The 57148-nt window shown below is 65.1% G+C and carries 50 protein-coding genes and 1 other RNA gene; 37 read left to right on the forward strand and 14 right to left on the reverse strand.

The genetic code is table 11. The features are described from left to right. From dnaA to gyrB, 4 genes are all read left to right on the forward strand, one after another. A complete protein-coding gene (gene dnaA / locus ACRWQA_RS00005) occupies positions 1-1473 on the forward strand; it encodes a chromosomal replication initiator protein DnaA (protein ID WP_263581865.1) in 1473 nt (490 codons plus the stop codon). A gap of 64 nt (positions 1474-1537) precedes the next feature. Continuing rightward, positions 1538-2641 carry a DNA polymerase III subunit beta gene (dnaN, locus tag ACRWQA_RS00010; protein ID WP_263581866.1) on the forward strand — a complete coding sequence of 368 codons (1104 nt, stop codon included), beginning with the start codon at positions 1538-1540 and terminating at the stop codon, positions 2639-2641. Between the two features lie 81 nt (positions 2642-2722). Further along, positions 2723-3847 carry a DNA replication/repair protein RecF gene (recF, locus tag ACRWQA_RS00015; protein ID WP_434231225.1) on the forward strand — a complete coding sequence of 375 codons (1125 nt, stop codon included), beginning with the start codon at positions 2723-2725 and terminating at the stop codon, positions 3845-3847. 3 nt (positions 3848-3850) lie between these two features. Then, a complete protein-coding gene (gyrB, locus tag ACRWQA_RS00020; protein ID WP_263581868.1) occupies positions 3851-6271 on the forward strand; it encodes a DNA topoisomerase (ATP-hydrolyzing) subunit B in 2421 nt (806 codons plus the stop codon). A gap of 127 nt (positions 6272-6398) precedes the next feature. Here the strand turns inward: gyrB and gmhB are convergent, their stop codons facing one another. The 3 genes from gmhB to glyQ form a co-directional block, all read right to left on the reverse strand. After that, the gene (gene gmhB, locus ACRWQA_RS00025) at positions 6399-6956 is read right to left on the reverse strand and encodes a D-glycero-beta-D-manno-heptose 1,7-bisphosphate 7-phosphatase (RefSeq protein ID WP_434231227.1); all 558 of its coding nucleotides are present in this window, start codon (positions 6954-6956) and stop codon (positions 6399-6401) included. Positions 6957-7109: 153 nt separating this feature from the next. Further along, positions 7110-9176: a glycine--tRNA ligase subunit beta gene (gene glyS / locus ACRWQA_RS00030; protein ID WP_434231229.1), complete on the reverse strand. Its 2067-nt coding sequence runs from the start codon at positions 9174-9176 to the stop codon at positions 7110-7112. After that, on the reverse strand, positions 9176-10192 hold the full coding sequence (gene glyQ, locus ACRWQA_RS00035) for a glycine--tRNA ligase subunit alpha (protein ID WP_434231232.1): 1017 nt from the start codon (positions 10190-10192) through the stop codon (positions 9176-9178). The genes glyS and glyQ overlap by 1 nt, the downstream gene beginning before the upstream one ends. A 99-nt stretch (positions 10193-10291) precedes the next feature. On the opposite strand from glyQ, the gene rfaD reads away from it, so the two are divergent. Together rfaD and waaF are read left to right on the forward strand one after the other, a co-directional pair. Then, positions 10292-11257: an ADP-glyceromanno-heptose 6-epimerase gene (gene rfaD, locus ACRWQA_RS00040; protein WP_434231235.1), complete on the forward strand. Its 966-nt coding sequence runs from the start codon at positions 10292-10294 to the stop codon at positions 11255-11257. After that, positions 11254-12300 (forward strand): lipopolysaccharide heptosyltransferase II, encoded by a 1047-nt coding sequence (gene waaF, locus ACRWQA_RS00045; RefSeq protein WP_434231237.1) that lies wholly within the window; start codon positions 11254-11256, stop codon positions 12298-12300. Before rfaD ends, waaF begins: the two co-directional genes overlap by 4 nt. Before the next feature lie 18 nt (positions 12301-12318). On the opposite strand, the gene ACRWQA_RS00050 is transcribed toward waaF, so the two are convergent. Next, a complete protein-coding gene (locus ACRWQA_RS00050; protein ID WP_434231238.1) occupies positions 12319-13995 on the reverse strand; it encodes a sulfatase-like hydrolase/transferase in 1677 nt (558 codons plus the stop codon). Between the two features lie 154 nt (positions 13996-14149). On the opposite strand from ACRWQA_RS00050, the gene ACRWQA_RS00055 reads away from it, so the two are divergent. Next, a complete protein-coding gene (locus tag ACRWQA_RS00055; protein WP_434231241.1) occupies positions 14150-14929 on the forward strand; it encodes a glycosyltransferase family 2 protein in 780 nt (259 codons plus the stop codon). Here the strand turns inward: ACRWQA_RS00055 and ACRWQA_RS00060 are convergent. Beyond that, the gene (locus tag ACRWQA_RS00060) at positions 14883-16052 is read right to left on the reverse strand and encodes a glycosyltransferase family 9 protein (protein ID WP_446326232.1); all 1170 of its coding nucleotides are present in this window, start codon (positions 16050-16052) and stop codon (positions 14883-14885) included. The genes ACRWQA_RS00055 and ACRWQA_RS00060 overlap by 47 nt on opposite strands. On the opposite strand from ACRWQA_RS00060, the gene ACRWQA_RS00065 reads away from it, so the two are divergent. Beyond that, positions 16036-17181, forward strand: coding sequence for a glycosyltransferase family 4 protein (locus ACRWQA_RS00065; RefSeq protein WP_434231246.1), 1146 nt, complete (start codon positions 16036-16038; stop codon positions 17179-17181). The two genes, ACRWQA_RS00060 and ACRWQA_RS00065, sit on opposite strands and share 17 nt — an antisense overlap. Positions 17182-17232: 51 nt before the next feature. Here the strand turns inward: ACRWQA_RS00065 and ACRWQA_RS00070 are convergent, their stop codons facing one another. Continuing rightward, positions 17233-17937 (reverse strand): 3-deoxy-D-manno-octulosonic acid kinase, encoded by a 705-nt coding sequence (locus ACRWQA_RS00070; protein WP_263581878.1) that lies wholly within the window; start codon positions 17935-17937, stop codon positions 17233-17235. Between ACRWQA_RS00070 and ACRWQA_RS00075 the strand changes: the two genes are divergently transcribed. Genes ACRWQA_RS00075 through waaA form a run of 3 tightly spaced genes read left to right on the forward strand, consistent with a single transcriptional unit; the run spans position 17936 to position 21757 of the window. Further along, the gene (locus ACRWQA_RS00075; RefSeq protein WP_434231250.1) at positions 17936-19033 is read left to right on the forward strand and encodes a glycosyltransferase family 9 protein; all 1098 of its coding nucleotides are present in this window, start codon (positions 17936-17938) and stop codon (positions 19031-19033) included. The two genes, ACRWQA_RS00070 and ACRWQA_RS00075, sit on opposite strands and share 2 nt — an antisense overlap. Beyond that, positions 19023-20453 carry a bifunctional D-glycero-beta-D-manno-heptose-7-phosphate kinase/D-glycero-beta-D-manno-heptose 1-phosphate adenylyltransferase HldE gene (hldE, locus tag ACRWQA_RS00080; protein ID WP_434231253.1) on the forward strand — a complete coding sequence of 477 codons (1431 nt, stop codon included), beginning with the start codon at positions 19023-19025 and terminating at the stop codon, positions 20451-20453. Before ACRWQA_RS00075 ends, hldE begins: the two co-directional genes overlap by 11 nt. Continuing rightward, complete coding sequence (waaA, locus tag ACRWQA_RS00085) at positions 20453-21757, forward strand: lipid IV(A) 3-deoxy-D-manno-octulosonic acid transferase (RefSeq protein ID WP_434231256.1); 1305 nt, start codon at positions 20453-20455, stop codon at positions 21755-21757. Before hldE ends, waaA begins: the two co-directional genes overlap by 1 nt. Before the next feature lie 26 nt (positions 21758-21783). Here the strand turns inward: waaA and rpiA are convergent, their stop codons facing one another. After that, positions 21784-22458, reverse strand: a complete 675-nt coding sequence (gene rpiA / locus ACRWQA_RS00090) for a ribose-5-phosphate isomerase RpiA (RefSeq protein WP_263581882.1) — start codon at positions 22456-22458, stop codon at positions 21784-21786. Between the two features lie 172 nt (positions 22459-22630). Between rpiA and ilvA the strand changes: the two genes are divergently transcribed. Next, positions 22631-24145, forward strand: coding sequence for a threonine ammonia-lyase, biosynthetic (gene ilvA / locus ACRWQA_RS00095; RefSeq protein WP_263581883.1), 1515 nt, complete (start codon positions 22631-22633; stop codon positions 24143-24145). A gap of 397 nt (positions 24146-24542) precedes the next feature. Here ilvA and ACRWQA_RS00100 read toward each other — a convergent pair whose 3' ends face one another. The 3 genes from ACRWQA_RS00100 to ACRWQA_RS00110 form a co-directional block, all read right to left on the reverse strand. Beyond that, positions 24543-25172 (reverse strand): 5-formyltetrahydrofolate cyclo-ligase, encoded by a 630-nt coding sequence (locus ACRWQA_RS00100; protein ID WP_434231258.1) that lies wholly within the window; start codon positions 25170-25172, stop codon positions 24543-24545. A gap of 8 nt (positions 25173-25180) precedes the next feature. Next, positions 25181-25365: non-coding RNA, 6S RNA (gene ssrS, locus ACRWQA_RS00105), on the reverse strand. 36 nt (positions 25366-25401) lie between these two features. Next, positions 25402-25722, reverse strand: coding sequence for a cell division protein ZapA (locus tag ACRWQA_RS00110; RefSeq protein ID WP_434231260.1), 321 nt, complete (start codon positions 25720-25722; stop codon positions 25402-25404). Between the two features lie 157 nt (positions 25723-25879). On the opposite strand from ACRWQA_RS00110, the gene ACRWQA_RS00115 reads away from it, so the two are divergent. The 4 genes from ACRWQA_RS00115 (at position 25880) to ACRWQA_RS00130 (ending at position 30402) form a co-directional block, all read left to right on the forward strand. Then, the gene (locus ACRWQA_RS00115) at positions 25880-26455 is read left to right on the forward strand and encodes a UPF0149 family protein (protein WP_434231262.1); all 576 of its coding nucleotides are present in this window, start codon (positions 25880-25882) and stop codon (positions 26453-26455) included. A 38-nt stretch (positions 26456-26493) separates the two neighbouring features. Beyond that, the gene (gene pepP / locus ACRWQA_RS00120; protein ID WP_263581887.1) at positions 26494-27831 is read left to right on the forward strand and encodes a Xaa-Pro aminopeptidase; all 1338 of its coding nucleotides are present in this window, start codon (positions 26494-26496) and stop codon (positions 27829-27831) included. Between the two features lie 77 nt (positions 27832-27908). Beyond that, positions 27909-29120, forward strand: a complete 1212-nt coding sequence (gene ubiH, locus ACRWQA_RS00125) for a 2-octaprenyl-6-methoxyphenyl hydroxylase (RefSeq protein ID WP_434231266.1) — start codon at positions 27909-27911, stop codon at positions 29118-29120. Between the two features lie 31 nt (positions 29121-29151). Further along, positions 29152-30402 carry a UbiH/UbiF/VisC/COQ6 family ubiquinone biosynthesis hydroxylase gene (locus tag ACRWQA_RS00130; RefSeq protein ID WP_434231269.1) on the forward strand — a complete coding sequence of 417 codons (1251 nt, stop codon included), beginning with the start codon at positions 29152-29154 and terminating at the stop codon, positions 30400-30402. Positions 30403-30439: 37 nt separating this feature from the next. Here the strand turns inward: ACRWQA_RS00130 and ACRWQA_RS00135 are convergent, their stop codons facing one another. From ACRWQA_RS00135 to gpmI, 3 genes are all read right to left on the reverse strand, one after another. After that, positions 30440-31741 (reverse strand): S41 family peptidase, encoded by a 1302-nt coding sequence (locus ACRWQA_RS00135; protein ID WP_434231272.1) that lies wholly within the window; start codon positions 31739-31741, stop codon positions 30440-30442. A 74-nt stretch (positions 31742-31815) separates the two neighbouring features. After that, entirely contained in the window at positions 31816-32967 is a 1152-nt protein-coding gene (locus ACRWQA_RS00140; protein WP_434231275.1) for a murein hydrolase activator EnvC family protein, read from the reverse strand. Between the two features lie 22 nt (positions 32968-32989). Continuing rightward, complete coding sequence (gpmI, locus tag ACRWQA_RS00145; RefSeq protein WP_434231278.1) at positions 32990-34558, reverse strand: 2,3-bisphosphoglycerate-independent phosphoglycerate mutase; 1569 nt, start codon at positions 34556-34558, stop codon at positions 32990-32992. Positions 34559-34880: 322 nt separating this feature from the next. Between gpmI and ACRWQA_RS00150 the strand changes: the two genes are divergently transcribed. The 20 genes from ACRWQA_RS00150 (at position 34881) to ACRWQA_RS00245 (ending at position 55428) form a co-directional block, all read left to right on the forward strand. Then, entirely contained in the window at positions 34881-35303 is a 423-nt protein-coding gene (locus ACRWQA_RS00150) for a rhodanese-like domain-containing protein (protein WP_263581893.1), read from the forward strand. 39 nt (positions 35304-35342) lie between these two features. Continuing rightward, entirely contained in the window at positions 35343-35870 is a 528-nt protein-coding gene (gene secB, locus ACRWQA_RS00155; RefSeq protein ID WP_263581894.1) for a protein-export chaperone SecB, read from the forward strand. Positions 35871-35880: 10 nt separating this feature from the next. Next, the gene (locus ACRWQA_RS00160) at positions 35881-36612 is read left to right on the forward strand and encodes a 16S rRNA (uracil(1498)-N(3))-methyltransferase (protein WP_434231281.1); all 732 of its coding nucleotides are present in this window, start codon (positions 35881-35883) and stop codon (positions 36610-36612) included. 201 nt (positions 36613-36813) lie between these two features. Then, a complete protein-coding gene (kdgD, locus tag ACRWQA_RS00165; protein ID WP_446326233.1) occupies positions 36814-37731 on the forward strand; it encodes a 5-dehydro-4-deoxyglucarate dehydratase in 918 nt (305 codons plus the stop codon). Between the two features lie 28 nt (positions 37732-37759). Continuing rightward, positions 37760-38815: an ABC transporter substrate-binding protein gene (locus ACRWQA_RS00170; RefSeq protein WP_434232618.1), complete on the forward strand. Its 1056-nt coding sequence runs from the start codon at positions 37760-37762 to the stop codon at positions 38813-38815. 101 nt (positions 38816-38916) lie between these two features. Continuing rightward, on the forward strand, positions 38917-39360 hold the full coding sequence (locus ACRWQA_RS00175) for a tripartite tricarboxylate transporter TctB family protein (protein ID WP_434232615.1): 444 nt from the start codon (positions 38917-38919) through the stop codon (positions 39358-39360). Between the two features lie 17 nt (positions 39361-39377). Beyond that, the gene (locus ACRWQA_RS00180; protein WP_434232613.1) at positions 39378-40892 is read left to right on the forward strand and encodes a tripartite tricarboxylate transporter permease; all 1515 of its coding nucleotides are present in this window, start codon (positions 39378-39380) and stop codon (positions 40890-40892) included. 33 nt (positions 40893-40925) lie between these two features. After that, the gene (garD, locus tag ACRWQA_RS00185; protein WP_434232610.1) at positions 40926-42488 is read left to right on the forward strand and encodes a galactarate dehydratase; all 1563 of its coding nucleotides are present in this window, start codon (positions 40926-40928) and stop codon (positions 42486-42488) included. A 46-nt stretch (positions 42489-42534) separates the two neighbouring features. Then, positions 42535-43860: an enolase C-terminal domain-like protein gene (locus ACRWQA_RS00190; RefSeq protein ID WP_434232608.1), complete on the forward strand. Its 1326-nt coding sequence runs from the start codon at positions 42535-42537 to the stop codon at positions 43858-43860. A 61-nt stretch (positions 43861-43921) separates the two neighbouring features. After that, positions 43922-45262, forward strand: coding sequence for an enolase C-terminal domain-like protein (locus ACRWQA_RS00195; protein WP_434232605.1), 1341 nt, complete (start codon positions 43922-43924; stop codon positions 45260-45262). Positions 45263-45447: 185 nt separating this feature from the next. Beyond that, on the forward strand, positions 45448-46365 hold the full coding sequence (kdgD, locus tag ACRWQA_RS00200; RefSeq protein ID WP_446326234.1) for a 5-dehydro-4-deoxyglucarate dehydratase: 918 nt from the start codon (positions 45448-45450) through the stop codon (positions 46363-46365). 76 nt (positions 46366-46441) lie between these two features. Next, on the forward strand, positions 46442-47410 hold the full coding sequence (locus tag ACRWQA_RS00205) for a TRAP transporter substrate-binding protein (protein WP_263583895.1): 969 nt from the start codon (positions 46442-46444) through the stop codon (positions 47408-47410). A 59-nt stretch (positions 47411-47469) separates the two neighbouring features. Further along, on the forward strand, positions 47470-48009 hold the full coding sequence (locus ACRWQA_RS00210; RefSeq protein WP_263581904.1) for a TRAP transporter small permease: 540 nt from the start codon (positions 47470-47472) through the stop codon (positions 48007-48009). A gap of 2 nt (positions 48010-48011) precedes the next feature. Next, positions 48012-49292: a TRAP transporter large permease gene (locus ACRWQA_RS00215; protein ID WP_263581905.1), complete on the forward strand. Its 1281-nt coding sequence runs from the start codon at positions 48012-48014 to the stop codon at positions 49290-49292. Positions 49293-49328: 36 nt separating this feature from the next. Further along, positions 49329-50465, forward strand: a complete 1137-nt coding sequence (locus ACRWQA_RS00220; RefSeq protein WP_434232637.1) for a mandelate racemase/muconate lactonizing enzyme family protein — start codon at positions 49329-49331, stop codon at positions 50463-50465. Positions 50466-50469: 4 nt separating this feature from the next. Further along, a complete protein-coding gene (locus ACRWQA_RS00225; RefSeq protein WP_434232634.1) occupies positions 50470-51333 on the forward strand; it encodes an amidohydrolase family protein in 864 nt (287 codons plus the stop codon). Positions 51334-51362: 29 nt separating this feature from the next. Beyond that, positions 51363-52160, forward strand: a complete 798-nt coding sequence (locus ACRWQA_RS00230; RefSeq protein WP_263581908.1) for an NAD-dependent epimerase/dehydratase family protein — start codon at positions 51363-51365, stop codon at positions 52158-52160. A 38-nt stretch (positions 52161-52198) separates the two neighbouring features. Further along, positions 52199-52966: a FadR/GntR family transcriptional regulator gene (locus ACRWQA_RS00235; RefSeq protein ID WP_434232631.1), complete on the forward strand. Its 768-nt coding sequence runs from the start codon at positions 52199-52201 to the stop codon at positions 52964-52966. A gap of 47 nt (positions 52967-53013) precedes the next feature. Continuing rightward, on the forward strand, positions 53014-54591 hold the full coding sequence (locus ACRWQA_RS00240) for an aldehyde dehydrogenase (NADP(+)) (RefSeq protein ID WP_446326235.1): 1578 nt from the start codon (positions 53014-53016) through the stop codon (positions 54589-54591). Positions 54592-54690: 99 nt separating this feature from the next. After that, on the forward strand, positions 54691-55428 hold the full coding sequence (locus tag ACRWQA_RS00245; RefSeq protein WP_434229666.1) for a CvfB family protein: 738 nt from the start codon (positions 54691-54693) through the stop codon (positions 55426-55428). 18 nt (positions 55429-55446) lie between these two features. Here the strand turns inward: ACRWQA_RS00245 and ACRWQA_RS00250 are convergent, their stop codons facing one another. Beyond that, positions 55447-55992, reverse strand: a complete 546-nt coding sequence (locus ACRWQA_RS00250) for a VOC family protein (protein WP_263581912.1) — start codon at positions 55990-55992, stop codon at positions 55447-55449. 172 nt (positions 55993-56164) lie between these two features. On the opposite strand from ACRWQA_RS00250, the gene gshB reads away from it, so the two are divergent. Beyond that, positions 56165-57142 carry a glutathione synthase gene (gene gshB, locus ACRWQA_RS00255; RefSeq protein WP_434229664.1) on the forward strand — a complete coding sequence of 326 codons (978 nt, stop codon included), beginning with the start codon at positions 56165-56167 and terminating at the stop codon, positions 57140-57142. The last annotated feature ends 6 nt before the right edge of the window (positions 57143-57148 follow it).

A 57148-nucleotide genomic window follows, 5' to 3' on the forward strand; every position in this document is an offset into this window, starting at 1 on the left:
GTGTCTCTTGCTCTCTGGCAACAGTGTCTGGATTACCTGCAGGACGAGCTGAACGCACAACAGTTCAATACCTGGATTCGCCCGCTTCAAGCCGAAGAGGGGGAAGCCAACGAGCTGCGTCTGCTGGCGCCCAATCGCTTCGTTCGCGACTGGGTTGGCGACAAGTATGCCAAGCGTATCAACGAGCTGCTCAGGGATCTGGCGCCAGCCAAGCCACCACGGGTGGTGCTGACGGTCGGTAGTCGAAGTGCGGCAGCGGTCAAGCCGCAGCCGCGCGACCTGGGTGCGCCGGTTTCGGCCAGCCCTCACTCTCCCTTGGCGCCAGCCGTGCAGGTGCCGCCGCGGGGCGACATCGGCGACGAACGCGAAATCGACCAAATGCGCGAAGAGGGAACCTCGGCGCGCCGTTCCGGTGGCGATCGCGAGGTGCAGGTTGAAGGCAGCTTGAAACACAATAGCGGCCTCAACCCCAGCTTCACCTTCGAGACCTTCGTCGAGGGCAAGTCGAACCAGTTGGCGAGAGCCGCCTCGCGGCAGGTTTCCGAGAACCCGGGGGGCGCCTACAACCCTCTGTTTCTGTATGGCGGCGTCGGTCTGGGCAAGACCCACCTGATGCATGCGGTAGGCAACGCGCTGGCGACACGGCGCGAGAATGCGCGCGTCGTCTACCTGCACTCCGAGCGCTTCGTGGCCGACATGGTCAAGGCACTGCAGCTCAATGCCATCAACGACTTCAAGCGTTTCTACCGTAGTGTCGATGCGCTGCTGATCGACGACATCCAGTTCTTTGCCGGCAAGGAGCGTTCCCAGGAGGAGTTCTTCCACACCTTCAACGCCCTGCTCGAGGGTGGTCAGCAGATGATCCTGACGTCGGACCGCTACCCCAAGGAGATCAGCGGCGTCGAGGAACGCCTCAAGTCGCGTTTCGGGTGGGGACTGACCGTCGCCATCGAGCCCCCTGAACTCGAGACACGGGTCGCCATTCTGATGAAGAAGGCGGATCAGGCCAAGGTGGACCTGCCCCACGATGCCGCCTTCTTCATTGCCCAGAAGATTCGCTCGAACGTGCGCGAGCTGGAGGGGGCGCTCAAAAAGGTCATTGCCGATTCCCATTTCATGGGCAAGCCGATCACCCAGGACTTCATTCGCGAATCGCTGAAGGACCTGCTGGCGCTGCAGGACAAGCAGGTCGGCGTGGACAACATTCAGCGTACCGTTGCCGAATACTACAAGATCAAGCTGGCCGACCTGCTCTCCAAGCGGCGCTCACGCTCGGTGGCCCGACCGCGTCAGGTGGCGATGGCGTTGGCCAAGGAGTTGACCAATCACAGCCTGCCGGAAATCGGCGATGCCTTCGGCGGACGTGACCATACCACGGTGCTGCATGCCTGCCGTAAGGTACAGGCACTGCAGGAGGAGAGCGCGGACATCCGCGAGGACTACAAGAACCTGCTGCGACTGCTGACCAGTTAGCGGCGGGTTTCGCTACGCTCAGCATTGCCCGACACCCATCTACAGGACGAGACGTGGAGCCGACATGAGATTTTCCATTACCCGCGAAGCGCTGCTACGGCCGCTGGCACTGGTGGCTGGCGTGGTGGAGCGTCGCCAGACCCTGCCAGTACTGTCCAACGTGCTGATCCAGGTCGATCAGGACGAGGTAGCCCTTACCGGCACCGATCTCGAGGTCGAACTGATCGGACGCACGGCGGCATCGCAGGTCGATGTGCCAGGTGCCGTTACCGTGCCGGCCCGCAAGCTGATGGACATTTGCAAGTCGCTGCCCGACCAGGCCGAGTTGCAGTTCAGCCTGGAGGAGGGTCGTGCCGTACTGCGTAGCGGCCGTTCCCGCTTTACCCTATCGACTCTGCCGGTAGCCGAATTCCCGAACATTGAAGACAGCGCTGGCGATGTGGAGCTCAGCCTGCCACGCGGAACGCTCAAGCATCTCATCGATGCCACCTCCTTCGCGATGGCTCAGCAGGACGTTCGCTACTATCTGAACGGCATGCTGCTCGAGCTGCGTTCGAATCTGGTGCGCACCGTGGCGACCGACGGCCACCGCCTGGCCGTGTGTTCACGCCCGGCAGAGATCCAGGTAGAGCCGGCGCGCAAGCTGATCGTGCCGCGCAAGGGCGTGCTCGAGCTGGTGCGGCTGCTCGATGACAGCGACGAGCCGGTGACACTGACACTCAGTGCCAGCCACGTGCGTGCCCATACTGGCGATTTCACCTTCACCTCGAAGCTGGTCGACGGCAAGTTTCCCGACTACGAGCGCGTGGTGCCGCGTGGCGGCGACAAGGTCTTCATAGCCGACCGTGCCGAACTGCGCCAGGTGCTGTCACGTACCTCCATCCTCTCCAACGAGAAGTATCGCGGTGTTCGCCTGCATCTTCAGGAGGGCAACCTGCAGGTGATGGCCAACAACCCCGAGCAGGAGGAAGCGGAGGAGAACGTGGCCGTGGAGTACGGCGGCGACTCCCTCGAAATCGGCTTCAATGTTGGCTATCTTATTGATGTTCTTGGAGTTATCGGTGAGGATAGAGTGCAGATGACGCTTGCTGACTCGAACAGCAGTGCCTTGATGGAAGAGCCCGGCGGGGGCGATGCCCTGTATGTCGTCATGCCGATGCGCCTTTGAGGCAGCCATTCTGCTCGCATCTCTCCGCATCCGGCCGCGCAACAACGCGGCCGGGTGTCATTTAGCCGTGCGTTACCTCTCATGCTGATCGAACGCCTCGCCTTCACCGGCCTGAGAAACCTGGAGGCGCTAGACTTGGCGCCGAGCCCTGGTATCAACCTGATCGTGGGTTGTAACGGCAGTGGCAAGACCAGCCTGCTCGAGGGGCTGCACATTCTAGGTATGGGCCGCTCTTTCCGCACGCGGCAGTTGAAGCACGCCATCGCCCATGAAAGCGACGAGATGACCCTGTATGCCCGCCTATGTGGCGAGCCCCCCTTACCCATCGGGGTCCGGCGGGCACGCGATGCGGCCGAGCTGGAAATGCGTATGGGAGGGGAGCGGGTGTCGCGCCTGTCGAGGTTGATCGAGGCGCTTCCCTTGCAGTTGATCAATCCCGATGCTTTCCGCTTGCTAGAGGGGGCTCCGGCCGGCCGTCGGGAGTTTCTCGATTGGGGTGTGTTTCACGTGAAACATGACTTCTACGATGCCTGGCGCCGCGCCAAGCGTGCGTTGAAGCATCGGAATGCGCTTCTCAGGCATGGTAGAATGGATGCCAATAGCCTGGCTGCCTGGGAACAGGAGCTGACCCTGTGGGGCGAGCGGGTCGACGTCCTGCGACGCGAGTGGATGGCCAGCTTCGTCCCCGTGTTCGAGGAGACGTTGGGCAGGCTGATCGACCTGCCCGAACTGAGCCTGCGTTACTCACGCGGCTGGGACAAGCAGCGATCCTTGCAGGAAGTGCTCGAACAGGGGCGAACGGCAGATCAGCTGATGGGATTTACCCAGAATGGGCCACAGCGCGCCGACCTGCGCATTCGGCTGGGGCGTCGCCCCGCCGTCGAGGTGCTGTCGCGTGGCCAACAGAAACTGGTGGTCAGTGCGCTCAAGCTGGCACAGGGAAGATTACTGGAACAGTCGACCGGGCGCAGCTGCCTCTATCTCGTCGACGACCTACCCGCGGAGCTGGATGCCGAGCATCGCCGCGTGTTTTGCCGGCTGCTCGAGTCCATGCGCTGCCAAGCTTTTATTACGAGTGTCGAACACGACGCCCTGGTGGGGCCATGGGAGTCCCACACGCCAATTGCGGTGTTTCACGTGAAACAAGCGTCATCCGGAACAGGGCAGCTAGTGCCAAAGGCACAGATAGACTTCACGACGGAGTAGTCAATGAGCGAACAAGCTTACGACTCAACGAGCATCAAGGTCCTCAAGGGGCTGGATGCCGTGCGCAAGCGTCCCGGCATGTACATCGGCGATACCGATGACGGGACAGGTCTGCATCATATGGTGTTCGAGCTGGTGGACAACTCCATCGATGAAGCTCTGGCCGGATATTGCAGCGAAGTACGCGTGGTCATTCATCCCGATGAGTCGATCACCGTAAGCGACAACGGCCGCGGCGTACCCACCGACATACACGAGGAGGAGGGCGTCTCAGCGGCCGAGGTGATCATGACGGTCCTTCACGCCGGCGGCAAATTCGACGACAACTCCTATAAGGTGTCGGGTGGGTTGCACGGCGTTGGGGTATCGGTCGTCAATGCACTGTCCGAAGAACTCAAGCTGACGATCTGGCGGGCGGGGCAGGTCCATGAACAGATCTACCGCCACGGTGTGCCCCAGGCGCCGCTTGGGGTGGTGGGAAAGACCGAAAAGACCGGCACCCGGGTTCACTTCAAACCCTCCCCAGACACCTTCGCCAATATCGAATTTCACTACGATATCCTGGCCAAGCGTCTGCGCGAACTCTCCTTCCTCAACTCCGGTGTGGCGATTCGCCTACTGGACGAGCGTAGCGGAAAGGAAGAGCTATTTCACTACGAGGGTGGCCTCAAGGCCTTTGTCGATCATCTCAATACCAACAAGACCGTGCTCAACCCGGTGTTCCATTTCGAAGCTGAGCGCGAAGATGGCGTGGTGGTCGAGGTGGCCATGCAGTGGAGCGACTCGTTCACCGAGAACATTTACTGCTATACCAACAACATACCGCAGCGTGATGGCGGTACGCACCTGGCCGGTTTTCGTGCTGCCTTGACCCGCACCATGAACGGGTACATCGAAGCCGAGGGGCTGTTGAAGAAGAGCAAGGTGGCGACAACGGGTGATGACGCTCGCGAAGGGTTGACGGCCATCATCTCGGTCAAGGTGCCGGACCCCAAGTTTTCCTCACAGACCAAGGACAAGCTGGTCTCTTCAGAAGTGAAGACGGCTGTCGAGCAGGAGATGGGACGACTGTTCGCGGAGTACCTGATCGAGAAGCCCAATGAGGCGAAGGCGATCGTCAACAAGATGCTCGATGCCGCTCGTGCTCGCGAAGCGGCGCGCAAGGCACGTGACATGACGCGACGCAAGGGCGCCCTGGACATCGCTGGCCTGCCGGGCAAGCTAGCCGACTGCCAGGAGAAGGATCCCAGCCTTTCCGAACTGTTCCTGGTGGAGGGTGACTCGGCCGGTGGTAGCGCCAAGCAGGGCAGGGATCGCCGCACCCAGGCGATTCTGCCGCTCAAGGGCAAGATCCTCAACGTCGAGAAGGCTCGCTTCGACAAGATGCTCTCCTCCGCCGAGGTGGGCACGCTGATCACTGCACTCGGCTGTGGCATTGGTCGTGAAGAGTTCAACCCCGACAAGCTGCGTTATCACTCGATCATCATCATGACCGATGCGGACGTCGACGGCTCGCATATCCGGACGCTGCTGCTGACCTTCTTCTTCCGGCAGATGTCGCAGCTGATCGAGCGTGGCCACGTCTTCATTGCCCAGCCGCCGCTCTACAAGATCAAGCGCGGCAAGCAGGAGACGTACCTCAAGGATGAGCAGGCGCTGACCGACTACCTGACCGCTACCGCGATGGATGGCGCCAGGCTCTACGTCAATCCCGATGCACCACCGGTCACCGGAACGCAGCTCGAATCACTGGTAGGGCAATACCGCGACGTGATGAAGCGCATCGACCGTCTTTCGCGGGTCTATCCCAACGAAGTGCTGCGCAAGGTCGTTCATGCCGCGCATCTCGAAGGCGAAGCGAGCCTCAAGGATCGCGTGACCATGCAGAACTGGATCGCCTATCTGCAGGAAGAGATGGATGCGCTGGTGGCCTACGAGGGCGGACCTCGCTATACCTTCCGGCTCGAGGAGGACGCCGAGCGCGAACTCTTCCTGCCGGCGGTGACACTGACGGCGCATGGCGTCAGCACCGACTACGTATGGGGCATCGACTTCTTCACCAGCGCTGACTATCGCGCCATGGCAGCCTTGGGCGAGACGCTGGAGGGGCTGCTCGAAGAGGGCGCCTATATCGCTCGCGGCGAGCGCAAGAAGACGGTGGCCAACTTCTACCAGGCGCTCGAATGGCTGATGGCCGAGGCCCAGCGCGGGTTGGCAGTGTCCCGCTACAAGGGGCTTGGCGAGATGAATCCGGATCAGTTGTGGGAGACCACGATGGATCCGGATGCCAGGCGGCTATTGCGTGTATCGATCGAGGATGCCGTGGCGGCTGACATGATGTTCAATACCTTGATGGGAGACGAGGTCGAGCCTCGTCGTGCTTTCATCGAGAGCAACGCACTGGCTGCCAATCTCGATGTTTGACGCCAGGCGCGGCGGTGTTTCACGTGAAACACCGCCGCGCCCAGCCCCAGCCCTGCTCGAGGCGAACATGCTCATGCAAAAAAGCCGACCCTGAAAAGGTCGGCTTTTTTCATGCCAAACAGAAATATCAGCTTGTGCTGATTAACAGCCAATCAGTGAAAGCCGCCAGGTCATCGAAAACGTGGACTCCAGCGATTCCTATCCCCTTGGCTTCGGTTAGCCGTCCTTTTCCCGTTCTTACCAGTGCCAGGCGACAGCCCATGGGCTCACCGGCCTGAAGATCGCGCAGGCTGTCACCTACCATCCAGCTGCCCGCCAGGCTCTCCAGGCCCATCGTGTCGCGAATCCGTTCGAGTAGCCCGGTCAGCGGTTTGCGGCAGGAGCAGCCATCACCCGGGCCGTGCGGGCAGTAGGCGATCTGCGCGATTCTACCCCCTGCCTCGGCAACTTGCTTTTCAAGCTCGGCGTGCATCAAGGCCAGTGTGGATTCGTCATAGAGACCCCGGGCGATGCCGGATTGGTTAGTGGCAATGGCAACTGTCCAGCCGGCGCGAGACAAGCGCGCAATGGCGTCAATGGAAGCCGGATAGGGAATCCACTCGGCAAGAGACTTGATGTAGGCATCGGAATCCTGATTGATGACACCGTCCCTGTCGAGAATGACGAGTCGGGATGCATCGGGCATCGGTACACCATGGTAGCGAGGTAGGGTAGGAGAGTGTTTCACGTGAAACGCCCATTGCCAAGGCTGAGGGGCTTGTGTTCCACGTGAAACACTTGGCGCGACGGAATAAAAAAACCGGCCGGAATCATTCCGGCCGGCTTCTGACAACGCTCGTTACTGCTGCAACAGAGCGATGTCGGCGACTTCGAGAAACAATGCCTGGAGGCCGGCCAACAGCGCCAGGCGATTACGGCGGATGGCATCATCGTCAGCCATGACCATGACGTCGTCGAAGAAGGCGTCAACCGGTGCACGCAGCCCAGCGAGAATGTCCAGTGCTTCGCGGTAATGCCCCTCGGCAAACAACGGCATGACGCGTTCACGGCTCGACGAGACAGCATCGCTCAGCGCCTTCTCGGCGGATTCCTCGAGCAGAGCGCTGTCAACCTGGCTGCCGACCTTGCCGTCCTGTTTGGCCAGAATGTTGGAGACCCGCTTGTTGGCAGCGGCCAGGGCCGCTGCCTCCTCGCGCTGGGTGAAGGCATGTACCGCCCGCAGGCGCCGGGCGAAATCCAGCGGCTTGGTGACCGGGCGGGCGCGTACCGCCAGGTACACTTCGGCGGGAATGCCCTCGTCCTGCCCCCAGGCGCGGAAGCGGTCGAGCATGTAGCCGAGCACTTCCTCGACCAGATTCTCGGCGTAAGGTAGCTCCTGATGCTGTGCCGCAGCGAGTTCGAGCAGTTCGCGCAGATCGACGTCCAGTTCGCCCTTGATAATGATGTTGAGCACGCCGATGGCGGCGCGGCGCAGGGCGAAGGGATCCCGGGTACCGCTGGGCCGCTGGCCGATGCCGAAGATGCCGGTGAGGGTGTCGAGCCGGTCGGCCAACGCCAGGGCCTGGCCGGTGCGGCAGGCAGGGATCTCATCGCCGGCGAAGCGCGGCAGGTACTGTTCTTCCAGTGCCTGTGCCACTTCGGCGGGTTCGCCGTCATGGGTGGCATAGTAGCGGCCCATGATGCCCTGCAGTTCCGGAAACTCCAGCACCATCTCGGTGACGAGATCGCACTTGGCCAGCTCGGCGGCACGGCGTGCCTGGGCCACGTCGCCGCCGATACGCCCGGCAATGAACGCCGCGACTGCTGCGCTGCGGTGCGCCTTGTCGGCGAGGGTGCCGAGCTGCTGCTGGAACACCACGCTGGCAAGTCCCGCTATGCGCGCCGACAAGGGCTGCTTGCGGTCGGTGTCGTAGAAGAAAGCAGCATCGGCCAGGCGTGGGCGAATGACCTTCTCGTTGCCCTCGATGACCTGCTGCGGATCCTGGCTGTCGATGTTCGAGATGGTGATGAACTGGGGTAGCAGCCGGCCCTGTTCGTCGAGCAGGTGGAAGTACTTCTGGTTGGCCTTCATCGACGAGATCAGGCACTCCGCCGGCACCTCGAGGAAGCGCTCGTCGAAGCTGCCGGCGAGCGCCACGGGCCACTCCACCAGGCCGCTTACCTCGACGAGCAGCGCTTCGTCGATGACTGCCCGAGCGTCCTGGACCTCGGCCTCGGCCAGCACCTGCTCGCGGATGCGCTCACGACGGAGCTCCCGATCGGCCAGGACCCAGGCCTGCTCGAGGGCGTCGAGATAATCGTCTGCATGTGCCAGCTCGATGGGGTCGGGGGCATGGAAGCGGTGGCCGCGAGTGGTGCGGCCGGCGGTCAGGCCCAGCGATTCAGCCTCGACCACCTCGTCGCCGTAGAGCATCACGAGCCAATGGACGGGGCGCGAGAACTCTACCCGGGACGCGCCCCAGCGCATGTTCTTGGGCACCGGCAGGGCGGTGATGGCCTTGTCGACGATCGCTGGCAGCAGCCGGGTGGTGGCTTCGCCCTGTTGTCGCTCGCAATAGCCGAGCCAGGTGCCCTTGTCGGTTTCCAGATGAATCAGATCCGTCACCGCGACGCCGCAGGAACGGGCGAAGCCTTCGGCGGCCTTGGTGGGCTGGCCGTCCTTGAAGGCGGCAGCGAGGGCCGGGCCGCGACGCTCGACCTCGCGGTCGGGCTGCTTGTCGGCCAGCTCGGTCACCTGCACCGCCAGGCGGCGCGGCGTGGCATAGGCGCGAATGCCGCCGAAGCTGACCTCGGCTTCGGTGAGACCGCGGCGAATGCCATCGGCCAGGGCATCGGAGAGCGAGTCGATGGCGCTCGGCGGCAGCTCCTCGACGCCCAGCTCGATCAGAAAGGTATGGGCAGCCATCATGCGTCTCCCTGTTCGACGTTCATGTCCTGGGCCAGCAGTTCCTGACGCAGCGCCTCGGGAGCCAGCGGGAAGCCGGCGGCCTTGCGCGAGGCATAGTAGGCGTGGGCCACGTCGCGGGCCATGGTGCGTACGCGCAGGATGAAGCGCTGGCGTTCGGTCACCGAGATGGCATGACGGGCATCCAGCAGGTTGAAGGTATGCGAAGCCTTGAGCACCTGTTCGTAGGCCGGCAGTGGCAGGTTCGCCTCGAGCAGTTTGGTGCACTCGCGCTCCTGATGGTCGAACGCATTGAACAGGGCCGGCACGTCGGCATGCTCGAAGTTGTAGGCCGACTGCTCACGCTCGTTCTGCAGGTAGACGTCGCCATAGGTGACCTTGGAGCCGTCCGGTGCGACGGTCCAGACGAGATCGTAGACGCTGTCGACGTTCTGCAGGTACATGGCGATGCGCTCGAGACCATAGGTCAGCTCGCCGGTGACGGGATAGCACTCCAGCCCGCCCGCCTGCTGGAAGTAGGTGAACTGGGTCACCTCCATACCGTTGAGCCAGACTTCCCAGCCGAGTCCCCAGGCGCCAAGGGTCGGCGACTCCCAGTTGTCCTCGACGAAGCGAATGTCATGCACCAGTGGGTCAATGCCGATGCGCATGAGCGAGCCCAGGAAGCGCTCCTGCAGGTCGGCAGGGGAGGGCTTCATCACCACCTGGAACTGATAGTAGTGCTGCAGACGGTTGGGGTTCTCGCCGTAGCGGCCGTCGGTGGGGCGGCGGGAAGGCTGCACGTAGGCGGCATTCCAGGTCTCCGGGCCGATGGAGCGCAGGAAAGTGGCGGGGTGGAAGGTGCCTGCCCCGACCTCCATGTCCAGCGGCTGGAGCACCACACAGCCTTGTTCGGCCCAGTACTGCTGCAGGGAGAGTATCAGGCCCTGGAAAGTGGTCGCGTCTGGCGTCGACCCTGGAGCCGAGGTCGACGGGGGTGTCGAGAGCGTCTGCGACGGGTTTGGCGAGGGAGTCATTGCGGAAGCACCGTTGGCCATGAATTCACGAGGCGTCAAGTATACAATCACAGGCACATCGGTTATAGGCGCAGCGGTTGCGCCCCAGCGAGGTTCACAATGATCGTAGTGACAGGTGGCGCCGGCTTCATCGGCTCGAATCTGGTCAAGGCCCTCAACGAGCGCGGGCGCAATGACGTGCTGGTCGTCGACGACCTGCGCGACGGTACCAAGTTCGTCAACCTGGCGGACTGCACCCTGGGCGACTATCTCGACAAGGACGATTTCCGCACACGCATCGAAGCGGCACTCTGTGGCGAGCCCTCGCGCCTGCCGCCCATCGAGGCGATCTTCCATGAAGGGGCCTGCTCGGACACCACCGAGTGGGACGGGCGCTTCATGCTCGACAACAACTTCGAATACTCGAAAGTGCTGCTGCACTACTGCCAGCAGCAGGGGATTCCCTTCCTTTATGCTTCCTCGGCGGCCACCTACGGTGGCAGCCAGGTGTTCCGCGAGGAGCCCGAGTACGAGAAGCCGCTGAACGTCTATGGCTACTCCAAGCTGCTGTTCGACCAGTACGTGCGCCAGCACTGGAATGAACTGACCAGCCAGGTGGTGGGGTTCCGCTACTTCAACGTCTACGGCCCGCGCGAGCAGCACAAGGGCAAGATGGCCAGCGTGGCCTACCACAACCATACCCAGGTCAGCGCGGGGCAGGATCTCAGGCTGTTCGGCGCCTGGGACGGCTATGAGGCGGGTATGCAGAGCCGCGACTTCGTCTACGTGGGCGACGTGGTGGACGTCAACCTGTGGTTCCTCGACAACCCCGGCAAGTCAGGCATCTTCAACCTTGGCTCCGGTCGTGCCGAACCGTTCAAGGCCATCGGCGAGGCGGTGATTGCCCACCATGGCCGCGGTCGCATCGAGTACATCGATTTTCCCGAAGAGCTCAAGGGGCGCTACCAGAGCTATACACGAGCCGATATCTCGCGCCTGCGCGAGGCCGGCTACGAGCGTGAGTTCCGCACCGTGGCCGAAGGCGTGAAGGCCTACCTGGAGTGGCTGGACGAGGCCAAGGGATGAGCCAGGCGTCTGCGCCGGTGTCCCGCATTCTCGTAGTCGGCCCCTCCTGGGTCGGCGATATGGTCATGGCCCAGAGCCTGTTCAAGACCTTGAAGCAGCGCCAGCCCGAGAGTCGCATCGGCGTCGTGGCGCCGGGCTGGTCGCAGCCCATTCTCGAGCGCATGGAGGAGGTCGACGAGGTGGTGAGTCTGGACGTCGGCCACGGCGAGTTTGGCTGGTCGACCCGGCGTGCCCTGGCGCAGCGGCTGCGCGGGCGCTTCGACAAGGCGATCGTGCTGCCGCGCTCTTGGAAGTCGGCCCTGGTGCCGTTCCTGGCGCGCATTCCCCACCGGGTGGGCTTTACCGGCGAGCAGCGCTATGGGCTGCTCAATGAGCGGCGCGAGCTCGACAGGGCGACGCTGGACCAGACCGTCAAGCGCTTCGTGGCGCTTGGTCTACCGGCCGACGAGGCCAAACGCAGCGATTTCGCCATTCCCCGGCCACGCTTGCGGGTCGACCTCGACAATCTGGCCGAGCTGCGCCTGCGCCTGGGGCTGAGTTCGCGGCCGGCCATCGGTATGATGCCCGGCGCCGAGTACGGCCCGGCCAAGCAGTGGCCGCTGGGTCACTTCCGCGAATTGGCCGAACGCCTGGTGGCCGACGGCTTCGAGGTGCGTGTGCTGGGTGGGCCCAAGGACGTCGCGGCCGGGGATGCGATCGCAGAGGGCCAGGCGCAGGTGCATAACCTGTGCGGCCAAACCCGCCTGGCCGATGCGGTGGACCTGCTCGCCGACTGCCAGCAGGTGGTCACCAACGACTCCGGACTGATGCACGTGGCCGCCGCGGTCGGCACCCGTATTCAGGCACTCTACGGCTCATCGTCACCGGCCTATACGCCGCCGTTGACCGACAACGCCGAGATCCACTATCTGGGGCTTTCCTGCTCACCCTGCTTCGAACGTACCTGCCCGCTGGGCCACACCAACTGCCAGGTGCAGCTCTCGCCTCAGCGAGTACTAGCCGCCGTGTTGGCGTCGTCCCGTGCGGCGTTCACGCACGGTTGAGCAGCCGACGGCGGGTATCTACTGCACCTCGGCAGGTTCCTCGCCGGTGGCATCCTCCGGCGTTTCCACGACCTGCACCTGGGGTTCCTCCGGTTCAGGCTCCTGATTAGGCGGTGTCAGCCCTTCCCAGAGGCGTTCCTGCAGCACGATCTCCTCGCGCATGCGGGCATTGAAGAATTCGATGCCATGCTCCTCGAGCAGAGTCGGCTCGTCCGAAAGCAGCGAAACCCCGAGACCGGCGCGATGCCAATCGATGGTATAGCCCATTGCCTCGAGAATGGTGGGGAAGGCATCCACCATGGAGGCTTCGCGCCTCTGCCGGCCCTGGGGGATACCGGGCCCCATCAGGATAAAGGTATTGTCGCGCTCGCCTTCGATCAGTTGCTCCCAAGCCGATACGCGCATGGTCAAATGATCGCTGGCAACAATCACGACAGTGTTGTCGAGCAGGCCCTCGGCCTCGGCCCGGGTGAGGAAACTCCGGGCCAGCCAGGCCGAGCACTCCACAGAGAATAGAATGTCGTTGCCGTCGAACTCCCCCTGTCGATCGAGGCAAGCCTGGGCGGGATAGCCATACGGCGCATGGCCCGATATGGACAGAGTGACCAGGCCCCAGGGGCCCCCTTCCGCATTCAGGCGGCGCAGTTCCTGCAGGCTGAACTCGAAGAGCGAGTCGTCGTAGAGCCCCCAGTTGTTGACGTATTCGGGATCTTCGAGCAGGGGCTGGAGCTCCTCGCGTCCGAGGATGGTGTCGAAGCCGTGCCCTTCATAGAACAGGCCCTTGCCGGCGAAGTTGACGCTGGCGCCGCCCATGTAGGTGAGCTGGTAGCCCTGTGCCGACAACAGGTCACCGAGACAGTCGACGCCGGGCACGACCTTTTCCAAGGGAGAGAACTGGCGGTCATGCAGCAGACCGGCCGGCATGAGAGGCGTGCCGCATTGGCTGGCGATCATGCCGGCCATGGTCCAGCCGGTATTGTCGACCTGACGGATGCCTTCGTAAACCAGACCGTGCTCACCGATGGCGTCCAGCTCTGCATAGGCATCGCCGAAGCGCTCACGATCGGAATAGGTGCGTTCGATGCTCTCCAGGTACAGCAGCAGCAGGTTGGGCGGATCCCGGGGCGATTCGAGAAGGATCGGCTCGACGTAATGGCGCTCCAGCCAGGCGTCGGGCTTGGTGACGATGGCGGCACCGCGCTGGCCCACGCCATATAACAGGGGGTTGCTCACCAGCAGCACGAGGGCCAGCAGTGGTTCGCCGCGGCGCCAGCGATGATCATGGCGTACCAGCCAGGTGAACGAAGCCAGCAGCGCGACCATCGAAAGTGTGTAGAAGAACGCTGCACCGATGCGGCTTACCCCGCCATGGTCGGCCATGCCGGCCTGCAGGTGGAAGAACACCGCGCTCAGGTCGACGATGCCGAAGCTCTCGGCAAGATAGAGATAGAGCCCCCACAGCGCGATGGGGAGCAGTGCCCAAGGCCACCTGCGAGGTACATCGGCGCGCGATGTGAGAGGTGCACCCCAGTGGAAGAGGGCACTCAGCCCTACCCAGGCAAGCGTCAGTAAGGGCAGGCCCCAGGAGGGGACGCGGGTCAGCACGGTAATGGCGTAACCCAGGCAGAGCCCGATGATCAGCAGCGACAGCCAGCGGGGGCGAGCCAGCTCGAGCAGCTTGGAAGGGATAGGCATTGTGTGGATTCATCCATTGAATTCGACTGATAGCTTATCAAGCCTATCTCGTCTTGCACCACGAATCGTGTCGTAGGCAGCCCACGACCGGGTTTGCTGGCCTCGCGGTTGCGGCAGTAAACTGGCCAGCCGCCGAATCCACGAGGAGTGGCCGATGACCCTGGCTGCCGTACTGATCGTCAAGAACGAGGCCGCCCACCTGCGTGCCTGCCTGGAGACGCTGCGCTGGGCCGATGAGCTCGTGGTGCTGGATGCCGGGAGCCAGGATTCGACCTGCGCCATTGCCCGTGAGTTCACCGACAAGGTGACGGTGAATGACGACTGGCAGGGTTTCGGCGTGCAGCGCCAGCGCGCCGAGGCCTTGGCCGAGAGCGACTGGATCCTGATGATCGATGCCGATGAACGAGTGACCCCCGAGCTGCGCGAGAGCATCCAGTCCGCGATGACCGTCGACGAGCCGGCCATCTATACCCTGCCGCGCCTCTCCTGGTGCTTCGGCGCCTTCATACGCCACTCCGGCTGGTACCCCGACCGGGTGGCGCGGCTCTATCCCAGAGGGCAAGCGGGGTATGATGCGGCCCTGGTCCACGAGAAGCTGCAGAATCGCGGGGGGCTGCCGGTCAAGGCCCTGCAGGGCGACTTGCTGCACTATACCTACCGTGACCTGCGCCATTACCTGGAAAAGTCGGCCCACTACGCCCAAGCCTGGGCCGAGCAGCGTGCCGCCCGTGGCAAGCAGGGCAGCCTCTCGGCCGGGTTGGTGCATGGGTTGGGCTGTTTCCTGCGCATGTACCTGCTGCGTGCGGGCTTTCTCGATGGGCGCCAGGGCCTGCTGCTGGCGCTGCTCTCGGCCCACTCCACCTTCGCCAAGTATGCCGACCTGTGGATCAGGACGCGGACGTCGCCGCCACCCGACGACGCACCTGAGCGCTGATTGCATCGGCTGCGGTCTCGATATCGATCGCCGCCATGTCGCTTTCACCGGCCGCTTCGGGTGGGCTGAAAGCGAGGCGGCGCGACGCGTCGTTGCAGGTTTGCCAACGTAGTGAGGTGGCTGAGCGGCGCGCCGGGTAGAAGCCCGCCGTGGGTCGGTTGAGGCAGCCGGCGATATGCAGCGGCCCAGTGGAACCGGCGATGAACAGGTCGGCGACTGCGAGCGTCAGGGCAAAATCCCCGAGACTCGCACGCGGCGGCAGTACCGTTGCCGACAGCCCCCGGGAAGCGAGCGAGTCCCGGAGTTCGCGAGCGGTCGGTTCCTCGCCGGGACCGGCGGTCAACAGCCAGTGCGGGCGGAGCACCGTATCGGCAAGGCGCGAGTCGACGGCCGTCGCCAGTTCGGCGTACTGAACGGGGGAAAGGTTGACCGCCGAGCCGCCGCTGCCGGCGTGCAGGAAGAGCCAGGGCGCTTGCGTATCGAGGGTCAGCTCAGTGGCGATCGTCTCGCGCTGGGTTTCCACGGCCCCGGTTGGCAGCGGCCAGTACGGTGGTGTGGGACGGCGGGGAGGGAGATGTCCCTCGATGTCGAGCAGGGCCTCGGCGAGCTCGATGTTGTACAGGTATTCCGGCTTGGCCGAGCGCGACCTGCGCTGGACGATGCGATGGTTGTAGAATAGCTGCGCCCACTTGGTGGCAGGCGCCAGGCGACACGGAATACCGGCACGCCAGCCCAGCCAGCCGATGCGCGGGGTGGAGTACAGCGTCAGCATGGCCGTGAAGCGCGCGCTGCGCAGTTGCGCGAGCAGCTTGCGCTGCGCCTGTTTCCCGGCGCCGTCGCCGGGGTCGAGGATCACCTCGTCGATCCATGGGCACAGTCGAGCGATCGGTGCCGTGTAGCTCGGCACCAGTACACTGATACGCGCCTCGGGAGCGCCGGCCTTGAGGCAGGCGAGTGCCGGCCAGGCGAGCATGAAGTCGCCGAGCTTGTCGTTGCGCACCACCAGGATGTGTGGCGGCTGGTCCGTTGCGTGGCGACCGGCCACGCGGGAAGAAGACGTCATCTGGGCTCCCGAGCCCCGGTTGATCGACACCAAGGAGACAGCCTTGTCACGCAAGGTCATGCACATCTGCCTCTCGGACGGCTGGGGCGGACTCGAAATGTATCCTGCGCGGATTATACCCGAGCTGCAACGCCAAGGGTGGGAGCCCCATGGACTGGCGCTGGAGGGCTCGCGTGTGGCTGCCAGCCTGGTGGCCGCCGGCGTCGAGACGCTGACAGTCCCTTCACGGGGCCGGGCACTGCTGCAGGCGGGGCGCGTGCTGGCCTACCTGAAGCGCCACGGCATTGGCGTGCTGCACTGCCACAAGTCCAGCGACCTGCGCCTGGGAGCGCTGTTGGCGACCCTGCGGCCGAGCCTCGAGTTGTTCTTCACCGACCACATGGGTGTTACCCGGCCGAAGAAGGACCTCTATCATCGCTGGGCCTACGGTCACGTCACGCGATTGTTCGCCATCAGCGAGGCGACACGCCAGCGCAACCTGGCTGCCTTTCCGCTGCCCCCCGAGCGCATTCGCCGGCTCTACCTGGGCATCGACCAGACCCCCTATGTCCCGCAACTGGACACCGTTGCGCGCGAGGCGCTGCGTCGAGAACTGGGTGTTGTCCAGGATCAGGTGGCGATCGGCTTGCCGGGACGATTGACCGACGGCAAGGGCCACGAGGTGTGGCTGGAAGGCCTGGCCCGGCTGCACGAGCGCGCTCCCGGGCTGGCCTGGCATGGCGTGCTGATCGGCGGGCTTGCGGCTCGCGAGGGCAGCGACGAAGCCTACGTGGCGCACCTGCGCGAGCGGGTCACGGCGCTGGCGCTGGAAGCGCATGTGACCTTCACCGGGTTTCGCTCCGACCTGCCGCGCCTCTTCGAGGCGCTGGACATCGTCTGCGTGCCCTCGCGCAACGAGGCCTTCGGTCTGACCGTGGTCGAGGCAATGGCGGCCGGCAAGGCGGTCATCGGCGCCGACAGCGGGGCGATACCCGAACTTCTCGAGGCCGACTGCGGGCGCCTCGTCGCGCCGGAGGAGCCGCAGGCCTGGGCCGAGGCCATGGCGGAACTCGGGCAGGACGCGGCACTGCGCGAACGCCTGGGTCGCGCCGCAAGAGCGAGGGCAGAACGTCATTTCGACGTGGCCGCGCACGTGCGCGCCCTGATCGATGAATATGCCGGGAAGGAGGGGAGCGCTGCCAAGGTCTGAGAGTGGTGCGAGCCTTCCGTTCCAAGCATTGCCAAAACGCGGCGGAGCGGGTCAGGGGTGGGAAGCGTAGCCGCGGCGGATCGCCGCCATGGCCTCGGCGGTACCGAACTTGGCCAGCGAGCGGCCGAGACGCTCAAGGTTGGCCTCGCGCCACGCCCCGGGGGCGCGCAGCCGGCAGCGGTCGAGATCGATCAGCCACACCTGGTCATCAGCATCGACCAGTAGATTGCGGGCATTGAGGTCGACGTGATCGAGGCCGGCCTCATGGAAGCGGCGCACGGTGGCACCGACCCGTTCGAAAAGCGGCGCTTCGGCTTGGCCAAGTCGCTCCGCCAGGGCGCGGGCGCCGTCGATGCGCACCGTGATCAGAGCCGCGGAGTAGGTCAGGCCGTGGTGAGTGACGCCGGCGGCCACCGGTCGCGGCACAGGCAGGCCCTGTGCATGGAGGTAGGCGGTGAGGCGCTGCTCGCGAAAGGCGCGGGTGCGCTCGAGTCCCGTCCACAGGTAGCGTGCCGTGCTGATCCGTGAGGCCAGCCCGCCACGGCGATAGGGGCGCAGCACCCACTGTTCGCCGCCAACGTCGAGGAACAAACTGTTGCCACGCCCCGGGGCTTGCCCGACCACGCGGTCGGCGCACTGCCAATATTGCGGGTCGAACAGCGACGGGCCGATTTGTGGCGCCGACTCGGCGTCACATACACTGTCCGCATCATATAGAATGAAAACCTTTCCCGTCCGACATGTTGCCAAGTGCATGAAGCATCCTCTGCCTGCCCAACCGCGCCATATCGCCGTGCTGCGACTCTCCGCCCTCGGCGATGTGTGCAATCTGGTACCCACCGTGCGCGCCCTGCAGCGTCAGTGGCCCGATGTGCGCATCACCTGGATCATCGGCAAGGCGGAACACAGTCTACTGGCTGGCCTGTCGGGGGTCGAATTCGTCGTCTACGACAAGGCCTCGGGCCTGGCCGGCATGCGCCGGCTGTGGCGTGAGCTCTCCGACACCCGCTTCGACGTACTGCTGCACATGCAGCAGGCGCTGCGTGCCAGCGTGCTCTCGCTGGGGCTCAAGGCCAAGGTGCGGGTGGGCTATGACAAGGCGCGGGCCAAGGACGCCCAGCACTGGTTCACCCACCGCCAGCTGGCGCCGCACCCTCGTGCCCACGTGCTGGAGTCGTTTCTCGACTTCGTCCGTCTGCTGGGCGTAGAGGATCTGTCGCTGGAGTGGGACCTGCCGGTGCCGGCCGAGGCCTTCGACGAGGCCGCTGCCCTGACCGGCGATGCCCCTTATGTGCTGATGAGCCCCTGTGCCAATCCGCGGCTGCGCAATTTCCGCAACTGGTCGGCGGAAGGCTACGCCGCCGTCATCGAGCATGCCTGGGCCCAGTATGGCCTGAAGACGGTGCTCACTGGCGGCGGCAGCACCCTGGAACGGGAGATGGGCGAACGTATCGTCACGCTCAGTCGTCCGGAGGCGGTGATCGATGCCATCGGCGCTACCTCGCTCAAGGGCCTGCTGGCGCTGATCGCCCGCGCTCGGGTGGTCATCGCCCCGGACTCCGGCCCGGTGCACATGGGCAATGCCATGGGCACGCCGGTGGTGGGGCTGTTCGCCACCACCAATCCCGACCGCGCGGCGCCTTATCGATGGCGCGACTACGTGGTCAATCGTTACCCGGATGCGGTGCGCACCTACTTGCATCGGGAGCTCGACGAGATCAACTGGGGCCAGCGTGTCCGCCATGCCGACGCCATGACGCTGATCCGTATCGAGGATGTGATCGGCAAGCTCGATGCGCTGCTGGCACGGCCGAACGTACGCAAGGAAGAGGAACGACCCGATGAAGCTTGACCTGACCGCGCTGGAGCAGGCGCACGTGCTGGTGGTGGGCGACGTCATGCTCGACCGTTACTGGCAGGGCGCCACCTCCCGTATCTCGCCGGAGGCTCCGGTGCCGGTGGTGCGAGTGGAGGAGTGCGAGGATCGCCCCGGTGGGGCGGCCAACGTGGCGCTCAACATCGCCTCGCTGGGTGCCCATGCCGCGCTCAGCGGCATGGTCGGCGACGATGACAACGCCCGCCGGCTGACAGAGCGCATGAACGCTGCCGGCGTCGACACCTACTTCGAGAGCAGTCCGGGGATCCCCACCATCACCAAGCTGCGGGTGATGAGCCGCAACCAGCAGCTGATCCGGCTCGACTTCGAGGACGGCCTGGAAGAACTCGACACCCGTGGGCTGCTGGCCCGTGTCGAGCAGGGGTTGCCCGAATGCGACCTGGTGATTCTCTCCGATTACGGCAAGGGCACCCTCAACCGGGTCGAGGAACTGATTGCCCTGGTGCGCAGTGCCGGCAAGCGGGTGCTGATCGATCCCAAGGGCAACGACTTCGGCAAGTACCGCGGGGCTAGCGTGATCACGCCCAACCTGACCGAGTTCGAGGCGGTGGTTGGCCGCTGCCGCAGCGACGATGAACTGGCCGCCAAGGGCGCGGCGCTGTGCGCCGAGCTGGAGCTGGAGGCGCTGCTGATCACCCGCAGCGAGAAGGGCATGACGCTGATCCGTGGCGACCATGAGCCGCTGCATCTGCCGACCCGGGCGCGCGAGGTCTTCGACGTCACCGGCGCCGGCGACACCGTGATCGGCGTGCTGGGACTGGCGCTGGCGGCCGGCCACGGCTTCCCCGAGGCCATGACGCTGGCCAACCTGGCGGCCGGCCTGGTGGTGGCCAAGCCCGGCACCGCCACGCTGTCGATCGCCGAACTCTACACCGCGGTGCACGGCGACAAGCTGGCGGAATTCGGCGTCATCGGCGAGGCGCCGCTGATCGAGGCGGTGCGCGCCGCCCAGCTGCGCGGCGAACGGGTGGTGATGACCAACGGCTGCTTCGACATCCTGCATGCCGGCCACGTGGCCTACCTGGAGCACGCTCGTCAGCTCGGCGACCGGCTGGTGGTAGCGGTCAACGACGACGCTTCCATCGGTCGGCTCAAGGGCCCCAGGCGCCCGATCAATCCCTTGGCTCGGCGCATGCAGGTGCTGGCCGGCCTCGGCGCGGTGGACTGGGTGGTGCCGTTCAGCGAGGACACCCCGCAGCGGCTGATCGAGGCGGTGCTGCCCGATGTGCTGGTCAAGGGCGGTGACTACCGCGCCGAGGAGATCGCCGGCGGCGAGGCGGTGCGCGCCGCCGGCGGTGAGGTCAAGGTGCTGGGCTTCGAGGATGGCGTGTCCACCACTGCCATGATCGCCACCATTCTCGATCGCGAGAGCTGATGACTGCACCCCTGCCGCGCTGGCCACGCTGGCTCTATTCGGCGGCCCTCTATCTGCTTTCTCCCCTCGTTTTGCGCCGGGTCTGGCGTGAGCATGCGCTCACCAACCGGCGTGGGGAGCGGCTCGGACGGATACCGCGCCTACCCGCTTCCGCGTCCTGCCTGTGGCTGCACTGCGCCTCGGTGGGCGAGGTGCAGGCCGCCCGTCCGTTGATCGAGGCGCTGCTGGCGCGTTACCCGAACCATCGCCTGGTGGTGACCACCATGACGGCTACCGGCGCCGAGCGGGTGCGGGCGCTGATCGCAGCGAGGCGGCAGGCCGGACAGGCCGAGCGGTTGCAACACTACTTCGTGCCGCTCGACTATCCCGGCGCCGCGCGCCGCTTCGTGGCTCGGTTGTCGCCATCGCTCGCCATTTTCTTCGAGACCGAGATCTGGCCCAACCTGTTGGCGGCGTGTCGTCGCCACGGCGTGCCTACGGCGGTGGCCAATGGCCGCCTCTCGCCGCGCGCTTTCCGTGGTTACCGCCGCCTGCGCCCGCTGATGGCAGCCGCACTGGGTCAGCTCGACTGGCTGGCCGCCAAGTCGCGCGGTGACGCCGAGCGCTTTCGTGAACTGGGCATGCCGGCCACGCGCATCGACGTGGTGGGTTCGCTCAAATACGACCTGACGCCGGATGACGCATCGAGCGAGGCCAGCAAGCGCCTGTGTACGCGCCTGGGCTCACGCCCCGTGTGGGTAGCCGGCTCCACCCACCCCGGTGAAGAGCAGCAATTGCTGGAGGCCCATGCCCGACTGCGACACTCCTACCCCGATGCTCTGTTGATACTGGTGCCGCGTCATCCCCAGCGCTTCGATTCGGTGGCCGAGCTCGTCCGCGAACGCGGCATGATGTTGGCGCGTCGCTCACTCGGCGAGTGGCCCGACGCGCGCACCGCCGTCTATCTGGGCGACACCATGGGCGAGCTGCTTGCGCTTTACGGGGCTGCCGACCTGGCCTTCGTCGGTGGCAGCCTGGTGCCGATAGGGGGGCACAACCTGCTCGAACCGGCCGCCATGGGCGTGCCGGTGCTGACCGGCCCCGAGCTTGCCAACTTCGCTGATATCGCCGAGACGCTGCGTCAAGGAGGGGCGCTGGTCGAGGTGGCCAACAGTGCGGCGCTGGCCGACACTCTGGTCACCCTGTTTCTCGACGAGGCCGAGCGGCATCGCCTGGCCGAGGCCGGCTTGGCGGTGGTCGCGGCCAATCGTGGCGCCCTGGCCCGGACCTTGGCCGGGCTGCAGCGCTTGCTGCCGGGCGAGTAAGTCATCACATACTGCCTGGCCTGCGCTCAGGCAGGAGTCAGACGCTCCACACCCTGCTCGGTGCCCAGCAGCAGCACGTCGGCGCCACGCGCGGCGAACAGGCCGTTGGTGACCACACCGACGATGGCGTTGAGGCGCGCCTCCATGGCCACCGGGTCGTCGATCATGAACTCGAAGCAGTCGATGATCTGATTGCCGTTGTCGGTCACCACCCCTTCGCGGTAGACCGGATCAGCGCCCAGCTTGACCAGCTCACGCGCCACGTAGGAGCGCGCCATGGGGATCACCTCGACCGGCAGCGGGAAGGCTCCGAGGCGATCGACCTTCTTCGAACCATCGGCGATGCAGATGAAGCGTTCGGCACAAGCCGCCACGATCTTCTCGCGGGTCAGCGCCGCACCGCCGCCCTTGATCATATGCAAGTGAGCGTTCACTTCGTCCGCGCCATCGATATAGAAGGGAACGGTGCCCACACTGTTGAGTTCGAACACCTCGATGCCGTGGCGCCGCAAGCGTTCGGCGCTTGCCTCGGAACTGGCCACGGCGCCCTGGAAGTCGTGGCGCAGCCGCGCCAGGCGGTCGATGAACAGATTGGCGGTGGAGCCGGTGCCGATGCCGAGGATGGTGTCGCGCTCGAGTTTCGATTCGATTTCCGCAATGGCGGCGGCGGCCACGGCGTCCTTCAGTTCGTCCTGGGTCATGTCTTGCTCGCAGTCGATGGGTGGCGGATGCCGCGCCATTATAGGCCAGAGGGCGTCTCCTGCCGACGCGTACGCTGGACGACGAGGTTACAGAGATGCTACCTATAGGGGTTCTCTGCAGTGCAGCAGACGCTGCCGCCCCTCTGCGCCACTTTCCTCCGGGACCATCAGGATGCTCGAAGCTACCGTCAAGAAGATCCTCCAGGCTCACGTCTACGAAGCCGCTCGTGAAACGCCTATCTCGCCTGCCCCCTTCCTGTCACGGCGCTTCGACAACCAGATTCTGATCAAGCGCGAGGACCTGCAGCCCGTCTATTCCTTCAAGATTCGCGGCGCCTACAACAAGATGGCGCAGCTCTCCGAAGAGCAGAAGGCCAAGGGCGTGATCGCGGCCTCGGCCGGCAACCATGCCCAGGGGCTGGCCATGGCGGCCAAGCTGATGGGCGTCAAGGCGGTTATCGTCATGCCGCGTATCACGCCGGAGATCAAGGTCCAGGCGGTGCGGGCCCGCGGCGCCAAGGTCGTGCTCAAGGGCGATGCCTTCGCCGCCGCCGCCGAGCACGCCCAGGAGCTGATTGCCGAACACGGCTACACCTATATCCCCCCTTTCGACGACATCGACGTCATCGCCGGTCAGGGCACCGTGGCCATGGAGATCCTGCGCCAGCACAGCGGCCCGCTGGACGCCATCTTCGTGCCAGTGGGTGGCGGCGGGTTGATTGCCGGCGTGGCGGCCTACGTCAAGTACCTGCGACCCGACATCAAGGTGATAGGCGTTGAGGCCGAGGACAGCGCCTGCCTCAAGGCGGCGCTCGCCGCCGGCAGGCGCGTGACGCTCGACCAGGTCGGCGTGTTCGCCGAAGGCGTGGCCGTGGCGCAGATCGGCAAGGTGCCGTTCAAGATCGTGCGCGACCTGATCGACGACGTCATCACCGTCAACGCCGACGAGATGTGCGCGGCGGTCAAGGACATCTTCGACGACACCCGGGCGGTATCGGAGACCTCGGGGGCGCTGTCGCTGGCCGGGCTCAAGAAGTACATCCAGCAGACCGGGGTCGAGGGCCAGACCCTGCTGTGCATCAACTCGGGGGCCAACACTAACTTCGACCGCCTGCAACACATCGCCGAGCGCACCGAACTCGGCGAGCAGCGCGAGGCGATCCTGGCCGTGACCATTCCCGAGCGGCCGGGCAGCTTCAAGAAGTTCTGCCGTACGATCGGCAAGCGCATGGTCACCGAGTTCAACTACCGCTACGCCGACCCCGAGGAAGCGCACATCTTCGTCGGCGTGCAGGTCAAGCCGGGCGGCGAGGATCGCCAGGCGGTGATCGACAAGCTACGTGAAGCCGGGTACCCGGTAGTCGACCTCACCGACAACGAGCTCGCCAAGTTGCATATTCGCCATCTCGGCGGCGGCCGGCCCAAGGAGCACTTCGACGAGGAGGTTTATCGCTTCGAATTTCCCGAGCGCCCCGGTGCGCTGATGAATTTCCTCACTCATCTGCCTCAGGACTGGAACATCTCGCTGTTCCACTATCGCAACCACGGTGCCGCCTTCGGTCGCGTACTGGTCGGCATGCAGGTGCCCAACGGCAATCGTTCTCATGTCGAGGAGTATTTCGACGAGATCGGTTATCGCTACTGGAAGGAGACGGACAACGACGCCTACCGCCTGTTCATGGCCTGACTGTGAGGGACTCGACGTTGGTAAGCGGTGACTTACGCCAAAACCGGGAATTGGCTTGGGTTTCATTATGTAATCGGCGCTTGAACCAGTTGTCATCAACGCGTCACAGGCCCTATAGTCGGCGCAGTCGCGGTCTTTGCGACACCTTTCAACTACGGGAACGTCAGGAGCAGGTAACAATGAAGCGTAAGCCCGATCTGGTCATGGCACTGGTGCTGGCATTTGGCATAGGTGTAGTGGTCACTGGCTATGCCCAGGCGCTGGCAGGCGGTTGAGTCGGCAGACAGTGCCATGATCAGATGATTTCAGGACCGGTCGAAGCCAGGCTTCGGCCGGTTTTTTTGTATTGAGGTTGTGTCACCTGCCGTACTGAACGGCCGGCCGCTCGGCGGGTGGCTCAGGGACGAACCAGCCGCGCATCGCTGACGATGGCATCCAGCGGCACGTCCCAGGGCGCCGTTGGCAGACGGTCCACCCGCTGGCAATCGTGGGCCAGGCCGATCAGCGTGGGACGCGGGCCGGGGCGCCGGGTGAAGGCCAGGCTGCGGTCGTAGAATCCGCCGCCCATCCCCATACGCTGGCCTTGATCGTCGAAGCCCACCAGCGGCAACAGGATCAGATCCAGTGCCCAGGTCGCCAGCCGTCGGGCACGATGGGCGCCATGGCGCGTCTGCGGCTCGGGTATCCCGAAGCGGTTACGTCGCATGGGCGTGCCGGGGTGGTAGTGCACGAACCACAGGCTGTTTTCCGACAGCGGCTTCAGTACGGGCAGATAGACACGCACACCGCGGCGAGTCAGCCAGGGAATCAGTGGTCGGGGGTCGATTTCGCCGTCGTTGGGCAGATAGAGCGCCACGCGCCGGGCCCGCTTTACCTCGGGCAACTGGCGCAGGCGACGACACAGGGCGCGGTCGGCCTGCTGACGTCGAGTCGGGCTCAGCGCTCGCCGTCGACGTCGCAGCTCCTGGCGTAGCTGACGCCGGGTAGCGAAGTCATCGGAGACAAGAGGGTCGTGCAGAACGTGCATGATACGTGGAGTTCCCCAGAGTGCCGCTGTCGTTCTGGCCCTTGAACCCTTGGTTCAAGGTGGGTGGCCGCAGCCGAACCGTCAGGCTTTCCGACGCACGGACATGCACACGGGTCCGGCTAGCAAATGGCCGCCCTGGGTATTGCTCATAGGCTCGAGGGACTTTAACGACTGGCCAACACCCCAGGGAACAACTTCATCCTATCAGAGCTAACGGGCGGGTCCAACGTCATTCGGCAGGAGTTATGTTACCCGGCACCGCGCCCGCCATGGCTTGCTCCAGGCGCTCGCTCAGCCGATCGAGCTGCTGCTCCTCGCTACGCCGGTTATCCAGCACCTCGAGCAGCTCGTGGGTAATGTTCAACGCCGCCATGAGCGCCACGCGCTCACTGCCGAGCAGATTGTTCTGGGAGTGAATGCCCTGCATGGCACGGTCGAGATAGCGGGCGGCTCGCTCCAGCTTGCGCTCTTCGCCGGCATTGCAGGCGAACACGTAGTGCCGGCCCAGCAGGGTCACCTGTGCGGTGGGGCGAGTAGCGTCATCGCTCATGGAGGGCTCCGGTGTCGGCTTGTCGGCCCGATGCGTTAACATCCGGTGTAACAAGACACATCAATTCAGTCGTCCACTATAAGAGAGCCCTTTGCAGGCGGTCAACGCAGCGCGGCCTGCAAGAGGCAACTCTCCGCCATCCGATGAGGAATTTCTCATGTCACCGAACGACGATCGCCCGGATTTCACCATCCTGGCCGACCTTTTCCTCTCCCATGGCAGCATGCAGTCGCCCGCCTTCCTCGATGGACGCCTGTGCGCCGAGCTGGCGCTGCAGGATCTCACTGCCGATGCCTGGCTGGAGGAAGTCTGCCTGGGGCTTGGCGTCGAGCAGCCGCGCGACCGCGAGAGCGCCGAGGTGATACTGGCCTGGCGGCGCCAGACCCTCGAAGCCCTTGCCGACAGCGCCCTCAACTACGAACCGCTGCTGCCCGACGACCTGTTTTCACTGGCCGAGCGTGCCCGTGGCCTGCAGGAGTGGACGCTCGGCTTCCTCGAGGTTATCGCCGATGCCGGCAACGAACCGCGTGAGAACTGGTCGGCGGCGCTGCGCGAGGCCGTGGACGACCTCGCCGGCATCGCCGACATCGAGACTGACATCGTCGACAGCGCCGAAAACGAGAACGACCTGTTCGCCCTGACCGAGCATGCGCGGATGGCCGCCATGCTGCTCTACACCGAACAGCACCCCGGGCAGCCGCAGGTGGAGTCCAGCGACCCCACCCATCACTGATGCCGCCTTCTTGTCACCGGAACCCGTAAGGAGCCACGATGCTGCCAGAGCCCCTACCCCGTCCCGCGCCGATCGGCAACGACGAGTACCGCACCCGCCGAGAAGCGCTGATGAAGCAGCTGCCGGCGGATAGTGCCGTGTTGCTGCTCGGCGCCTCGCTCGTCACCCGCTCACGGGATAGCGACTACCCCTTCCGCCAGAACAGCGACTTTCACTACCTTACCGGCTTTCCCGAGCCCGATGCCCTGCTGCTATTGCTACCGGGGCGCAGCGAAGGCGAAAGCGTGCTGTTTTGCCAGGACCGCGACCCGAGCCTGGAGGCCTGGACCGGCATACGGTTGGGGGCCGAGGGGGCCATGCGCGAACACGGCGTCGACCAAGCCTTCGAGAACGCCGAGCGCGACGAGCGCCTGGAGGCGCTGCTGGATGGCCGCCCTACCCTCTACCTGCTGCTTGGCGATGCCGATGCCCTGGCCCTGGCCGATGACGTGCGGGGGCGCCTGTCCGCCCGGGCTCGTCGCGGTGCCCAGCCGCCGCGAAGCTATGTCGACCTAGCCCCGTTGCTGCATGAGCAGCGCCTGATCAAGAGCGAGGGTGAGCTGGCCCTGCTGCGCCATGCGGCCAGGATCTCTGCCCAGGCGCATCGACGCGCCATGCGCACAGCCCGCCCCGGCCTTGCCGAGTACCACCTCCAGGCCGAACTGGAGCACGAGTTCCGCTGGCACGGCGGCACCGGGCCGGCTTATGCCAGCATCGTGGGTGGCGGTGCCAACGCCTGTGTGCTGCACTACATCGAGAATAACGCGCCGTTACACGACGGCGAACTGGTGCTGATCGACGCCGGTACCGAGTTCGACCTCTATGCCGGCGACATCACCCGTACCTTTCCGGTCGGCGGCCGCTTCAGCGATGCCCAGCGTGAATTGTACGAGGTGGTGCTGGCGGCCCAGGAGCGCGCCGTGGCTGCCGTGCGCCCCGGCATTACCCTGACCGAGCTGCACGATGGCGTGGTGCGCGACCTGACCGACGGGTTGATTCAACTGGGCCTGCTCGCGGGTGAGGTCGAGGCGCGCATCGAGGATGAGAGCTACAAGCGCTTCTACCTGCACTCGACCTCGCACTGGTTGGGGCTCGACGTTCATGACGTGGGCGACTATCGCCTCGAGGGCAAGCCGCGGCCGCTGGAGCCGGGCATGGTGCTGACGGTGGAACCGGGGCTGTACCTCCCTGCCGACGAGGACGTCCCCCCACGGTTTCGCGGCATCGGCATTCGGATCGAGGACGATGTGGCTGTCACGCGAGAGGGGCACGAAGTGTTGACTGCCGATGTGCCCAAGCGAGCGGCGGAAATCGAAGCCTTGATGGCGAAAGAATGATCAAGGGGTGAAAGGGATATCATGAAATTACGTAATTTACGTTACGTCATGCGAGGCCATAGCAGCGGGCCAGCCTCATGAAGGCAGCAACCGTGCGCCAGGTGGATATCGCCATCGTCGGCGGTGGTCTGGTGGGTGCCAGCCTGGCCTGTGCCTTGGCGCCACTGATCGAGCGGCATGGTCTTACGGTCGCGGTGATCGAGGCCGCACCCATTCCCGACAGCGCCGCGGCGCCCTGGCAACCCAGCTTCGATGCTCGCTCAAGCGCCATTGCCCAAGGCTCGGCGGAGCGCTTTCGCACCATGGGGCTGTGGTCGGCAATGGCAGAGCAGGCGGCCGCCATCCTGCGCATTCACGTCAGCGAGAGAGGCCGCCTGGGCGTTACCCGACTCACCGCCGCCGAGCTCGACCAGGCGGCGCTGGGCTATGTCGTACCCAATGCGTGGATGGGGCGTGTACTGCATCGGCGTCTGGCCGAGTTGCCCATCGACTGGCACTGTCCGGCCAGCGTGGAGACGATCGTGCCCGAAGCGGAGGGCTATCGACTCGCTCTCTCCACGGGCTGTACGCTGCGGGCTGGCTTGACGGTGTTGGCCGACGGCGGCCGCTCGGGGCTCAAGGAGCAGCTGGGCATCAGCAACGACTCGGCGCCATACGATCAGGTGGCGCTGATCGCCAACGTCGAGATGAGTCAGCCCCATGATGGTGTCGCCTACGAGCGCTTCACACGCCAAGGACCGATTGCCCTGCTGCCGCTGCCGGGGCAGCAGATGACGCTGATCTGGACCCATGTCACGGGGCGCGAAAAAGCACGGCTGGCGCTTGGCGATGGCGACTTTCTCGCTGAACTGCAACGGGCTTTCGGTGACCGCGCCGGGCGCTTTCGCCGTGTCGGCAGCCGCCATGCCTATCCGCTGACGCTGGTCACCGCGCGGGAAACCATTCGCCCGGGGCTGGCGGTGCTGGGAAACGCCGCCCATTCGCTGCACCCTGTGGCCGGCCAGGGCTTCAACCTGGCGCTGCGCGGCGTGACGGACCTGGTGGCCGCGCTGGAACAGGCGCTGGCCGGTGGCGAACCACTCGGCGGCATGCTGACCCTGCGCGACTTCGAGGCCCGACGAATCGTCGACCGGCACCAGGTGATCCGCTTCAGCGATGGCTTGGTGCGCCTGTTCGGTGTCGATAGCGGCCTGCTGGCGCATGCCCGTGCGGCGGGGCTGGTGGGGCTCAATCTGATCGGCCCGCTACGCCGCGGGCTGGCCCGCCGAGCCATGGGGCTGGAGCGCTGAGGCGTATCGAGATGAGACGAGAGAGCGAGCAATGACGGAAACGGCAGAGCAGCAGCCGACAATGCAGTTCGAGGTCATCGTGGTGGGTGGCGGCATGGTGGGGGCCGCTCTGGCGATGCTGCTGGGCCAGGCGGGTGTCGCCGTGGCCCTGCTCGACGCGCGCCCCGAGCCGCTGGACGCCGACGCGGTGGGCAAAGGCCTGCCGGCGATGCGCGTCAGCGCCCTGACGCCGGTGTCCCAGCGGCTGCTCGAAGGCTTGGGTGCCTGGCCGTGGATGGCGGCACGCCGGGTGACACCCTATCGCTACATGCAGGTGTGGGACAGCGAAGGCAGCGGCGAGGTGGGCTTCTCGGCGGAACAGGCCGGTGTGCCGATGCTCGGACATATCGTCGAGAACGATGTGGTCCTGGCGGCCCTCGAACGGGGGCTGGCCGAAGTTCCCACGGTCTCCGTGCGGCTGGGCGCTCGGGTGATCGGGCTGCACGAGGGTCCCGCGGGGCGTGAGGTGATGCTCGATGAAGGGCATCGCCTGTCGGCGCCGCTGGTGGTGGCGGCCGACGGCGCGCGTTCGCCGCTGCGCGAGCTGGCCGGCATCGGCGTGAGCGAGCGGGATACCGGCCACGTGGCCGTGGTAACCACGGTGCGGACCGAGCGCGATCATGGCGGCGTGGCGCGCCAGGTCTTCCTGGCAACCGGTCCGCTGGCGTTCCTGCCGCTGACGGTGGCGGGCGACGCGCGCTACTGTTCGATCGTCTGGTCGACCACTCCCCGAGAGGCCGAGCGGTTGACGGCATTGGCCCCTGCGGCGCTGGGCCGTGAACTTGAGTCCGCCTTCGAAGCGCGCCTGGGCGCGGTGGAGGTCGTCGACCGGGCATTGGCAGTGCCGCTGACCCAGCGGCATGCCGAGCACTACGTTCAGCCGGGTTTCGCCTTGGTGGGCGATGCGGCTCACAGCATCCACCCGCTGGCGGGCCAGGGCGTAAACCTGGGACTGATGGACGCGGCAGTGCTGGCCGAGGAACTCCTCGCCGCCCGGCGTCGTGGCATCGCCCTGGGCGAACCGCGCATGCTGGAGCGCTATGCGCGCCGCCGTCGCGGCGACAACGCCGCGATGCTGGCGCTGATGGATGGCTTCCGGCTATTGTTCGGCACCCGCCATCCGGCGGTGACCCTGTTGCGCAACCTGGGGCTTTCCGGGGTCGACCGGCTCACGCCGGTCAAGCGGCTGCTCATGCAGCAGGCCATCGGTCAGCGCGGAACGTTGCCGAGCTCCTGCCGCTGAGGCCACGCTCCGGTACATTGCCGGAGCGCGGCGCAGTTCATCTCTCTCGCCGCTCCAGCACGTTCAATGCCTTGAGCAGGTTGAGCGCCTCGCCGAGCTGGTAGTCCTCGCGCAATCGGGCGGACGTCTCGCTGGAGGTGCGCGGCTCGCTGCTCGAACGCAGGTGGCCCTCCAGGTCGGCTTCGCGCAGCTGGCGGCTGCCCTCGGTCACTTCGATCCGGCCGCGTACCACGGTGACGTCGGGCTCGATGCCCAGCGCCTGGATCGAGCGTCCGTTGGGCGTGTAGTAGAGCGCGGTGGTCAGCTTCAACCCCTCGCCGTTGCCCAGCGGCAGGACCTGCTGCACCGAGCCCTTGCCGAAGCTCTCGGTGCCCATGATCACCCCGCGGCGCTGGTCCTGCAGCGCACCGGCAACGATCTCCGCCGCCGAGGCGCTGCCGCCATTGATCAGCACCACCAGCGGCACCTCGGGGGCGACGGTCTCGCGGCTGGCCGAGAAGCGCATCTCGGTATCCGGCAGGCGCCCTTCGGTATAGACCACCAGGCCGCTGTCGAGGAAGGCGTCGGCCACGGCCACGGCGGACTGCAGGACGCCGCCGGGATTGTTGCGCAGGTCGAGGATCAGCCCCTGGAGCGGCCCGTCGCGCTCCATGCGGCGGATGGCATTGTTGACCTGATCGCCGGTGCGATTCTGGAACTGGCTGACGCGCAGGTAGCCGTAGCCCGACTCCAATATCTCGCTGCGCACGCTCTCGGTGCGGATGACCTCGCGGGTCAGCGTGACCTCGATGGGGGCATCCTCGCCGCTGCGCTGAAGGGTCAGCTGGATCTCGCTGCCCGCCTCGCCGCGCATCAGGGTGACCGCCTCCTGCAGCGAGAGCCGCTCGGTAGGCGTATCGTCGATCGCCAGGATGACGTCCCGTGCCTGCACCCCGGCCCGCGACGCCGGGGTATCATCGATCGGTGTGATGACGGTCAGGCGGCCCTCTTCGAGGCCCACCTCGATGCCGATACCGCCGAATTCGCCCTCGGTGGATTCACGCAGGCTCTGGAACTCTTCACTGTCGAGGTAGGCGGAGTGGGGGTCGAGCTCGCTCAGCATGCCGCGCATGGCGTTGCGCAGAAGGGTGCTGTCGTCGACCTCCTCCACATAGGCCCGCTTGATGCGTTCGAACACCTCGGCGAAGGTCTGGATGTCCTCCAGCGGCAGCTCGTCCGCAGTCGGCGTCGCCTGGGCGGTGGCTGGGGGAGCGGCGAGCAGAGCCAGCAATGCCATAGGCAGCAGCGCCGCCAGCAGGCGTCGTGGTGCGGGCAGTGAACGGACAGGGCGTGATGGCATGCGAACTCCGCTGTTGCGAGGCGAGGCTGTCCAGCATATCCCGTGGTTCGGGGCTTGTGAAATCCCTCTCATGATCATCTCCGTGCGATCCAGGCCTGGGGGTCGATGGGGTCGCCGTTGCGGCGAACTTCGAAGTAGAGCGCCGGGGTGGCATGGCCGCCACTGTTGCCTACCGTGCCGATGGTCTCGCCGCGCGAGACGGCCTGGCCTACCGCGACGTCGAACCTCTGCAGGTGAGCGTAGAGGGTCATGACGCTGTCGCCGTGATCGATGATCAACAGGTTGCCGAAGCCGCGCATCCAATCGGCGAAGACCACCCGGCCGGCGTGCACCGACTCGACTGGCGTGCCCTCCCGGGCTTCGATCAGGATGCCGTTGTAGTGCACCCCGTCGTCACGGCGATAGCTCGAGGCGAGGTTGCCCTGTACCGGCCAGGGCAGGTCGCCGCGGGTGCGTTCGATGGCCGTGGAGGGGGGCGGGCGTTCCAGCCGGGCGAGCTCCTCGCGCACGCGCTCGAGCATTTGCTCCGCTTCGTTGCGATCGCGGTCGAGACGCTCCAGGCGCGACTGCTCGTCGCTGTAGCGTGCGTCCAGCTCCGCCACCAGGCGCTCGCGCTCGGCCACGCGTTCGGCGAGCTCGGCGCTGCGCTCGGCCAATTCGTCGGCCAGGCCATCGAGCCGTTCGCCACGGACCTGCAGTTCGCGGCGGTTCCCCGCCAGTTCGGTATCGAGACGAGCGATTTCGTCGAGCCGCTCGTTGCGTGCCCGAGCCAGGCGGTTGAGGTAGGTCTGCAGCCGGTCGAGCCGGGCCGGGTCGTCCTGGTTGAGCAACAGCTTGAGCTGTGGGGTGAGCCCCAGGCGGTAGAGTGCGTCCAGCTGCACGTTGAGCATCTCGACCTGTTCGGCGCGCTCGGCCTGCAACGCATCGCGGACGGATTCGAGCGCGGCAGTCTCATCGGCGAGACGGCGGCGTTCGGCCTGGATTTCGTCCAGCCGGCGATGGGTCGCGGCCAGGGCGGTTTCCACCTCGCGCAGCTCGCGGCTGGCTTCGTCCTGGGCCTGCCGCGTCTGGCCGAGGCGCCGGTTGACCGCCTGAATTTCGCTGCCGATGGCGTCGAGGCGCTCGCGGGCCTCGCGTTCGCTGGGCTGGGCGCAAGCCGGGCCCGAGAGCATGACCAGGGCCACCAGCACGGCACCGAGGGCATGGCACTGCCGGATTCGCGTCATGGCAGGCTGGGCTCGCGCTCGATCATGCCGGCTCGATCAGCACCCGGCCGGTCATCTCCTCGGGGATCGGCTGGCCCATCATGTTCAGCAGGGTCGGGGCGATGTCGCACAGGCGCCCATCGTCGAGCAGCTTGACGGATTGCGGGCCGACGTAGATCAGCGGCACCTCGAAGGTGGTGTGGGCGGTCTGGGTCACGCCGGTATCGGGATTGACCATCTGCTCGGCATTGCCGTGGTCGGCGGTGACCAGGCAGGCGCCATCGGCGCGCTCGATCGCCTCCACCACGCGGCCGACGCAAGTATCCACCGTCTCGATGGCCTTGACCGCGGCATCGAAGTCGCCGGTGTGGCCGACCATGTCGCCGTTGGCGTAGTTGCACACGATCAGGTCGTAATGGCCGGAATCGATCGCCTCGACCAGGCGGTCGGTCACTTCCCCGGCGCTCATTTCCGGCTTCTCGTCGTAGGTCTTGACGTCCTGGGGGGAGGGTACCAGCACACGGGTCTCGCCCTCGAACTCGGTCTCGCGACCGCCGGAGAAGAAGAAGGTGACGTGGGCGTACTTCTCGGTCTCGGCAATGCGCAGTTGGGTCAGGCCGCGTTGCTCCATCACCTCGCCCAGGGTGTTGTGCAGGTCCGCCGGCGGGAAGGCGGCCGGGGCAGGAATATCGGCGGCGTACTGGGTCAGGGTGACCAGGCTGCCACCGGCAAGGGCTGGGCGGGCGCGGCGCGAGAAACCACTGAAGCCGTCTTCGACGAAGGCACGAGTCAGTTCGCGGGCGCGGTCGGCGCGGAAGTTCATGAAAATGGCGGCATCGCCGTCGGCGATGCATGCAGGGCCTTCACCGTCGCGGATGACGGTGGCGGAGACGAATTCGTCGTTCTCGCCGCGCTCGTAGGCGGCGCGCAGGCCCTGTTCGGCGCTGGAGGCCTCGAACTCACCGATGCCTTCGGTGAGCAGCCGATAGGCCTTCTCGACGCGGTCCCAGCGGTTGTCACGGTCCATGGCGAAGTAGCGGCCGATGATCGTGGCGACGAAGCCGTTGTCGGCGCCGACCAGCTCGGCGAGCCGGGCATTGGTGCGCTCGATGGAGGCCAGGGCGCTGCGCGGCGCCGTATCGCGGCCGTCGAGGAAGCCGTGCACGTAGACGCGCTGGGCGCCGCGGCGGGCGGCAAGTTCAGCCATGGCCAGGATGTGATCCTCGTGGCTGTGCACGCCACCGGGCGAGAGCAGGCCGAGCAGGTGCACGGCGCGGCCTGCGGCCACGGCGGCGTCGATGGCATCGGTCAGCGCGGCGATGACGTCGAGGTCGCCGTCCTCGATCGCCTTGGAGATTCGCGTGAGTTCCTGGTAGACGACTCGGCCGGCGCCCAGATTCATGTGTCCGACCTCGGAGTTACCCATCTGCCCCTCGGGCAGGCCCACGTACTTGCCGTCGGTATGCAGCAGGGCATGGGGGCGCTCCTGCCACAGGCGATCCATGTTCGGCGTGCGTGCCGCGGCCACGGCATTGTCGGTGGGGTCGGGGTTGTGGCCGTAGCCATCGAGGATGATCAGGGCAACGGGGCGTGGGGCGGTCTGGGTCGTCATGGGGGATGTGGGCCTCTTGAACGTGGTGGGCGCGACGTCGGGCCGTCCGGGAGGCTGTCCGCCCCTGCCTGGCTTGCTGGCGATGACGAGGGGCGGGGCTCCTGTCGACGCCGGGCCGTTCGAGACAGCCTCCTGGACGACGGGGGTCGCGACTTGAGTCGGCTTGCGGCATCATAACGCACGGCCAGGCGAGCGTCATGGTCCCGGCCCATTGGCGACGGGTCATGCCGCGGGGTGCGCCCCATGGTGTATACTCTCGCCTTTCGGGTGCCCAACCCTCCCGTTATCCTCGCTATTTCCGAAACAAGAGTGTGCCGGATCCATGATCGACCAGCTGTTCGAATTCGTGCAGAACCACCCGCTCCTGGTGGGCGCCTTCCTCGTGGTGCTGACCGCCTGGATCGCCTACGAGGTCCGCAACAGCGCCTCCAGCGGCGTATCGTCCAGTCAAGCGACCCAGTTGATCAACCGCGAGGACGCGGTGATCGTGGACACCCGCGAAGCGGGCGACTTCAAGGCTGGCCATATCGCCGGCGCGCGCAACATTCCGCAGAGCCGCATCGAGGAACGCCTCGGCGAACTCGAGAAGGTCAAGGACAAGCCGATCGTCGTGGTCTGCAAGAGCGGCCAGGCGTCCGGTATCACCGTGGCCAAGCTGGTCAAGGCCGGCTTCTCGCGGGTCTACAAGCTCAAGGGCGGCATGATGCAGTGGCAGGCCGACGGCCTGCCGGTGGTCAAGAAATAGCCAACACACAAGACGCAAGCACGCAAAAGGAACCTTTCCATGGCCGAAGAGAACAGCCAGAACGCTGCCGGCGGCAACCAGGCCGCTGCGGATCAGCCGAACAGGCAGCAGCTCCAGTTCGCCGTTCAGCGCATCTACGTCAAGGACATCTCCTTCGAGGCGCCGAACTCGCCGGCGGTTTTCCAACAGCCGTTCAAGCCCAAGGTCAGCCTGGACCTGAATACCAGTAGCAGCAAGGTCGGTGAAGAGCTCTACGAGGTAGTGATCAAGGTCACCGCTCAGGTTCGTCACAGTGAGGAGGGCACCACCTCCTTCCTGGCCGAGATCGAGCAGGCAGGCCTGTTTCGCATCAGCGGTATCGAGGGCGCACAGCTCGAGCACACCCTGGGCGCCTTCTGCCCCAACGTGCTGTTCCCCTATGCCCGCGAGTGCGTCGACAACCTGGTGAATCGTGGCGGCTTCCCGCCCCTGATGCTGGCGCCGGTCAACTTCGAGGCGATCTTCGCCCAGAAGAAGAAGCGCGAGGCCGAACAGGCCCAGCAACAGGGCGAGCAGTCCACCCAGTAAGGCACGCGCCGTGTCATTGGGCCCACGTATTCACGTCGCCGCCGACTTCGCCGTCGGCGGCGACGTCGTTCTGCCCGAGGGACCGGCGCGCCACGTGGCCAGGGTATTGCGCCTGGGCGAAGGTGCGCCGCTGCGGCTGTTCGACGGTGCCGGCCACGAGGCCAGGGCGTTACTCGTCGAGGCGAGCCGCAAGCGAGTGGTGGCGCGCATCGAGGCCATCGAGGCGGGGCGTGGCGAGTCACCCTTGTCGGTGCACCTGGGCCAGGCGATCTCCAAGGGCGACCGCATGGACTACGCTATCCAGAAGGCCGTCGAGCTCGGTGTCGCCGCCATCACGCCGCTCTATACCGAGCACGGCGACGTGCGCCTCAAGGGCGAGCGCGAGGAGAAGAAGCTCACCCACTGGCAGGCGGTGGCCGCGAGCGCCTGCGAGCAGTGTGGGCGCGCCGTGGTGCCCATCGTTCATCCACCCATCGCATTGCACGAATGGTTGAGAGAGCGCAGCGAGACGTTGCGCCTAGTGTTACATCCCGGTAGCTCGGGCGCGCTGGAGCATAGCGACACACCTGCCTCCGTCGCCCTGCTGATCGGCCCCGAAGGGGGGCTCTCCGACAGCGAAGTCGAGGCCGCGTTGGCCTGCGACTTTTCACCTCTCTCCCTTGGCCCGCGCATCCTGCGCACCGAGACCGCTCCGGTGGTGGCGCTGTCGCTGATGCAGTATCGCTTCGGGGACCTGGGCTGAACGCTCGGATCGCCCGCAGCATGCCGCAACGCTAATTTCGAATCAAAAGCCTTCTAGACTTTGGTCTACTTTCGCGTGCTCCGCCTTGCAGGAGAGGGAGTCGTTCATTAACTTGTGTGTTGTATGATGTATGATAAATAGCCGATCGGCTGACGGCGGGCTCAGGCCAGCGATGCGGGCTAAATCGAAGAGGAAGCGTTCGTGAAATTTTCCAGAGCAGCAGTGGTGGATGCCGTAGGAGATGGGTTGTTGTCGTTCCCCATTACCGACTTCGATAAGGAGGGGCGGTTCGATGCCGAAAGTTACCGTCGTCGTCTGGAGTGGTTCATCAGCCACGATATCTCGGCCGTGTTCGTCGCCGGCGGCACGGGTGAATTCTTCAACCTCACGCTTGACGAGTACCGCGATGTGGTTCGTGTGGCCGTCGAGACCGTCGCCGGCAGGCTCCCGGTCATCGCCAGCTCGGGCCTGAGCGTTACCAGCGGCAAGGCCTTTGCCAAGGCCGCCGAGGAGGCGGGGGCCGACGGTATCCTGCTGATGCCGCCCTACCTGACCGAGTGCCCGCAGGAGGGGCTGGTCGAATACGCTCGGCAGATCTGCGATGCGACGCCGCTGAATGTCATCTACTACAACCGCGGCAACGGCATCCTCGATGCCGACTCGGTCCAGGCGCTGGCGGACCGGTGCCCCAATCTGATCGGCCTGAAGGACGGCAAGGGCGATATCCAGCTGCTCAACAAGATCGTCAAGACGGTAGGGGATCGCCTGGTCTACATCGGTGGCGTGCCCACCGCGGAGATCTTCGCCGAGGCCTACCTCTCCATCGGCGTGAACACCTATTCCTCGGCCGTGTTCAATTTCGTGCCGGACATGGCGGTCAGATTCTACAAGGAGTTGCGTCAGGGGAACCGAGAGGTGGTGAAGCAGATCACCAACGACTTCTTCATTCCCTTCGTCGATCTCAGGGACAGAAAAGCGGGCTATGCCGTCAGCTTGATCAAGGCGGGTGCCGAGATCATCGGACGTCCGGCCGGCAGCGTCCGGTCACCGCTGACCATGCCCTCCACCGAGGAGCGCCAGCAGCTCGAGACGCTGGTAGAGAAGGCCAGGCAACTCTAAACCAACAACGAAGCTGATGAGGTGAAGCATGCCACTATCCAAGAAGACTATCGTGGGCCTGGGGTCGGCCGTCCTGATGACGTCTCTGACCTACGGGATCGGGGTAGCCCAGGCCCAGGAGGGCCAGCTACGGGGCAACGTTCGGGTCGTGATCGGCTCCACCTCGACCGGTGGCGATACCTACCAGAACTCGAGCATCGTGGTGGACCAGCTGTCCGAGAAGCTCGATATCAACATGAAGGTCGATGCCGTGGGCGCGAGCTCGGCGTTCCGCACCCTGGACCGCGATACGCGCGGCAACACGCTGATGATCTTCCACGACCAGTCCTATCTCGGCCACCTGTATGGCGTGGAGGGCTATGCCGACATCTTCGAGAAATACACCATCGGGCCGACCGTCGCCATCAACCCGGGCAATGCCTACCTGGTGCCCAAGGATTCGCCCTACGAGACGCTGGACGACATCATCGCAGCCGTGGGCGAGGGCGAGACCGTGCGCGTGGCGATCCAACCGGGTGGCGTCTCGGAGATCGGCTTCAGCGCACTGAAGAATGCCATCGCCATCGAGCATCCGGGGCAGGAAGACAACCTGGTGGCCGTCAACACGGGCTCCCAGTCGGACAAGAACCAGCTGCTCTTCGATGGTCAGGTCGACCTGATCAACGGCTCCGTGCAGGCCAACGAGCAGTACACCCGCCTGCCGGAAGACGACCAGAAGGCCATGCGCTTCGTCTGGCTGACGGCCCGCCAGGAGACCATTCAGCAGGCACCGGAGGCGGGGCTCGGTCAGACCACCCGCGAGCAGCTGCTGGAATACGTCGAGCCCAACGTACACGTCACCATGGGTGACGACGAGACCTTCACCTTCGATAAGGAGTTCTTCTTCCTCTACAACAAGGAGATGGACCCGGGCATCGTCGAGCAGATCGATGACGCCTTGGCCGAGATCTTCGAAGAGGGCGAGATCCAGGAGATCCAGAAGAGCGCCTTTTTCATTCCCAACTTCAGGCCGTCGGCCGAAGCATCGGAATATCTGGAAGAGAAGCGGTCTCGCTACGCGGAAATCATCGAGAACATCCAGTAAACCAGCGCCAGGGTGCCGGCGGATTCCCGCCGGTGCCCGGCCCAGGCAATGAAGCGCCAGAACGACGATAGGCAGGACGACCTGTCATTAATGGAGCCGCTATGGAATCAGGTCTGTCAGATCTGCTCAGTGTCTCGATCGATTTCGGGACCTCCCACCTGTTCTTCCCGACGCTGATCAGTTGGATCATGGCCGTACTGTTCGTCTTGGTGGTCGTGACCCAGGTCGTCCCCTTTCTGGCCGCCGTCAGGCGTGGTGAGCGCGCATTGCCCATCCTGGGCGAATCCATGGATGGCCTGCGTTTCTTCGGTACGCTTGCGCTGATCGTGGCCTATTTCCACCTGATGACGGTGGTGGGGGACATGTTCCCTTATACGGGATACGGCTTTCTATTCGTCTCGATACCTTTCGTCTTTCTCATGTCGCTTCTGTATCTGCATGAGTGGACCAGGAAAGCACTGGTCATCGTGACACTCAATGCCTTCGTTGCGCCCAGTCTGGCCTGGCTCATCCTGGCCAAGCTGTTCCAGATCACCCTGCCGTGACCGAAGCGAGTGCCACCATGGAAATCCTTTCACTGCTCGATGTGACCTTTTTCCTCCTGACCGCGCTGGGCGCCCTGGTCGGGATCGTGTTCGGGGCCATCCCCGGCATGACCGCCACCATGGCGGTGGCGGTGTGCCTGCCATTGACCTATGCGTTGGGCCTGAACCATGGCCTGGCACTGTTGCTCGGCCTGTACGTGGGCGGCATCTCGGGCGGCATGGTTCCGGCAGTGCTGCTCAACATCCCCGGCACGCCATCCTCCATCACCACCACGTTCGATGGCTATCCCATGGCGCGCAGGGGTGAGGGGGAGCGTGCGCTGAAGATCAGCGTGGTCGCTTCCCTGGTGGGCGGCTTGATCAGTGCCGCCGTGCTGTTCCTGTTCGCGCCGCTGCTGGCCGACTTCTCCATCAAGTTCTCCTATATCGAGAAGTTCCTGATCATCCTTCTGGCCCTGACGGTCATCGCCTCCCTGTCCAACAATATGCTGGTGGGCATCTTCAGCGGTGTGATCGGTATCTGGCTAAGCCTGATCGGGGACTACAGCATTTCGGACGGCGGCAACGGCAAGACCCGGCTGATGTTCGATTTCATGGAGCCCTACCTGTTCGAAGGTTTCTCCCTGCTGCCCGTGCTGATCGGCATCTTCGGCATCTCCACCATCCTTCTCGAAGCCGAGAAGGGTGTGAAGAGCGACTTGACCGACGAGAGGGTGAAGATCGGCCAGGGAGCGGGCGCCAGCTTCTCGCTGGCCCTGTTCAAGGGACGCCTGACCAACCTGGTGCGCTCATCCTTTATCGGTACCTTCGTCGGCATGTTGCCGGGGGTCGGTGGCAGTGCCGCCTCGGTACTCGCCTACACCCAGGAGAAGAACCTGGCGCGCGACTCTTCCCAGATGGGCAAGGGGGCTCCCCAGGGGCTCATCGCTTCCGAGTCGGCCAACAACGCCCTGACCGGCGGTGCCCTGATCCCGCTGCTCTCCCTGGGCATTCCCGGCGATTCCACCACTGCCGTGCTGATCGGTGCCTTCACCCTCCAGGGTATCCAGGTGGGGCCGCTGTTCATTCCCGAGAACGCCGAGACCTGGTACGTCATGATGGCGGCGCTGGTTTTCGCCAACTTCGTGATGTTCTTCCTGATGTTCTATGCCATCAAGTACATCGCCAAGGTGGTGATGGTGCCGAAGCACATCCTGTTCCCGATCATCGTCATGATGTGCGTGGTGGGCGCCTACGCTATCAACTACGGGATCATGTTCGATGTCTGGACACTACTGATCTTCGGCGTGTTGGGCTACCTGATCCAGAAGGTGGGTCTGGAGGTGGCCCCGCTGATCATCGGCTTCATCCTGGGCAGCCAGGCAGAGGTCTACTTCGTCAAGAGCCTGGAGTCGGCCGGTACCCTGACGATCTTCTTCACCAAGAGCCCCATCGCGGTGGTGCTGTGGCTGCTGATCCTGGCCTCGGTGGCGTTCTCGATCACGATGAGCCTGAAGAATCGCGCCAAGCATCGTCAGGAACTACTCGGCTGAGCATCGACCCAGGCATAGTGATAAAGGAGCCGTATGAGCGCTTTCGGAGGCAAGATCATCAAGGTCCACCCCGACGACAACGTCGCCATCGTGGTGGAAGCAGGTGGCCTCGTTGAAGGCCAGGCGCTGGGCGATGGGCTGGTCGCGTCGGGCCGGATCCCCCAAGGCCACAAGCTGGCCCTGCGGGATATCGACATCGACGCTCCCATCGTGCGCTACGGCGAGGTCATCGGTAACGCCGTGGTCGCCATCGGCCAGGGCGAGCACGTCGACGAGAGCAGGGTGAGGCTGCCCGAGGCACCGGCGCTGGACGACCTGCCGCTCGCCACGCGGCCGGCCCCGGACGTGGAGCCGCTCGAGGGCTTTACCTTCGAGGGTTACCGCAACCCGGACGGCAGCGTAGGAACCAAGAACGTGCTGGGGATCACCACCAGCGTGCAGTGCGTGGCCGGCACGGTGGATCACGTGGTGGCGCGCATCAAGCGCGAGCTGCTGCCGCGCTATCCCAACGTCGACGACGTGGTGGGGCTCAACCACACCTATGGTTGCGGGGTGGCGATCAACGCACCGGCCGCCATCGTGCCGATCCGCACGCTCAAGAACATCGCGCTGAACCCCAACTTCGGCAACGAGGTAATGGTCATCGGCCTGGGCTGCGAGAAGCTCCAACCCTCCACGCTGGTCGACGACCGCCCCGTCAGGATCTACGAGAACACCGAAGCGGCGGACCCCGACGCCAACGTGCTGAGCCTGCAGGACGAATCCTTCCACGGCTTCGGCGAGATGGTCGAGGGGATCATGGCCATGGCCGAGCGTCACCTCGAACGACTGAATCGTCGCCGTCGCGAGACCTGTCCGGCCTCCGACCTGGTGGTGGGCATGCAGTGCGGTGGCAGCGATGCCTTCTCGGGCGTGACCGCGAACCCCGCCGTGGGCTTTGCCACCGACCTGATCGTGCGCGCCGGGGGCAGCGTGATGTTCTCCGAGGTTACCGAGGTGCGCGATGCCATCCACCTGCTGACGCCCCGGGCGATAGACGAACAGGTGGGCCGGGCGCTCATCGAGCAGATGGCGTGGTACGACGACTATCTCTCCCAGGGGCAGGCCGATCGCAGCGCCAACCCTTCCCCCGGCAACAAGAAAGGGGGCCTCTCCAACGTCGTCGAGAAGGCGCTGGGGTCGATCATCAAGTCCGGCAGCTCGCCCATCGTCGACGTCATCGGCCCCGGCGAGCGGCTGCGCCGCAGGGGGCTGACCTTCGCCGCCACCCCGGCCAGCGACTTCATCTGCGGCACCCTGCAGTTGGCGGCCGGCATGAACCTGCAGGTGTTCACCACCGGACGCGGCACGCCCTATGGCCTGTCGATGGTGCCGGTGCTCAAGGTCTCCAGCAACTCGACGCTGGGCCGGCGCTGGCACGATCTCATCGATCTCGACGCCGGACGAATCGCCACCGGCGATGCCAGCATCGAGGCGGTGGGCTGGGAACTCTTCCGGCTCATTCTCGACGTGGCGAGCGGACGCCGACAGGCCGCGGCCGACCGGCTGGGTATCCACAACGATCTGGTGCTGTTCAATCCGGCCCCCGTGACGTGACCGCACGGAGCAGCCCTCTAATCCAGTCATACAGGTAGAACGTCTCATGTTTCCCAAGATCAAGAAGATGCGCATCGTCCCGGTCGCCGGCTACGACGGTTTCCTGTTGAACCTCAGCGGTGGCCATGCACCCTGGTTCATTCGCTGCGTGGTCATTCTCGAAGACGATGCAGGCAACCAGGGCGTCGGAGAGATACCGTCCAGCGCCGGTATCCTCAAGGGGCTCGAGCAGTGCCGCTCGCTGGTCGAGGGGTCGCGCGTCAACGACATCAGGCAGACCCTGAACCAGGCGCGCCTGCTATTGGCCAGGAACGGGCGCGAGGAGCGCGGTCGTCAAACCTTCGACCTGCGTGTGGCGGTGCATGTCATCACCGGTATCGAATCGGCCCTTTACGACCTCTATGGCCAGGCGGTGCAACTGCCGGTGGCCGACCTGCTGGGCCAGTACGGGCGTCAGCGCGACGAGGTCGAGGCGCTGGGGTATCTGTTCCTGCTGGGCGATCCGGACAAGACCGATCTGCCCTATCCCAAGGCGGAAAATCCGCAGGATGCATGGGACGAGGTGCGCTACCGCGAGGCGCTGACCCCGGAGGCAGTCGCCAATCTGGCCAAGGCGGCCTATGCGCGCTATGGCTTCAAGGACTTCAAACTCAAGGGCGGCGTGCTGCGCGGCGAGGAGGAGGCCGACTGCATTCGTGCCCTTCACGAAGCTTTCCCCGAGGCGCGCCTGACGCTCGACCCCAATGGCGCCTGGAAACTCGACGAGGCGGTACGGGTGCTGGAGCCGATCAAGCAACTGCTGAGCTATGCCGAGGATCCCTGCGGCCAGGAGGAGAGCTACTCGGGGCGCGAGACCATGGCCGAGTTCAAGAAGCGTACCGGCCTGCCCACCGCGACCAACATGATCGCCACGGACTTCAAGCAGTTGCAGTACGCCGTGCAGCTCAACGCCGTGGACATTCCGCTGGCGGACTGCCACTTCTGGACCATGCAGGGCGCCGTCATGGTGGGCGAGCTGTGCCATGAGTGGGGCATGACCTGGGGCTCCCACAGCAACAACCACTTCGACATCTCCCTGGCGATGATGACCCATGTGGCCGCGGCCTGCCCGGGTGAGATCACCGCCATCGACACCCACTGGATCTGGCAGGACGGCCAGCGCATCACCAAGGAGCCGTTCCAGATCCGCGACGGCAAGCTGACGGTGCCGACGACGCCCGGCCTGGGTATCAAGATCGACGAAGATAAGCTGATGGAGGCTCATCGCCTCTACCAGAGCCTCGACGTGACCCAGCGCAACGACGCCATGGCGATGCAGTACCTGATTCCCGGCTGGGAGTTCGATCCCAAGCAACCGGCACTGGCGCGCTGAAATCGGGGTGATAGCCCCGCCGCTCAAGGAAAGCAATGTGCGTGGGCACAGGAGGTGAGGTGTGACGTATTCCCAGACGCCGGTCATCGAAGAGGTGTCGGTCATTCCCGTGGCTGGACGCGACAGCATGCTGCTCAATATCGGAGGCGCGCACTCGCCCTGGTTCACGCGCAATCTGATCCTGCTCAAGGACAGTTCGGGCAACGTGGGCGTGGGCGAGGCACCGGGCGGTGAAACGATCCGGCAATCGCTGGAGATGGCGCGTCCGCTCGTGATGGGGCAGCCCATCGGCAAGCTGCGCTCCTTGGTAGCCTCGTTGCACTCCGCTGGGCGCAGTGCCGATTTCGAGGACTTCGGCAAGGGATCTTGGACCTTCGAGTTGCGCGTCAACGCCGTGGCGGCGCTGGAGGCCGCACTACTCGACCTGCTGGGCAAGTTTCTCGGCGTGCCGGTAGTGGAACTGCTGGGTGATGGGCCGCAGCGCGATAGTGTGGAGGTGCTGGGCTACCTGTTCTTCATCGGCGATGGACATGCGACACCGCTGGAGTATCGGCGCGGCACTACCGGCGGGGGCCATGAATGGTACCGCCTGCGCGACGAGGAGGCACTGACGCCGGAAAGCATCGTGGCGCTGGCCCGGGCGGCGCAGGATCGCTATGGCTTCAAGGATTTCAAGCTCAAGGGGGGTGTGCTGCCGGGGGGGCAGGAGATCGAGGCTGTGACCGAGCTGGCCAAGGCATTTCCCGCGGCGCGGGTGACCATCGACCCCAACGGAGCCTGGTCGCTGAACGAGGCAGTGGGCCTATGCCGTGACCTGCGCGGCGTGTTGGCCTACGCCGAAGATCCGTGCGGCGCCGAGCAGGGTTTCTCCGGCCGAGAGATCCTGGCCGAGTTCCGCCATGCCACCGGTCTGCCCGTGGCGACCAACATGGTGGCCACCAACTGGCGGGAAATGGCCCACGCCTTGATGCTGCGCTCGGTGGACATTCCTCTGGCCGACCCACATTTCTGGACGCTCTCCGGTGCCGTACGTGTATCGCAACTGTGCCAGGACCACGGCATGACATGGGGGTCTCACTCCAACAATCACTTCGATGTCTCGCTGGCGATGTTCGTACATGTGGGCGCGGCTGCCGTGGGCCGCATCACGGCGTTGGACACTCACTGGATCTGGCAGGAGTCCGATGCACGTCTGGCCAAGGAGCCGCTGGAGATCGTCGACGGCAAGGTGTCGGTGCCCAAGGCGCCGGGATTGGGTATCGAACTCGACATGGGCCGCGTCGAAGAGGCCAACAGTCTCTATCGGAAGCTGCCCGCTGGTGGGCGCAATGACGCCATGGCCATGCAGTACCTGAACCCCGGCTGGGAGTTCGATCCGAAGAAGCCGGCACTGGTGCGCTGACAGGCAACGCGCATTGGAATTGCACTTTAGTCGATTGGACCATGGGCTGGCTTGCAACCCTTGGTGCAGCAGATTAATTTATGTGTTGTATGATGTATGACAACAAGCAGCACCTTACCGCTCTCCCGAGCCGTTCAACTGCCTTGGAACGGAACCGGTGAGGCGTCGACCAAGAGGAACGATGCGTGGAATTTTCCAGAGCCGCCGTAATGAGGGCCGTGGGCGATGGGTTGCTGTCCTTTCCCATCACCGATTTCGATGGCAATGGCCGCTTCGATGCCGACAGCTACCGCCGTCGCCTGGAGTGGTTCGTCAGTCATGACATCTCCGCCGTCTTCGTGGCTGGCGGCACGGGCGAATTCTTCAATCTGTCGCTCGATGAGTATCAGGAGGTCGTGCGTGTGGCCGTCGAGACCGTCGGCGGCAAGCTGCCGGTGATTGCCAGCGCCGGGCTGAGCGTGGCGAGCGCCAAGGCTTTTGCCAAGGCCGCCGAGGAGGCGGGGGCCGACGGTATCCTGCTGATGCCGCCCTACCTGACCGAGTGCCCGCAGGAGGGGCTGGTCGAATACGCTCGGCAGATCTGCGATGCGACGCCGCTGAATGTCATCTACTACAACCGCGGCAATGGCATCCTCGATGCCGACTCGGTCCAGGCGCTGGCGGACCGGTGCCCCAATCTGATCGGCCTGAAGGACGGCAAGGGCGATATCCAGCTGCTCAACAAGATCGTCAAGACGGTAGGGGATCGCCTGGTCTACATCGGTGGCGTGCCCACCGCGGAGATCTTTGCCGAGGCCTACCTCTCCATCGGCGTGAACACCTATTCCTCGGCCGTGTTCAATTTCGTGCCGGACATGGCGGTCAGGTTCTACAAGGAGTTGCGTCAGGGGAACCGAGAGGTGGTGAAGCAGATCACCAACGACTTCTTCATTCCCTTCGTCGATCTCAGGGACAGAAAAGCGGGCTATGCCGTCAGCTTGATCAAGGCGGGTGCCGAGATCATCGGACGTCCGGCCGGGAGCGTGCGAGCGCCACTGGTCATGCCCACCCAGGAAGAGCGGAACCGGTTGGAGGTGCTGATCGGCGTCGCTCGTCATTTCTAATCCAACCCTCTCACCCAACCACAACACCAAGAACAACGAGGAGTGCGTCGTGAAAACAATTCATCCGACAACCAAGATGATGAGTGCCGTTGCCGTATCCGCCGCCGTGATGCTGCTGTCGCTGCCGGCCCAGGCCGAGAATTGGCGCGGCTGGAACATTCATCCGCCGGGCTATCCCAATACCGAAGCACTCGAGTCGTTCGCCGAGAGCGTAACGGAGAGGACCGAGGGGCGCCTCACGGTGCAGGTCTACAATAACGGCGTACTCGGCGACCAGCCGGACGCGATCGAGCAGACCCGCAGCGGGGTACTCGACTTCGCCAACTTCAACATGGGACCGATGGGCCCCATCGTGAAGGAAACCAACGTGCTCTCGCTGCCCTTCATCTTCAGCAGCATCGAGCACATGCACGAGGTGATGGATGGCGACATCGGCCAGCAGTTCGCCGACGCCTTGGCGGAGAAGAACCTGATTGCCCTTTCCTGGTTCGATTCAGGCGCTCGCAGCCTCTACAACACCAAGCGCCCCATTCACACGCCCGAAGACGTGCAGGGCCTGAAGATCCGGGTCATGAACAACGACCTGTACGTCGAGATGATCGAGGCGCTGGGCGGCAATGCCACGCCGATGGCCTACGGTGAGGTTTACCAGTCGCTCACGACGGGTGTGCTCGACGGTGCGGAGAACAACTATCCCTCCTTCGAATCCAGCAACCACTACGAGGCAGCCGACTACTACTCCCTCACGGAGCACCTGATCATCCCCGAGTGCCTGTGCATCGCCAAGGCGAGCTGGGAGGCGCTGTCGCCCGAAGATCAGGAGATCGTGCGCGAGGAGGCGATCAAGGCATCCGAACTGCAGCGTCAGCTATGGGTCGAGGGGTCTCAGCGGAGCCGGCAGATCGTGCTGGACGCCGGTATCGAGATCAACGAGGTGGAGGACAAGGCGGCCTTCCAGGAGAAGATGGAACCCGTCTATGCGGCCTTCATCGAGGAGAACCCTGACCTCGAGGACCTGGTCGACGCCATCCGGAACTCGAACTGAGCTCCGCAGTGACGTCCTCTCCGGCGCCGGGTGCGCCGGGGAGGCAGGAGACATACGCCATGAGAACCTGTGCTGATCAAGAGGTTGCCGTGAATCGTCCTCGGTTTCGCAAGCGAGCAAGTTGGACTCTGGACGCCATTGCCAACCTCTGTCTGGCGATTGCCGGCGTGCTGCTGGTCTTTCTCATTGCCATCTTCGGCTGGCTGGTCTTCGGTCGCTATGTGCTGAACAACACCCCGACCTGGGTGGAGCAGGCATCGCTGGTGCTGGTGGTCTACATCACCTGCCTGGGGGCGGCGGCCGGTGTCAGGGGCAATACCCACCTGAGCATCGATTTCGTGCGCGAGGGGATGCCCGAGCCTTTCAAGACGACCTTTCGCTATCTCGCCGACCTGTTCGTCGTCGCCTTCGGTGCCTTCATGGCCTACCAGGGCTGGGGGCTGGTCATGGCCAACCTCGAGCGGGCGATCCCGATGATCAAACTTTCCGAAAGCTGGCGAGCCGCGCCGTTGGTCATCTGTGGGGGCCTGATCGTACTGTTCTCCGTGGCCAATATCGTGTCGCGACTCTCCGGCAACGACTCTGACGAGGGCAACTGACCATGGGCCTTGCCATTCTGTTCGGACTCTTCTTTCTCGGCCTGCTGGCCGGGGCGCCCGTTGCCTTCGCCGTGGGGCTGGCCGCCGTCGCGACCTTCCTCTACGAGGGGCTGCCGCTGTTCGTCGCTTTCCAGCGCATCCTGTCGGGCATTTCAGTCTTCTCGCTGCTCGCCATCCCGTTCTTCATCTTTGCCGGCGAACTGATGTTGCACGGCGGCATTTCCACCCGCCTGGTGCGCCTGGCCTCCGCCGCGGTGGGGCGGATGCGCGGTGGCCTGGGGATCGTCAACGTCACCTCATCGATGCTGTTCGGCGGTATCTCGGGCTCCGCCGTGGCCGATACGTCGGCGCTCGGTTCGATTCTGGTGCCGGTGATGAAGGAGAAGGGCTATGACGCCGACTACGCCGTCAACGTCACGGTGACCTCTTCGGTCGCCGGGGTGGTGATCCCGCCGAGCCACAACATGATCCTCTACGCCGTGGCGGCCGGCGGCGGCATCTCGGTCACCCAGCTGTTCATCGCCGGTATCGTGCCGGGCATCCTGATGTGTCTGACCCTGGCCGTGGCGGCCTATCTGGTGGCGGTGAAGCGCGGCTACAAGGGCGAGACATTTCCCGGCTGGGACGTGCTGGTCATCAGCCTGGCCGCGGCCCTGCCGGGCTTGATGACCGCCGTGATCATCGTCGGCGGGGTGCTGTCGGGCATTCTCACCGTGACCGAATCCGGGGCCTTCGGCGCCATCTACGCCATCGTGGTCACGGCGCTGGTCTATCGCGAGCTGCGCTGGGCGTCATTCAAGGCAGCGGTGATACAGTCGGTGAAGACCACCTCGCTGGTCATGATCCTGGTCGGCTGCGCCTCGGCGTTCTCCTATCTGCTGGCGCTCTACAACGTGCCGCTGCTGCTGACCGACATGCTCCTGGCGCTCTCCGACAAGCCCATCGTCATCTTCCTGCTGCTCAACCTGCTGCTGCTGGTGCTCGGCATGATCATGGACATGGCGGCGTTGATCCTGATCTGCACGCCGATCTTCCTGCCGGTGGCCATGCAGTTCGGCATGGACCCGATCCAGTTCGGCATCATCATGATGATGAATCTGGGCCTCGGCCTGTGTACACCGCCGGTGGGGGCCTGTCTGTTCGTCGGCTGCGTGATCGGCAAGATCAAGATCGAGCAGGCCGTGCGCACCATCTGGCCGTTCTACCTGGCGCTGTTCGTCGCCCTGATGCTGGTGACCTACGTGCCGGCCGTCTCGCTGTCGCTGCCTGCGCTGTTCCGCTGAGCACCCAACGATAGAACCGCATAACGGACTCAACATATGAAGATTGCAGCCGTGCACACCCATATCCTCGACCATGCGTTGGAAACCGCGTTCGAAAGTGCCTCCATGCATTTCAGCCGGCGCCAGCACTGCCTGGTCGAGGTCGTCTGCGACGACGGCACCACCGGCTGGGGCGAGTGCCTGGGGCCTGCCAAGCCCAACGCCGCTGTCGTGCAGGCCTACGCCGCCGCCCTGGTCGGCCAGGATCCGCTGCAGACCGAGAAGGTCTGGCTCGACCTCTACAATCGGCTGCGCGACCAGGGCCAGCGCGGGCTGACCGTCACCGCCCTTAGCGGCATCGACATCGCCCTGTGGGATATCAAGGGCAAGCGCTTCGGCGTGCCGATCTCGACCCTGCTCGGCGGCCGCTTTCGGGACAGCGTGCGGGCCTACGCCACTGGCTCGTTCCGCCGCGAGGGCGTGGATCGCGTCGAGGACATCGCACGGGAAGTGGCGGGATACCGTCGCGAGGGCTTTCATGCGGTGAAGATCAAGATCGGCTTCGACGTCGAGGAGGACCTGCGCGTGATCGAGGCGGTACGCGAGGCGATCGGCCCCGAGCTGCGCCTGATGATCGACGCCAACCACGGCTACGATTATCTGGAAGCCGTCGAAGTGGGGCGGCGCGCGGCGCAGTTCGGCATCGATTGGTTCGAGGAGCCGGTACTGCCCGAGCACGTATCCGCCTACCGTGCGGTGCGCGCCGACCAACCGATTCCGGTCGCCGGCGGCGAGACCTGGCACGGCCGCTATGCCATGCAGGAGCCCCTCGCCACCCGCGCCGTGGACATCCTCCAGCCCGACATCTGCGGCGTCGGCGGCTTCAGCGAGATTCGCCGGGTGGCCGATATGGCGGCGCTGCATGGCGTGCGTCTGGTACCGCACGTATGGGGCACGGCGGTATGCCTGGCCGCCAGCCTGCAGTTCATGGCCGCGCTGCCGCCCAACCCGCCGCGGCGAAGCCCGATCGAGCCCATTCTCGAGTTCGACCGCACCGTCAATCCCTTCCGCCAGGCAGTGGTGACGACGCCTATCGAGCACGACCGGGGCGTAGTGACGATTCCGGACGGACCCGGCCTCGGCATCGAGATCGACCGCGGGGCGCTCAGCCGCTTTGCCCTCAAGGAGGCATGACGACGTGACAGCGATACCTGCCAATACCCGGCCGCTGGAAGGGCCGGCGCCGCGGCTCGAGACGCCGCCGGGCGCCACCGACTGCCACATTCATCTCTACCTGCCCGGCTTCGAGGCCCAGCCCGGCGGGCCCGACATCGCCGAGCTGGCGACGCCCGCGGACTACGCCAAGGTGCAGGCGCGCCTGGGGCTGGAGCGGGTGATAGTCACACAGCCGAACGCCTATCAGCTCGACAACGGCGCCCTGCTCGAGGCGCTGACCCAGTTGGGAACGACCTCCGCCCGCGGGGTGGCAGCGGTGACACCGCAGACGCCTGGCGCGGCGTTGCGCGCCTGGCACGAGAAGGGTGTGCGCGGGGCACGGATCATGAACCTGCCCGGCGGCGCGGTGACCCATGCCAGCATGCTCGAGGTCGAGCGCCTGATCCGCCCGCTGGGTTGGCACCTGATGGTGCAGTTCAACGGTCAGCACCTGGACGATTATCTCGAAGGCCTGCAGCGCATCGAGGGGGAATACATCATCGACCACATCGGCAAGTTCATGCCGCCGGTGGCGGCAGACGATCGCCGCGTCGACGACCTCCTGCGGCTGCTAGATCGCGGCAATGCCTGGTTCAAGATCTGCGCCGGCTACGAGGCGAGCGTGACCGGTGGGCCGCGCTACGAGGACGTAGGAGCCATCGCCCGTCGGGTCATCGCCCATGCCCCCGAGCGGGTGATCTGGGGCTCGAACTGGCCCCACGTCGGCGTGCCGCGCGAGCAATATCCGGACGATGCCGAACAGCTCGACGTGCTGCTCGAGTGGGCCGGCGCCGAGGACCGCCGTCGCATCCTGGTCGACAACCCCGCCGCCCTGTACGGCTTCTGAACCCTATTGTCTGCTTGAGGAGGAAATGCATGATCGATCGTCTGTTGGTAACGGGCGCCGCCGGTGGCATGGGCCGCATCATTCGGCCCCACCTGGCGCAGCTTGCCCGCCGGGTGCGGCTGTCGGACATCGCCGATCTCGGTGAGGCGGCCGCCCATGAAGAGCTCGTGCCTTGTGATCTTGGCGATGCCGATGCTGTCAATGAGCTGGTCCAGGGGTGCGACGCCATCGTGCACCTGGGAGGGGTCTCGGTGGAGAAACCCTGGGCGAGCCTGCTGCAGGCCAACATCGTCGGCACCTACAATCTGTACGAGGCGGTGCGCCGCCATGGCAAGCCGCGGGTGATCTTTGCCAGCTCCAACCACACCACCGGGTACTACGAGCGCACGCAGCGGATCGATGCCGATGTGCCGCATCGACCCGACTCGCTCTACGGTGTGACCAAGTGTTTCGGCGAGGATCTGGCGTGTCTGTATCATGACAAGTTCGGCGTCGAGACCCTCAGCGTGCGCATCGGCTGGTGCCACCCCAAGCCGACCGATACGCGCAAGCTGGCGATCTGGCTGAGCGCCGAGGATTTCGTCAGCCTGGTGCAGCGTGCCATCGTCACGCCGCGCCTGGCCTATACCGTGGTCTACGGCTTCTCGAACAACGCCGAACGCTGGTGGGACAACAGCAAGGCCGCCTTCCTCGGCTGGGTACCGAAGGACAGCTCGGACCCTTGGCGCGAAGAGATGGAAGCACTCGATGCGAACCTCGACCCCAAGGATCCCGCTGTCATCTACCAGGGCGGGCCGTTTGCCACCTCCGGCCACCCCGACGACTGACGACGGCCGAGGGACTCCTCAACGACGACCCATGACCGATGGATGGCGATATGGCAGGCAAAAGCGTTCTCAAGGATGACTCCAAGCCACTGAAAGTACAGAAGCTTTCACGTCAGGGAAGCCTATCCTTGCATGTCGCCGACCAGCTCGAGGCGCTGATCGTCAACGGCGGTATCAGCGTGGGCGAGAAGCTGCCGACCGAGAACGGGCTGTGCGAGGCCTTCGGCGTCAGCCGTACGGTGATCCGCGAGGCCATCACGCATCTCAAGTCGTTGGGGCTGGTCGAGACGCGCCGCGGCGTCGGCACCACCGTGCTGCGCTCGACCATCGTCGAGGCGATGCCGGCCGAGCGGATCAGCCCGACCACTGTCGAGGACATCCTCCATGTGCTCGAGCTGCGGCTCAATCTCGAACCGGCGGCGGCGGCGCTGGCCGCCGAGCGACACGACGAGGAGGATCGTCGCATCCTGAGAGAAAAGCATGCCGCCTTCATCGAGGCCAGAGCGGCGAAGTCCCAGGCGCGCGAGGAGGATTACGGATTTCACTATGCCATCGCCGCTGCCACCAAGAACCCCTTCTTCAAGGTCTTCTACGAGCAGCTGAGCCAGAGTGTGATTCCCCGCGCCAAGCTGATGAGCATCGAAATCAACACCGCGGCCACCGACAAGTACCTCGCCCGCGTGGAGGAGGAACACACCTACATTCTCGAGGCGATCCTGGCTCGAGATACCGAGGCGGCGCGCGAAATGATGTACCAGCATCTCAACCGCGCGCGAAACATGTACGCCAAGTATCAGGAAGCCTGAAACCACGGCTCTCCTGGCGACGCTACACCGAAGAACAGGAGCCCCATATGTCCCTGGAAGGCAAGATGCTGATCGGCCGCGAGGCCGTCAGCGGCAGTTCCAAGCCCATCCACGCCGTCAATCCCGCCACCGGCGAGACGTTGGAACCCACCTACGCGGGCGGCAGCAAGGCCGAGGTCGAACGCGCCTGTGAGCTGGCCGAGGCGGCCTTCGCGACCTACCGCGAGACTTCGCTGGAGCAGCGCGCGGCGTTCCTCGAGGCCGTGGCCGGCGAGATCGAGGCGATCGGCGACGCACTGATCGAGCGCGCCATGGCCGAGACCGGCCTGCCGCGGGCGCGCCTGGAAGGCGAGCGCGGCCGCACCTGCGGCCAGCTGCGCCTGTTCGCTTCCGTGGTGCGCGCCGGCGAGTGGCTCGACCTGCGCCTCGACCCGGCCCTGCCGGAGCGTCAACCCATGCCCCGTGCCGACCTGCGCCAGCGCCACATTCCGCTCGGCCCCGTCGCGGTATTCGGCGCCTCGAACTTCCCGCTGGCCTTCAGCGTGGCCGGTGGCGACACCGCCTCGGCACTGGCCGCCGGCTGCCCGGTGATCGTCAAGGGCCACTCCGCCCACCCCGGCACCTCGGAGCTGGTCGGCCGCGCGGTACAGCAGGCCGTGGAGAAGAACGGTCTGCCCGAAGGGGTGTTCTCGCTGCTGTTCGGCTCGGGCAGCGAGATCGGCCAGGCGCTGGTCAGCGACCCGCGCATCCAGGCGGTGGGCTTCACCGGCTCGCGCGGCGGCGGCACGGCGCTGATGAAGACCGCCCAATCGCGCCCGCAGCCGATCCCGGTCTACGCCGAGATGAGCTCGATCAACCCGGTGTTCCTGCTGCCCGAGGCCCTCAAGGCACGCGGTGCCCAGCTCGCCGAGGGCTTCGTCGCCTCGCTCAACATGGGTGCCGGGCAGTTCTGCACCAACCCGGGCCTGGTCATCGCGGTCAAGAGCCCCGAGCTCGACGCCTTCGTCGAGGCCGCGGGCGAAGCCGTGAAGCAGAGTGGCGCCCAGACCATGCTCACCCCGGGCATCCACGCGGCCTATGAACAGGGCGTGGGTCGGCTCGCGTCGAACGCGAAAGTCAGGGAAGTCGCCCACGGCCAGGCCGGCGAATCGGCCCATCCGTGCCAGGCGGGGCTGTTCGTCACCACGGCGAACGACTTCCTGAACGAGACCGAACTGCAGGAAGAGGTGTTCGGCGCCACCTCGCTGGTGATCGAGTGCGCCGACCTGGAGGAAGTAAAGCGCGTGGCGAGCCAGCTCGAAGGCCAGCTCACCGCCACCCTGCAGATGGACGACGGCGACCTGGACGCGGCGAAAGCCCTGCTGCCGATCCTCGAGCGCAAGGCGGGGCGGATCCTGGCCAACGGCTGGCCGACGGGCGTCGAGGTGTGTCACGCCATGGTTCACGGCGGGCCCTACCCGGCGACCTCCGACAGCCGCACCACCTCGGTGGGCAGCGCGGCGATCTTCCGTTTCCTGCGCCCGGTGTGCTACCAGGCCCTGCCGCAGGGGCTGCTGCCGGAGCCGCTCAAGGACGGCAACCCGTGGCAGGTGTCGCGGCTGGTCGATGGCAAGCGCGAGGTGTAGCGCCAACACTTAAATGACTGGAACCTTTGGCGGCCTGCGGGCCGCCTTTTTCGTCCCGTATTTGCCATAATGGCTGCCTACCCACCTGTGGAGTCATGCATGGCCTCTCCCCCACACGATCGCCGCCAGGGACGTCCGAATTCCCCAAGACCCCCATCGGACCGTCGCGCCTTGCGCACGCCCAAGGCCCAGGTCGGCGAGGTGGCCTACCTCGAAGTGGTCACGGTCAACGAGACCGGCGCCTTCCTCGACTGGGGGCATGCGCGGGACGTGCTGTTGCCCTTCGGCGAGCAGCGCTTTCGCCCCACGCCCGGCAAGCGCGTGCTGGTGCGACTCTACGAGGACCAGCAGGGGCGGCCGGTAGCCTCGCAGAAGCTCGATCGCTTCGTCCAGGACGAGGCGACGGGGCTGGCGCCGGGCGACGAGGTCGAGCTGGTCATAGCCGACGCCACCGACCTCGGCTACAAGGCAGTGGTGAATCATTGCTTCTGGGGCCTGCTCTATCGCGACGACGTCACCCGGCCGCTGCGCCGCGGCCAGCGGGTCAAGGGCTACGTGAAGCGGGTGCGCGACGACGGCCGGCTGGATCTCTCGCTGCTGCCACCGGGGGCGGCACGCCTCGACGTGGTGGGCGAGCAGGTGCTCAAGGCGCTGCGCGAGAGCGGTGGCTACCTGCCGCTCTCCGACAGCAGCGAAGCCAGTGCAATCAAGGTGCGCCTGGGGGTGAGCAAGAACGCCTTCAAGCAGGCCATCGGACGGCTCTACAAGCAGCGCCTGATCGTCATCGAAGCGCATGGAATCCGCCTGGTGCCCGGCGTCACCTCCGACCCGGCCTAGGCCGGCCGCGCTCGATGCTCAGTCGAGCGCCCTGAACTCCTCCTCGTGCAGCCAGGCGGCATGCTTGGGTGCGCGCTTGGTCTTCGACCACTCCTCGATCATGGCCGGCGCCACTTCCTTGAGCTGCTGCATCTGTTGCGGCGTGCCCTTTACGTAGGTCAGCTCCAGGCGGTGGCCGTTGGGGTCGAAGAAGTAGATGGATCGGATGATACCGTGCTCGGTGGGTCCGACCACCTCCACGCCCTTGCTCTCCAGTTGCGCCTTCGCCGTCAGCAGGGCCGCCTCGTCGGCCACGCGGAAGGCGATGTGCTGAACCCATTCCGGTGTGTTGGGGTCGCGCCCCATCTCCGGTGAGTTGGGCAGTTCGAAGAAGGCCAGGATATTGCCGTTGCCGGCATCCAGGAACAGGTGCATGTAAGGATCGGGCGCCTTGGTCGACGGTACGCGGTCCTCGGCGATGGCAACCAGGAACTCCATGTTGAGCTTGTCCTGGTACCACTCGACGGTTTCCTTGGCATCGCGGCAGCGATAGGCGACGTGGTGGATCTGCTGAATATTGATCATGGCGGGTCTCACGGTGGTGGGCTGGGAGCGTCAGGGCTGTTCTTGTGAATAAATAGTTTCATTTGAAACTAAAATAGAGGCGTTCGCCATGCCCTGTCAAGCCATCTTGGTGTTGCCCGAGGCCCTGCGTCATACTGCGCTCATTTCCCTTATCACGATGGAACGCTGCCGAATGAGCCAACAGACAAGCGAACGACCCTTGCGCGTGGGCGTGGTGATGGACTCCATCGCCCACCTCACCTACAAGAAGGACACCACTCTTGCCATGCTGTGGGCGGCCCAGGAGCGTGGCTGGTCGCTGCACTACATGGAGCAGGAGGACCTCTTCCTGCGCGATGGGCGTGCCCATGCCCGCATGCGCGACCTGATCGCCTTTCGCAACCCCGATGACTGGTACGCGCTGGGCGCGCCCGAAGAGCGCCCACTGGCCGAGCTCGACGCGATCCTGATGCGCAAGGACCCGCCGGTCGATGCGCACTTCCTCAATGCCGTGCATCTGCTGGGCTTTGCGGAACGCGAGGGTGTGCTGGTGGTCAATCCCACGCGGGCCCTGCTGGAGTGCAACGAGAAACTGTTCGCTCAGCAGTTCCCGCAGTGCTGCACGCCGACGGTGGTCTCCTGCAGCGAGGCGGTGCTGCGCGCCTTCCACGCCGAGCATCGGGACGTGATCTTCAAGCCGCTGGACGGAATGGGCGGCAGCGGGATCTTCCACGTACAGCCCGAGGGCCGGAACCTGGGCGCCATCATCGAGACGCTGACCGAGCGCGGCCAGCGCCAGATCATGGCCCAGCGCTACATTCCCGAGATCAAGGATGGTGATACCCGCATCCTGCTGGTTGACGGCGAGCCGGTGCCCTTCGGCCTGGCCCGGGTGCCCATGGCCGGCGAGACCCGCGGCAACCTCGCCGCCGGCGGTACCGGCACCAGCCGCGAGCTGACCGCCCGCGACCACTGGCTGATCGAGCAGGTACAGCCGATGATTCGCGAGAAGGGGCTGATGTTCGTCGGGCTCGACGTGATCGGCGACTACATCACCGAGATCAACGTGACCAGTCCCACCTGCGTGCGCGAAATCGACGACCAGCGCGGCACCGACATCGCCGGCCTGCTGATGGATGCCATCATGCGTCGGCTGGCCCAGCGCTCCTAGCGCAGT

This window comes from Billgrantia sp. C5P2, assembly GCF_051062895.2.

Coding starts and splice junctions, on each gene's coding strand:
- glyQ (WP_434231232.1), bottom strand. CDS start 10,192: ATGACTCCCTCGCCAAACCCGTCGCAGACGCTCTCGACACCCCCGTCG.
- waaF (WP_434231237.1), top strand. CDS start 11,254: ATGAGCCAGGCGTCTGCGCCGGTGTCCCGCATTCTCGTAGTCGGCCCC.
- ACRWQA_RS00240 (WP_446326235.1), top strand. CDS start 53,014: ATGTCCCTGGAAGGCAAGATGCTGATCGGCCGCGAGGCCGTCAGCGGC.
- ACRWQA_RS00215 (WP_263581905.1), top strand. CDS start 48,012: ATGGGCCTTGCCATTCTGTTCGGACTCTTCTTTCTCGGCCTGCTGGCC.
- ACRWQA_RS00170 (WP_434232618.1), top strand. CDS start 37,760: ATGCCACTATCCAAGAAGACTATCGTGGGCCTGGGGTCGGCCGTCCTG.
- glyS (WP_434231229.1), bottom strand. CDS start 9,176: ATGGCTGCCCATACCTTTCTGATCGAGCTGGGCGTCGAGGAGCTGCCG.
- ACRWQA_RS00060 (WP_446326232.1), bottom strand. CDS start 16,052: ATGACCTTGCGTGACAAGGCTGTCTCCTTGGTGTCGATCAACCGGGGC.
- ACRWQA_RS00115 (WP_434231262.1), top strand. CDS start 25,880: ATGTCACCGAACGACGATCGCCCGGATTTCACCATCCTGGCCGACCTT.
- ACRWQA_RS00055 (WP_434231241.1), top strand. CDS start 14,150: ATGACCCTGGCTGCCGTACTGATCGTCAAGAACGAGGCCGCCCACCTG.
- gyrB (WP_263581868.1), top strand. CDS start 3,851: ATGAGCGAACAAGCTTACGACTCAACGAGCATCAAGGTCCTCAAGGGG.
- ACRWQA_RS00050 (WP_434231238.1), bottom strand. CDS start 13,995: ATGCCTATCCCTTCCAAGCTGCTCGAGCTGGCTCGCCCCCGCTGGCTG.
- rpiA (WP_263581882.1), bottom strand. CDS start 22,458: ATGACCCAGGACGAACTGAAGGACGCCGTGGCCGCCGCCGCCATTGCG.
- secB (WP_263581894.1), top strand. CDS start 35,343: ATGGCCGAAGAGAACAGCCAGAACGCTGCCGGCGGCAACCAGGCCGCT.
- ACRWQA_RS00190 (WP_434232608.1), top strand. CDS start 42,535: ATGTTTCCCAAGATCAAGAAGATGCGCATCGTCCCGGTCGCCGGCTAC.
- waaA (WP_434231256.1), top strand. CDS start 20,453: ATGACTGCACCCCTGCCGCGCTGGCCACGCTGGCTCTATTCGGCGGCC.
- ACRWQA_RS00070 (WP_263581878.1), bottom strand. CDS start 17,937: ATGCACTTGGCAACATGTCGGACGGGAAAGGTTTTCATTCTATATGAT.
- ACRWQA_RS00205 (WP_263583895.1), top strand. CDS start 46,442: ATGATGAGTGCCGTTGCCGTATCCGCCGCCGTGATGCTGCTGTCGCTG.
- recF (WP_434231225.1), top strand. CDS start 2,723: ATGCTGATCGAACGCCTCGCCTTCACCGGCCTGAGAAACCTGGAGGCG.
- ACRWQA_RS00110 (WP_434231260.1), bottom strand. CDS start 25,722: ATGAGCGATGACGCTACTCGCCCCACCGCACAGGTGACCCTGCTGGGC.
- ACRWQA_RS00250 (WP_263581912.1), bottom strand. CDS start 55,992: ATGATCAATATTCAGCAGATCCACCACGTCGCCTATCGCTGCCGCGAT.
- ACRWQA_RS00175 (WP_434232615.1), top strand. CDS start 38,917: ATGGAATCAGGTCTGTCAGATCTGCTCAGTGTCTCGATCGATTTCGGG.
- ACRWQA_RS00140 (WP_434231275.1), bottom strand. CDS start 32,967: ATGACGCGAATCCGGCAGTGCCATGCCCTCGGTGCCGTGCTGGTGGCC.
- ACRWQA_RS00100 (WP_434231258.1), bottom strand. CDS start 25,172: ATGCACGTTCTGCACGACCCTCTTGTCTCCGATGACTTCGCTACCCGG.
- gmhB (WP_434231227.1), bottom strand. CDS start 6,956: ATGCCCGATGCATCCCGACTCGTCATTCTCGACAGGGACGGTGTCATC.
- dnaN (WP_263581866.1), top strand. CDS start 1,538: ATGAGATTTTCCATTACCCGCGAAGCGCTGCTACGGCCGCTGGCACTG.
- hldE (WP_434231253.1), top strand. CDS start 19,023: ATGAAGCTTGACCTGACCGCGCTGGAGCAGGCGCACGTGCTGGTGGTG.
- ACRWQA_RS00180 (WP_434232613.1), top strand. CDS start 39,378: ATGGAAATCCTTTCACTGCTCGATGTGACCTTTTTCCTCCTGACCGCG.
- ACRWQA_RS00235 (WP_434232631.1), top strand. CDS start 52,199: ATGGATGGCGATATGGCAGGCAAAAGCGTTCTCAAGGATGACTCCAAG.
- gpmI (WP_434231278.1), bottom strand. CDS start 34,558: ATGACGACCCAGACCGCCCCACGCCCCGTTGCCCTGATCATCCTCGAT.
- ACRWQA_RS00245 (WP_434229666.1), top strand. CDS start 54,691: ATGGCCTCTCCCCCACACGATCGCCGCCAGGGACGTCCGAATTCCCCA.
- ACRWQA_RS00135 (WP_434231272.1), bottom strand. CDS start 31,741: ATGCCATCACGCCCTGTCCGTTCACTGCCCGCACCACGACGCCTGCTG.
- pepP (WP_263581887.1), top strand. CDS start 26,494: ATGCTGCCAGAGCCCCTACCCCGTCCCGCGCCGATCGGCAACGACGAG.
- ilvA (WP_263581883.1), top strand. CDS start 22,631: ATGCTCGAAGCTACCGTCAAGAAGATCCTCCAGGCTCACGTCTACGAA.
- ACRWQA_RS00150 (WP_263581893.1), top strand. CDS start 34,881: ATGATCGACCAGCTGTTCGAATTCGTGCAGAACCACCCGCTCCTGGTG.
- ACRWQA_RS00220 (WP_434232637.1), top strand. CDS start 49,329: ATGAAGATTGCAGCCGTGCACACCCATATCCTCGACCATGCGTTGGAA.
- ACRWQA_RS00210 (WP_263581904.1), top strand. CDS start 47,470: ATGAGAACCTGTGCTGATCAAGAGGTTGCCGTGAATCGTCCTCGGTTT.
- rfaD (WP_434231235.1), top strand. CDS start 10,292: ATGATCGTAGTGACAGGTGGCGCCGGCTTCATCGGCTCGAATCTGGTC.
- garD (WP_434232610.1), top strand. CDS start 40,926: ATGAGCGCTTTCGGAGGCAAGATCATCAAGGTCCACCCCGACGACAAC.
- gshB (WP_434229664.1), top strand. CDS start 56,165: ATGAGCCAACAGACAAGCGAACGACCCTTGCGCGTGGGCGTGGTGATG.
- ubiH (WP_434231266.1), top strand. CDS start 27,909: ATGAAGGCAGCAACCGTGCGCCAGGTGGATATCGCCATCGTCGGCGGT.
- ACRWQA_RS00130 (WP_434231269.1), top strand. CDS start 29,152: ATGACGGAAACGGCAGAGCAGCAGCCGACAATGCAGTTCGAGGTCATC.
- ACRWQA_RS00230 (WP_263581908.1), top strand. CDS start 51,363: ATGATCGATCGTCTGTTGGTAACGGGCGCCGCCGGTGGCATGGGCCGC.
- ACRWQA_RS00075 (WP_434231250.1), top strand. CDS start 17,936: ATGAAGCATCCTCTGCCTGCCCAACCGCGCCATATCGCCGTGCTGCGA.